Origin of the sequence: Citrobacter sp. UYEF32 (assembly GCF_040546205.1) — a bacterium.
Lineage (GTDB): Bacteria > Pseudomonadota > Gammaproteobacteria > Enterobacterales > Enterobacteriaceae > Phytobacter > Phytobacter diazotrophicus.
In genome coordinates, this window is record NZ_JBEPNI010000012.1 from 1 (window position 1) to 57,289 (window position 57,289).

Consider the following 57,289-nt stretch of genomic DNA (forward strand, 5'->3'; position numbering starts at 1 on the left):
CGCGGGGTGTGCATATTACGCTTTCCCGCTGCAGAGTCAAGTGTTTATTTTCACTTTTCTCTGCGGAGTTCTCACCGGCATTCGCCTGAGAACCCTGCTGACCCGGCGGCTTGTTTGCCGTTGTTCCGTGTCAGTGGAGGCGCATTATAGGGAGTTCTTGTGAAGTGACAAGCATAAAATTCAAAAAAATTATCGTTCGCTCATATTTCATTCATAGCGGCGGTTAAAGCGGCGCTTTGCTGTTTAACTGAGCGATTTTGCGTGCAAATTCGGTCACCTGCTGCCAGTCGGTGTAGACCACTTCTTTACGGGTATCCGTTTCGCCACCCGTCATCTTCATAATGAGTTGAATCATCAGACGATCAAACCAGCGATAACGCGGGTAACGCAGCGCACCTGCAAACACGACGCACTCATCAGGACGCCATGGCGAACGCAGCAAAAACTTACGGGTGTAGTTGTTAGTCTGCGGGGTGCGTTTCTCGGGCTTGCGCGCGACAAGGTTTACAGAGAAGAACGCGCCGGGCAGCGCATTCAGGTTTTTCTGGTGCTGCTTTACGAAATTGTCCAGCGCCGGGTTGAAATGACCATAACGAATTGAAGCGCCGATGACGACGCGCTCATAGGCTGACCAGTCAATCGTCCCGACACGATTGAGATTGAGCACATCGGTACTCACCCCCAGCTCGCTTAATTGCGAGGCCAGATAAGCGGCAATCTCACGCGTTTGTCCATCACGAGTAGAAAACAAAATTAGCGTTTTCACGTATAGCTCCCTTATTCGCGCCAGAAGGTCGGCGTGAACAGTACCAATAAGGTAAAGACCTCAAGACGACCAAACAGCATATTGGCAATCAGGATCCATTTCGCAATCGGGTTCATGCTGGCGAAGTTATCCGCCACTACACCAAGCCCCGGGCCCAGGTTATTGAGTGTCGCCACGACAGAAGCGAATGCGGAGAAGTCATCCACGCCGGTCGCAATGATAGCCAGCATGCTGACGATAAATACCAATGCATAGGCGGAGAAGAACCCCCATACCGCTTCAAGAATACGCTCCGGCAGGGCACGGTTCCCCAGTTTGATGCTATATACCGCATTCGGATGCACCAGACGTTTCAGTTCACGGTTACCCTGTTTAAACAGCAGCAGAATACGAATAACTTTCAGGCCGCCCCCCGTCGAGCCCGCGCAGCCGCCGATAAAGGCTGAGCAGAGCAACAGCACCGGCAGGAATAACGGCCAACGAGAGATACTGTCGGTCGTGAAGCCTGCGGTTGTCGCCATCGACACCACCTGGAAGAAAGCCTGGTTGAGCGTCGTCATCGCCGAACTGTAGACATTATGGAACCACAGCATCACGGTGCAGATCACCACCAGCGTCAACTGTACGCCGATGAACATGCGAAATTCAGGATCGCGCCAGTACACTTTCAGACTGCGACCGCTAAGTAAAGAGAAGTGCAGACCATAGTTACAGCCGGAGATCAGAAGGAAAATGGCGATAATGGTGTTAATCGTAGGGCTGTCGAAGTAACCCACGCTGGCATCATGCGTCGAAAAGCCGCCAATCGCGATGGTTGAGAAGCTGTGCCCGATTGCATCGAAAGCGGGCATACCGGCAAACCACAATGCCAGCGCACAGGCGATAGTCAGCAATACATAGATGAGCCACAGCGTCTTCGCTGTTTCGGCAATACGCGGACGCATTTTATTGTCTTTCAGCGGCCCTGGCATTTCAGCGCGATAGAGCTGCATACCCCCGACGCCCAGAATAGGCAGAATCGCCACCGCCAGCACGATGATCCCCATACCACCAAACCACTGCAACATCTGACGATAAAAGAGAATGGCATGAGGCAACGAGTCCAGCCCCACCAGCGTGGTGGCCCCCGTCGTCGTTAACCCAGAGAACGATTCGAAAAAAGCATCCGTCACCGTCAGGTTTGGACTTTCAGAGAAGATAAAAGGCAACGCCCCCACACTACCCAGTACGGTCCAGAACAGCACAACGATCAGAAAACCCTCGCGCGATTTCAACTCACTCTTTTCACGGCGGTTAGGCCACCACAGCAGAGAGCCAATCGCCAGCGCGACAAAGAATGTCTGTGTGAATGCCCTTCCTGCGCCATCACGATAGATAAGTGCAACCAGCCCTGGCAGAATCATCGTCCCGGAAAAGAGAATGATCAGAAGTCCAACAATTCGGGTTATGGCACGAAAATGCATCTCTGCCGCTTCCTTAGGTACGCAAAAATTAGGTGGGGATTATTCTTCAATCTTGTGTAATTGCAACGCACCACGACTGAAATCAGCAAGTTTTGTTGAAAAAGCAGCCAGTTCAGATTGCGGGAGTGCCACCCGAAGCCGAACAAATGCCTCGTATTCACTCGCAACAATCTTGCCGGAAAACTGCCCCAGCAGGGTTTCAACCCCGGTCAACTGCCCATATTCACATTGCAAAGTATATTCGGTTAATGGCGTCTTGCGCAGCGTCGTCAACTGCGCAAGCGCCTGGCTCACACCGCCGCCGTAAGCTTTAACCAGTCCACCGGTCCCCAACAACACGCCACCGTAGTAGCGCACCACTATGGCGGTCATTTCCCCGACCCCACTTCCCATTAGCTGGGCGAGCATCGGTTTTCCGGCTGTACCCGCAGGTTCACCATCATCAGAAAAGCCCAGTTGCTGCGAATCATTCGGCGGCCCGGCTACCCAGGCCACACAATGGTGTCGCGCATCCGGGTGTTCAGCACGTACTGACTCGACAAACGCCTTAGCCGCTTCCACACCATCAGTATGGGCCAGGTATGTAATAAAACGGCTTTTCTTGATCTCTTCGACAAAGGTGACCGGCGCTGCCGGTATCAACCAGCTATCCATTACGCCAGTTTCAAATCACGCGTCATATTTTCAATACTGTTTTCGTGAATCACCACGTTGTCTTCGATACGAATGCCGCCAAATGGTTTAAGCGCCTCAATTTTCTGCCAGTTGAAGTGCTTGCTGAACGGGCCGTCACGCCATGGCGCCAGCAGTGATTCAATAAAGTAGATACCCGGCTCAATCGTCAGCACCATACGTGGTTGCAATACACGGGTACAACGCAGGTAAGGGTATTTGGACGGCGCCGCCAGGTGCGTACCGGTATCATCCTGCATAAAGCCTGCAACATCGTGCACCTGCAGGCCAAGTGGGTGACCAATGCCGTGTGGCATGAATGGACCGGTCAGGTCATTTTCGACCATTGCCTCTTCGCTCATATCAGAGATTATCTGATGTTTACGCAGCAGCTTCGCAATACGTTGATGGAACTGGAGGTGGTACTCGGTGTAGTTAACACCCGACTTCATCGTAGCGATCAACGCCAGTTGTTCATCATTAACATCTTTGACCAGATGGGCATAATCGTTATCGCTGTTGGCCGACCAGGTGCGGGTCAGGTCTGCGGCATAACCGTTATATTCCGCCCCTGCATCCAGCAAGAAACTACGCAGTTCTGCCGGTGCGCGATGATCCAGTTTGGTGTAATGAAGGACGGCGGCGTGCTCATTGAGCGCCACAATATTGCTGTAAGGCACATCGGTATCGCGATGCCCGGTTGCGGTCAAATAAGCCAGGTTGATATCAAATTCACTCATCCCGGAACGGAACGCCTCTTCCGCCGCACGATGCCCCATTACCGCCGTTTTCTGCGCTTCACGCATACATGCCAGTTCATAATCAGTTTTATAGGCGCGGTAATAGTGCAAGTAATCGATCACCCCTTTCGGGTTGATGTTACTGGCAGCGATATCCAGCGAAAGCGCGCGCTCGGGAACCGGGCCGATATACCCAATATTTCCGCGAGCAGCAGGTAACAGGCTGCCAATGCCGTCGGCTTTCGGCAGGGCAATCACCTCAACTTCGTCGGTCCAGAAGGAGGTCGGTAACGGCTCAACGTTGTGCCAGTAATCGACCGGCAGGTAGAACCACAGTTTCGGTTTGTTAACGCCATCGACCAGCAACCAGCAATTTGGAACCTGTGTGACCGGAACCCAGGCTTTAAACTGCGGATTGACTTTGAAAGGGTACGGATGGTCGTCGAGAAAGACATTGAACAGTTCACCGGAGTGAATCAACAGCGCGTCCAGTTTAAAGCGGGCCAGCACGTCCCGGGTACGTTCCTGGAGCGTAACGATATGATTTTTATACAGCGCAGCCAGTGAGTCCATCATTCTTCCTTCTGTTTTTTGAGCTCAAGTTTTTGCATCTTAGCATACCTGATCCCGGTAGGGTGATTTCGGCTGAGCGTGATCAAACTAGCAATTCTTTAAAGATAAATTTGCAATTTATTAACATAAAAACCACACTCCGCTTCATCTGGTATGACCAGATCCCTTGCTGGATTCAGGAGACTGACATGCTCTACAAAGGCGATACCCTATATATCAACTGGCTGGAAGATGGCATTGCCGAACTGGTGTTCGATGCCCCCGGGTCGGTGAATAAGTTAGACACGGCAACCGTAGCCAGCCTCGGCCAGGCGCTGGACGTGCTGGAAAAACAGGCGGATTTAAAAGGCCTGCTGCTGCGCTCAGAAAAAGCGGCGTTTATTGTCGGTGCCGATATTACCGAATTCCTCTCTCTGTTCCTGGTTCCGGCAGAACAACTGAGTACCTGGCTGCACTTTGCCAATAGCGTGTTCAATCGCCTGGAAGATTTGCCGGTACCGACCATTTCTGCCGTAAACGGCTATGCGCTGGGCGGCGGCTGCGAGTGCGTGCTCGCCACCGACTACCGTCTGGCGACGCCGGATCTGCGCATCGGTCTGCCGGAAACGAAACTGGGCATCATGCCTGGTTTTGGCGGTTCCGTCCGTATGCCACGTCTGCTGGGCGCCGACAGTGCGCTGGAAATCATTGCCGCCGGGAAAGATGTTGGCGCCGAAGAGGCGCTGAAAATTGGCCTGGTCGATGGCGTAGTTCAGCCGGAAAAATTAAAAGCAGGCGCAGTGGCGATTTTACGTCAGGCGATTAACGGCGATCTCGACTGGAGAGCCAAACGCCAGCCGAAGCTGGAGCCGCTGCACTTAAGTAAAATCGAAGCCACCATGAGCTTTACGATTGCCAAAGGTATGGTCGCGCAGACAGCAGGTAAACATTACCCCGCCCCCATAACAGCGGTTAAAACCATTGAAGCAGCCGCTCGCTTTGGCCGTGAAGAAGCCCTGAAACTTGAAAATCAAAGTTTTGTTCCTCTGGCGCACAGTAAAGAAGCCCGCGCACTGGTCGGTATTTTCCTCAACGATCAATACGTGAAAGGCAAAGCGAAAAAACTGACCAAAGATGTCGAGACACCAAAACAGGCCGCCGTGCTGGGTGCGGGTATTATGGGCGGCGGTATTGCTTACCAGTCTGCCTGGAAAGGCGTGCCGGTCATTATGAAAGACATCAATGACAAATCGCTGACGCTGGGTATGAGTGAAGCGGGTAAGCTGCTTAATAAACAGCTTGAACGCGGCAAAATCGATGGACTAAAACTGGCCGGGGTCATTTCCACTATTCACCCGACCCTCGACTATGCCGGCTTTGAGCGCGTGGATGTCGTAGTCGAAGCGGTTGTTGAAAACCCGAAAGTGAAAAAAGCCGTTCTCGCAGAAACCGAAGAAAAGGTAAGCCCGGATACCGTCCTGGCGTCAAACACCTCCACGATCCCGATTTCCGAACTGGCAAGCGTGCTTAAACGCCCGGAAAACTTCTGCGGGATGCACTTCTTTAACCCGGTACACCGTATGCCGCTGGTTGAAGTCATTCGCGGTGAAAAAACGTCTGATAAGACCATCGCTAAAGTCGTGGCATGGGCGAGCAAAATGGGCAAAACACCGATCGTGGTGAATGACTGCCCGGGATTCTTCGTCAATCGCGTGTTGTTCCCTTATTTTGCCGGCTTTAGCCAGTTGCTGCGTGACGGTGCGGATTTCCGCAAAGTCGATAAAGTCATGGAGAAAGTCTTTGGCTGGCCAATGGGCCCGGCATATTTGCTGGATGTGGTCGGTATCGACACGGCGCATCACGCGCAAGCCGTCATGGCGGCGGGCTTCCCGCAGCGGATGCAGAAAGATTATCGCGATGCTATCGACGCGCTGTTCGACGCTAACCGTTTCGGGCAGAAAAATGGCCTTGGCTTCTGGCGCTATAAAGAAGACAGCAAAGGCAAACCGAAGAAAGAAGAAGATGCCGAGGTAAATGCCCTGCTGGCAGAAGTTAGCCAGCCGAAGCGTGACTTTAGCGACGATGAGATTATCGCCCGTATGATGATCCCGATGGTCAACGAAGTGGTGCGCTGCCTGGAAGAAGGCATTATCGCCAGCCCGGCAGAAGCCGATATGGCGCTGGTCTACGGTCTCGGTTTCCCTCCGTTCCACGGCGGGGCATTCCGCTGGCTCGACACGCTTGGCAGCGCAAAATATCTCGATATGGCGCATCAGTTCCAGCACCTTGGCCCGCTCTATGAAGCCCCGGCCGGGCTGCGCGAGAAAGCGCGCCACAACGAAGCGTATTATCCCCCGGTTGAACCTGCCCGTCCGGCAGGCGAACTGAAAACGGCTTAAGGAGTCACAATGGAACAGGTTGTCATTGTCGATGCAATTCGCACCCCGATGGGCCGTTCAAAAGGCGGCGCATTTCGCAACGTGCGCGCGGAAGATCTCTCCGCGCACCTGATGCGCAGCCTGCTGGCGCGTAACCCGGCGCTGGACGCTTCTGCGATTGACGATATCTACTGGGGCTGCGTTCAGCAGACTCTGGAGCAGGGTTTCAACATTGCCCGCAACGCGTCATTGCTGGCGGAGATCCCCCATTCCGTACCTGCAGTAACCGTTAACCGTCTGTGCGGTTCATCAATGCAGGCGCTGCACGATGCCGCCCGGATGATCATGACCGGCGATGCGCAGGTCTGTCTGGTTGGCGGCGTGGAGCATATGGGTCATGTTCCGATGAGCCACGGCGTGGATTTCCATCCGGGTATGAGCCGCAATGTGGCGAAAGCCGCAGGAATGATGGGGCTTACCGCAGAGATGCTTTCCCGGATGCACGGCATCAGCCGCGAAATGCAGGACGCGTTTGGCGCGCGTTCTCATGCCCGCGCCTGGGCCGCCACACAGTCCGGGGCATTTAAAAATGAAATCATCCCCACCGGCGGCCACGATGCCGATGGCGTGTTAAAGCAATTTAATTATGACGAAGTCATTCGCCCGGAAACCACCGTTGAGGCGCTCTCGGCCTTAAGACCGGCGTTCGATCCGGTGAGCGGCACGGTCACTGCGGGGACCTCTTCCGCCTTGTCCGACGGCGCATCGGCAATGCTGGTCATGAGTGAGAGCCGTGCCCGCGAGTTAGGCCTGAAACCACGGGCGCGCGTACGCTCGATGGCTGTCGTCGGGTGCGACCCATCCATTATGGGTTATGGCCCGGTTCCGGCATCAAAGCTGGCGCTGAAAAAAGCGGGCCTGACCACCAGCGACATTGACCTGTTTGAAATGAACGAGGCCTTTGCCGCACAGATCCTACCGTGCATAAAAGATCTCGGGTTGATGGAGCAGATTGACGAGAAGATCAACCTCAACGGCGGTGCGATCGCACTCGGCCATCCGCTGGGTTGTTCAGGCACGCGTATCAGCACTACCCTGCTCAACCTGATGGAGCGCAAAGATGCCCAGTTTGGTCTGGCGACCATGTGTATCGGGCTGGGTCAGGGCATCGCAACGGTGTTCGAGCGGGTATAACACGATGCCGGGGCGCTTCGCGTGCCCGGCTTACAAAAATTGATCTCAAAGACATTGGCGCAAGAACAAGACGGCAAGCGACTACATCCCGATGCGCTTACAGAAGTAAGTGATTCGGGCAAATGAGTGCAGCCAACGCAGTTATGGTGTCAATGGCAAAGAAAGATTTAGTTGCCGTTTTCCCGCCTGTCAGGGGCGGGCTTTTTATTTCTTATTCTTCTCTCCATCCCTTACACTCCTTATGGGAGCGACACCACATCGACAAGGGAATGAAATGAAGAACGCTACTCTGGCTTTATCCTGTCTGTTTATTCTGTTACCCACATTCGCACTGGCAGCACGGACAGCGCTGGCAAATGAAGAGACCCGCCAGGAACAGATCATGGCACAACGCTGCCTGACATTTGGGCTCAATAAGCTCAGAGCCGACAATCCGGGATTACATGCGAAACTGCAAACCGCCAGGCCGAACGCCAGCACCGCGGTTATTGAGCGCTTCGATGAAAATATCGGTAGCCAGCATATTGCGACCCAGGTGACGGCAAACCTCGAAACGAAGCAAGGCGCGACAGGCGAGATGATGTGTCTGTTAGAAAACGATGAGCCGTTGTTTGTTTACTTCTACAACCTGGATGAGTGATTGCTGAAAACCACCACCTTCACGAAGGGGTGGTTTTCGGGAAGGCTTAAATAAACGCGAATGCGTCGCCAAACAGGCGGTCTTCACGTGCACCACGCTCATTGCAGAACAGGTCACGGGCGATTTTCGCCATCTCAAAACGTCCGGCGATATAGATATCATGCTCCGCCAGCGTACCGAAATCCTGCAATACGGCGGTCAAAACGGTTCCGCTGCGACCACGCCAGTTCTCTTCCGGCTGCTCAACCACCGGCACCACGCGCAGGTTCGGATGATCAACGGACAATGCTTCCAGCTCGGACAGATCGTACAGGTGCTTCTCTTCGCGCCCACCCCAGTAAATGGTGATATCACGGTTCGGGTTTTGCTCAAGCGCCGTCAACAAAATGGAACGCGCGTAGGAGAACCCGGTTCCCCCGGCAATCAGCACTAACGGACGCTCTTCATCGTCACGTAGCCAGGCGTCACCGTGCGGAAGATCCACCACAATTTCCCGGTCTTTCAGGATACGGTCCATCACCGCCATGGCGTAGAGATTTAATTCTGATGCGCCAATGTGCAGCTCGATAAAGTCGTGCTGGCTCGGCGTGGAAGCCAGAGAGAAGGGGCGTTTGTCTCGTTCATCCATCACTACCATTAAGTACTGGCCAGCGCGAAAAGAAAAAGCCGCTTCCGGCACTAAACGGACGCGATATACGGTATCGGTGATGGCGTCTACCGAGGTCACTTTACAGCTTAAGGTTGTCATGCGCTCCCTCTGTCGGGTTCATACTCGTTGTCGTAATGTCTGGCGAAAAACGGCGGCGCGTCAGGCACCTTTACCGTCACTAAAAATGGCCAGTTCATCCCAGATGGCGTCGATACGCGCCGTCACGTCAGGATCTTTCCTGATGGGGCGACCCCACTCTCGTTCGGTTTCGCCAGGCCATTTATTGGTGGCATCCAGGCCCATTTTTGAGCCAAGACCGGAAACCGGCGAGGCAAAGTCCAGGTAATCAATTGGCGTATTCTCCACCAGTACCGTGTCCCGCGCTGGGTCCATACGGGTGGTGATCGCCCAAATCACATCGTTCCAGTCACGCGCATTGACATCGTCGTCACACACAATCACGAACTTGGTGTACATAAACTGGCGCAAGAACGACCAGACGCCCATCATGACGCGTTTTGCATGACCTGCGTACTGTTTCTTCATGGTGACGACGGCAAGGCGATAAGAACAGCCCTCCGGCGGCAGATAAAAATCGACGATTTCCGGGAACTGCTTTTGCAAAATCGGGACGAACACTTCATTGAGCGCCACACCGAGCACGGCAGGTTCATCCGGCGGACGGCCGGTGTAGGTCGAATGGTAAATCGCGTCTTCACGCTGCGTAATGTGCGTGACGGTAAAGACCGGGAAGTTATCGACCTCGTTATAGTAGCCGGTATGGTCGCCATACGGCCCTTCGGGTGCCATCTCTCCAGCCTCAATATAGCCTTCCAGCACCATTTCCGCACTGGCCGGGACTTCTAAATCATTGGAGAGGCATTTGACGACTTCGGTTTTGGTGCCGCGCAGTAACCCGGCAAAAGCATATTCCGACAGGGTGTCCGGAACGGGCGTCACCGCCCCCAGAATCGTCGCCGGGTCCGCACCGAGAGCTACAGAGACTGGGAAACGTTCGCCCGGATGCGCCGCACACCACTCCTGAAAATCGAGTGCGCCGCCGCGATGGGACAACCAACGCATGATCAGCTTATTTTTACCAATCAGTTGCTGGCGATAAATGCCTAAATTCTGGCGCTCTTTTTGTGGTCCGCGCGTTACCGTCAACCCCCAGGTAATCAGCGGCGCGACATCATCGGGCCAGCACTGCATGATAGGGATTTTGGTGAGATCGACATCGTCACCCTGCACCACTTTTTGCTGGCAAGGCGCACCGCGCAGCCGTTTGGTCGGCATGTTCAGCACTTGTTTAAACTGGGGGAGCTTATCGAAAAGGTCGCGAAAGCCTTTTGGCGGCTCCGGCTCTTTCAGAAAGGCCAGTAATTTCCCCACTTCTCGCAGGGCGCTCACCTCTTCCTGCCCCATACCTAATGCAACCCGACGTGGCGTACCGAACAAATTGCACAGCACCGGCATCGTGTACCCTTTCGGGTTTTCGAACAGTAACGCTGGTCCTCCCGCGCGCAGGGTGCGGTCAGCAATTTCAGTCATCTCCAGATGGGGATCAACCGGTAATGTAATGCGTTTTAATTCACCCTGCTGTTCAAGCAGCGTCAGAAAATCACGTAGGTCATGGTATTTCATGGGGTTTATAATGGCCTCTTGCTAAGCGCTCTATTATACGGTGTTCATCTTCACGTTGCTGTAATTTTGTTAAATCAAGGTGAAAGAGGACGGTAAGTATTGTCGCCAGTTATAATCAACTTCGCCATCGCCTTAGGCTTTTGGTATGCTTGCTCACCGAACTTTCGGAAAAGAACATTATGCAATCCTGGTATTTACTTTACTGCAAACGAGGCCAGCTCCAGCGCGCCCAGGAACATCTTCAACGCCAGGCGGTCAACTGCCTGACGCCAATGATCTCACTGGAAAAAATGGTCCGTGGTAAACGTACCACGGTGAGCGAACCGCTCTTCCCAAATTATCTGTTTGTCGAGTTCGATCCCGAGGTGATTCACACCACCACGATTAATGCGACTCGCGGCGTTAGCCACTTTGTCCGTTTTGGCGCGAGCCCGGCACAGGTTCCTTCAACGGTTATCCATCAGCTTTCCCTGTATAAACCCGAGGGCGTTACCGACCCTGAAACGCCGTACCCCGGCGATAGTGTGATCATTACCGAAGGGGCGCTGGAAGGGTTACAGGCTATCTTTAAAGAGCCGGACGGCGAAGCCCGTTCCATGCTGCTGCTTAACCTGCTGAACAAACAGGTGCTACAGAGCATCAAAAACACCGACTTCCGTAAAGTCTGATCCTGCGTTAAAGCCTGATGCCAAATAGCGTCTGCACGTTTTGATTCGTCACGTCGCTAAGCCATTGGGCATCTTCACCGCGCAACTGAGCGACACAGGCCAGAATATGCCCCAGATGCGCGGGTTCGTTGCGTCTTGATGCCGGTTTCGGCGACAAATCACGCGGCAGCAAATACGGCGCATCGGTTTCTACAAACAGACGGTCTGCGGGAATATGCGGCAACACGTCGCGCAGTTCCAGTCCACGCCGTTCATCACACACCCAGCCGGTAATACCCAGATAGACACCCCGCGCCAGACACGCCTGCGCTTCGTCTAATGTGCCGGTGAAACAGTGCAGCACCGCACCGGGCAAGCGGGGAAGCCAGGGATCCAGGAGCGCCAGAAAACGGTCATGGGCATCGCGACAGTGTAAAAAAACGGGCATACCACGTTCTGCCGCCAGCGCCAGTTGCGCGGAAAAAGCCCGCTCCTGCTCTTCAGGGGTCGAGAAATTACGGTTGAAATCGAGCCCACACTCGCCAATTGCCACCACTTCTGGCTGGGCGGCAAGCTGGCGGAGGGCATCTGCCGTGTCCTGCGTCCAGCTACTGCTATCGTGCGGGTGTACGCCGGCGGTGGACCAGCAGCGTGGGTAGTGTTTTGCCAGTTGTTGCGCCTGCTGACTTTCATGCAGATTAGTGCCAGTCAGCAGCATGCCGCTGACACCCGCCGCCTGCGCGCGCGCCACCACATCATCACGATCTTTGGCAAACTGGGAACTGGTGAGATTCACACCGATATCAAACATACAGCGCTCCAGACAACAACCGCCCTGACGGGCGGCTGGATTTACTCTTCTGTCGTGGTTTCTTCTTGGTCTTCGTCAACCTGACGGCGTTTGCCGGTGTAGAAGCGCGCGAAAAAGACGCCCACCTCAAACAGACAGTACATAGGTATGGCCAGCAACGTCTGGGAGAAAACATCCGGCGGCGTCAGCAACATGCCCACCACAAATGCCCCTACCAGCACATAGGGTCGCTTCTGGCGCAACGATTGCGGCGTTGTTATACCCATCCAGCACAGCAGCACGATGGCGACAGGCACTTCAAAAGCGACGCCAAAGGCCATAAACAGCCCCATGACGAAATTCAAATAACTGGCAATATCGGTCGAGACAAGCACGCCTTCCGGTGCCGTATGCGTCAGGAAGCCAAACGCCAGCGGGAACACCACAAAGTAGGCGAATGCCATACCGATATAGAACAGCAGCGAACTGGAAACCAGCAGCGGGATGATCAGACGGCGCTCATGTTTGTAGAGCGCCGGTGCCACAAACGCCCACACCTGATAAAGAATGACCGGTGCCGAGAGAATCAGCGACACCATGAAGGTCAATTTGATCGGCGTGAAAAAGGGTGACGCCACATCGGTTGCGATCATCGTCGCACCCAGCGGCATCTGTTTAATCAAGGGCGCTGAAACTATCTGATAGATGTCATTGGCAAAATAAACCAGCGCCAGAAAGATCACGATAACGGCAATAATGCAGTTTAACAGGCGCTTACGTAGCTCAATCAAATGCGTGATGAGCGGTTGAGTATCATCGACAGCCATGTTCAGGATTTATCACTTGAAGAAGGGGTCGCCTCAGAAGCCGTTTTCGCTTCTGCGGCCTGAGTTACGGTTTTTTTCGCCTCCGGCGCATCCTGAATGTCAGGAGCCTGCTCCGGTGCGCTGGCCTGCGCTTCTGCCGTTGCCGGAGTGACGCCTTCGTGCTGCGCTTCGTTACCTTTCACCACCGGGTTATGGATAGTGTGCGCTTCATCGCTGGCCTTTTCCGGATCGTTGACGGTATAGGAACGTTTCATCGACTCGGCTGCCTGGCGCAACTCATCCATTGATGCCTTTAGTTCCGGCGTCAGGTTGTCCAGGCTGGCTTTCTCAACTTTCTTGAGGCTGTCCTGAAACTCTTGCAGCTTAAGCTCCTGAGTCAGCTCATTTTGCACCGTCGTCGCCAGCGAGCGCAGCGCGCGGATCCAGCCCACAATCGTACGCACCGCAACGGGTAAACGCTGCGGCCCCAGTACCACAAGGCCGATGACGAAGACTAATAGCAGTTCGCTAAAACCAATATCAAACACGAATTACACCTGTTCTTTGTCGTGACGCTTTTCGTCTTTCTTCACGTCCTCTTGCTTATCAGCAAGAGATTTAGCAGTGAAATCCGCATCCTCTGCAGATTTGTCTTTGTCTTGCTTGTCATCATCGCTCATGGCCTTTTTAAAGCCTTTGATCGATGCACCCAAATCGGAACCGATAGAACCGAGTTTTTTCGTTCCAAACAGCAGCACGACGATAACCGCAACAATCAACAACTGCCAAATACTGATACCACCCATACATAGTCCTCTGTAGGAGATGATGAAAACAAGCCACAGTATACGTTACCGTGCCTCCCAGGGGCGATGTTAAAATCAGCGAGTTTTGCGCCAACCGACAATCCAGGTTAATAAACCGATAGCCATTAACCATCCGGGGGCGAAACCCCATTCCGGGCGATTAATCAGCAACAGGGTTCCACTCAACATCAGCGTCGCGCCGATGCCAAACAGATAACGGGATTGCCCCTGACGCACATGGTTGGTCTGCAACTCGCTGGCGATCCTATCAACGCTATGCTGCAATTGCTTACCCTGCCGCAAGCTGTTGTACACCAGTTCAGGAAGCTCTGGCATTTTCTCGATCCAGAAGGGCCCTTTCTCTTTCACCGCTTTCAACAGCGCCGGTATACCCACCTGATCTTTAATCCACGACTCCAGGAATGGCTTCGCCGTTTTCCAGAGATCCAGTTGTGGATAAAGCTGACGACCCACACCCTCAATATAAAGCAGGGTTTTCTGCAGCAGCACCAGTTGCGGCTGGACTTCCATATTGAAACGGCGTGCGGTGTTAAACAGGTTCAGCAGCACATGGCCAAACGATATTTCCGCCAGCGGCTTTTCAAAAATCGGTTCGCACACGGTACGAATGGCAAATTCGAAATCTTCAACGTTCGTATCCGGCGGCACCCAGCCGGAATCGACATGCAGCTCAGCCACCTTGCGGTAATCGCGGTTGAAGAAGGCGATAAAGTTTTCCGCAAGATAACGCTTATCTTCTTTGTTCAGCGACCCGACGATACCGCAGTCGATACCGATATACTGGGGGTTTTCCGGGTGTTCAAAGCTGACGAAAATATTGCCAGGATGCATATCGGCATGGAAGAAACTATCGCGGAAAACCTGGGTGAAGAACACCTGAACACCGCGCTCAGCCAACAATTTCATGTTGGTTCCGTTTTTCTCCAGTGTCGCCACATCGGAGACCGGAATGCCGTAGATGCGCTCCATCACCATCATGTTCTGGCTACAGTAGTCCGGATACACTTCGGGAATATAGAGCATCGGGCTGTTTTCAAAGTTACGTCGCAGTTGGATAGCGTTCGCCGACTCACGGAGTAAATCGAGTTCGTCGATCAACGTTTTTTCGTACTCGCGCACCACTTCTTGCGGACGCAGACGACGCCCGTCCGGCAGCAAGCGCGGCACCCAGCCAGCCAGACGGTAAATGAGTTTTAAGTCTGCTTTGATGATCGGCAGAATGTCCGGGCGGATAACTTTAATGACCACCTCTTTGCCGTTCTCTTTCAACCGCGCGGTATGTACCTGGGCAATGGAAGCGGAGGCCAGCGGCTCAATCTCGAAATCATCAAACCACGCCTCAACGGGCAGACCGCCCATCGCTTTTTCAATCTGCTGTTTGGCCAGTACGCCATCGAAAGGGGCCACTCTGTCCTGCAACATAGCCAGTTGATCGGCGATATGCGGCGGGAAGAGATCGCGTCGGGTAGAGAGCATTTGCCCGAATTTAATCCATACCGGACCTAACTCCTGTAACGCCAGGCGTAAGCGTACCCCAAGTGCTTTCTCTTTATGCCGATTGGGCATCCAGAATAGCGTGCGTCGCCAGAGTCGCAGCGGCAACGTAATACGCATGACGGGGATAAGCTCATCAAGGCCGTAACTTAAAAAGGTCTGGATGATGAAATAGAGGCGCCGAATTTCTCCTGGCGTCATTTGCCCTCCAGTTTATCCAGGCGTTTGCTGAATGCGTCCACTGCGCGTTCTACTGCGGCGGTTTCTTCCGCAAACCAGGCCACTTCCAGTGCCCCAGGCGCCAGACGCCACTCTTCGGTAAGCACTTCTGCCACATAGTTCTGCTGGCGCTCAAAGCCGTGGCGTACCAGAAACGCACCGTTACGCAGTGCTTTGCCAATCCCCTCAGCAGCCACATCGCCGGTATAAGGGGCCAGCAGTTCCGCAACATCGAATTCGGCCAGATCCATCAGCGCAACAAGATTTTGCACCACCTGAATATCGCCCTGGACTTCCAGTTCGCCCGAGCGAATCAGCGCAGTCAACTGCTGTCTGTCACGCAGCTTAGGCAAAACGCGAAGCTGGGTAATCACCGTACAATCAGCCTCGCCTTCCCACTCGCCCAGCACATCGACCTGGCGTTCACTAAAGGCCAGCACCAGTGGCGAAGCAAACTCTTTTAGCGCAATGCGCAACACTTTTCCCTGCAACCGCTGCCGGGCAGGTTTAAGCGCCCGCTCGCGATAGAAAAAGGTATTCAGCACACGCTCAACACCCGCAGTCACCAGTGGCTTAAAAGGCATGTGAACTCCTGTCAGAACTTGTAGCCACGATGCAGCGCAACAATGCCTGCGGTCATGTTGTAGTAATCGACGTTTTCAAATCCTGCGCTCTGCATCATCGCTTTCAGGGTTTCCTGATCCGGATGCATACGGATGGATTCCGCCAGATAGCGGTAGCTTTCCGCATCGCTGGCTACCAGTTGCCCAATGCGCGGCAGCACATGGAAAGAGTAGGCGTCATACACCTTGCTCAGCGGTTCAATAATCGGTTTGGAAAATTCCAGCACCAGCAGGCGTCCACCGGGTTTAAGCACGCGGTACATAGAACGCAGGGCACTCTCTTTTTCGGTGACATTACGCAGACCAAAAGAGATGGTGATGCAGTCAAACGTGTTATCCGGGAACGGCAGCGCTTCGGCATTCGCCTGGACATATTCAACGTTGCCGATAATGCCGATATTGCGCAGTTTTTCGCGGCCCATTTTGAGCATGGACTCGTTAATGTCTGCCAACACTACCTGACCTGTTTCGCCGACCAGACGAGAGAATTTAGCCGTCAGGTCGCCGGTTCCCCCGGCCAAATCGAGAACTTTTTGCCCGCGACGCACGCCGCTACAGTCGATCGTAAAACGTTTCCACAAACGGTGGATGCCCATCGACATTAAGTCGTTCATGACATCGTATTTTGCGGCAACCGAGTGGAACACGTGTGCCACCATCTCGGCTTTCTGATCTTTGGCGACGGTCTGAAAACCAAAGTGCGTCGTCTCTTTTGAATCTTCCGCCATCTTAGTGCCTGCTATTGAAGAAAATGTTCGTGAAGTGTAACAGATTGGGCGAGATTGCCCTACGTTTCAACCCTCCGCTGAACAGTTCATTAAGCGTGTGTTCTATAAGCAGCGGATACGAATCGGTTGTTTTTATTGTGAACCGCAAGCGTGGCAGGTGGGCAAAATACGGATTAATCCCGCCCTGGGAAACAGCAGATAAGCAAAAGGCCGGGCATGCCGGCCTTCATACGGAAGGAAATAATTACAGCAGACGGCGCGCGGCTTCTACCACGATTTTCACCGCATGGCTTTCCGTTTGCTTCATGGTCTCAGCGTTTGGAATTTCCTGCTGGGTACGGTTGACGATAACACCCGCCACCATCCCGGCACGCAGCCCCTGGCTTGAGCACATGGTCAGCAAGGTTGCGGATTCCATTTCGTAGTTCATTACGCCCATGGACTGCCACTCTTCCATAGAACCTTTGAAACGGCTCACCACGCGGCCGGAGAAGGTGTCATAACGCTCCTGGCCTGGGTAGAAGGTGTCGGAAGAGGCGGTCACACCGATATGGGTGGTTGCCCCCACTTCTTTCGCCGCAGCCACCAGCGCGGTGGTGCACTCGAAGTCAGCCACAGCCGGATATTCCATCGGCGCAAAATGCAGGCTTGCACCGTCCAGACGGACGGACGCGGTGGTGACCAGTACATCACCAACATTAATATTGGGCTGAATAGCGCCTGTCGTACCGACGCGCAGGAAAGTGCGGATACCCAGTTGGGCCAGCTCTTCTACAGCGATAGAGGTTGACGGGCCGCCGATACCGGTGGAGCAGACGATGACAGCTTTGCCATCCAGTTCAGCGCGCCAGGAGGTGAACTCGCGGTGAGATGCCAGCTTAACCGGCTTATCCATCAGCGCGGCGATCTTTTCCACACGCTCTGGATCGCCAGGGACGATGGCAAGCGTAGCCCCTTGTAAATCGTTCTTGGTGAGGCCGAGATGAAAAACATCAGACTTGGACATAAAAACTCCTCTGTGATCAGGGTTAGTCAGAAGAAGCAAAACGGTACTTTACAGAAGGTATGCACGCAATTTCGTGATTGAGATCTCCATGATGTAATTTGTTTGCATAACATTTCCATAAAATAGTGATATCAATCACATTAACACATTCAGCCGTCTCGCCCTGCTCCAAAGATAGCCTTTTTCGCGCAGGATGATTTGCGCTCTGTCGGACTATAGTTAGTGGAGCGCTAAATAAAGGGTATGGAGAACGCCATGACAACCAAAACATTACCGGGCTTCGCACCGGCGGCATCACCTCACGCTTCAACCACACTGCACACCCCGGAAGACGCCATCATCGCTGGCGAAACCACCATCCCAAGCCAGGGCGATAGCATGCCTGCGTACCATGCGCGGCCTAAAAATGCCTCCGATCCCCTGCCCGTGGTGCTGGTGATTCAGGAAATCTTCGGCGTACATGAGCATATTCGCGACCTGTGCCGCCGCCTTGCGCTCGAAGGGTATCTGGCCGTCGCCCCTGAACTCTATTTTCGTCAGGGTGACCCGAATGATTTCGCGGATATTCAGACCCTTTTTGATGGGCTGGTCATGAAGGTGCCCGATGCGCAGGTGCTGGCCGACCTCGATCATGTTGCCAACTGGGCGGCACGTAATGGCGGTGATGCTCATCGACTGTTGGCGACCGGTTTTTGCTGGGGAGGAAGGATTACCTGGCTGTACGCGGCCCATAACCCGCAATTGAAAGCCGCAGTCGCCTGGTATGGGAAACTGGTGGGACAAAAATCACTGAATTCACCGAAGCATCCGGTGGATATCGCCACCGACCTCAATGCGCCGGTCCTCGGTCTGTATGGCGCGCAGGATACGGGGATCCCGCTGGAGACGGTCGAGACCATGCGTCAGGCGTTACGCGCCGCCAACGCGCACGCCGAGATCGTGGTTTATCCTGACGCCGGGCACGCCTTCAACGCCGATTATCGTCCCAGCTACCATGAAGAATCAGCCAAAGATGGCTGGCGCCGGATGCTGGACTGGTTCGCCCAGTACGGTGGCGTAGCACGCTAATACTGCCTATGCAGAGCGACGCAGAACGGTATGATCTGTGTCGCTCGCGACACGTGCATGGCTCTCGTGCCGCTTAATCACGTTCCGCCAGTGGGACTATCTGCCACTCTTGTGGCGTTTCGCCAGGCGAGATCCACATTGGCACCGCGTTCCCCACGCGATCGCCATAAGGCGTGCCGAAGGCGTGGTAGCGGATCACACGGTAAACGCCAGAATGCGCCACAATTAACGGCGTATCGTATTGTTCCAGCAGGCTGTTAAGCGCATCCGTGACCCGGGTGCAAAACGTCTCCCAACTTTCACCGCCAGGCGGCGTACTTTCATACGGCGTTAACTCCGCCAGCGGACGGTTTTCCAGATCGCCCCAGTCGCGCTCACATAAATCCGGCATAACCACATGGGCCGCACCAGGCAGCGCCAGTTCGAGGGTGCGTTGGGCCCGCTTGAGCGAACTCACCGCCACACCATTCCAGTCATAACGGCCCAGAATGGGGGCAGCGGAACGTGCCTGCTGCTCCCCTTCGTCGGTCAGCGGCACATCCGTACTCCCGCCAATCACTTTATCGCGGTTAAGCGGCGTCTCGCCGTGACGAACAAAAACAAAGGGTTTGCATATCAGTGGCATAGATCCACCCCCAACATATTCTGTGTAACGATGTGGCATTCAGGTGCGAGTTGCCAGTCCTGGATGTCCTCTACATGAGTAAACATCGGCACCAGCTTGCTGCACTTTAGCATCGACACCAACAACATTAAGGTATTGAGAGTTGGATGCACATTCCAGCGGCAAAAATCCACTTCCCCGGCCAGCCACTGTTGATGGTTAAGGCGATTCATATGACCCGTAAACAGGGTACGATGGTGGAAATCTTTGCGTCGACGCAGTTCGCCCGCCACCCCACTTTGCCCATCAGGATCTGCGGCCAGAATCAGCGATGACTGGGCGGAAAACGCCGGAAGAGTGCGCAAAAGCTGCCGTAAATCTGCCTCTACATCCTCGCGCAAACTGCCGTCATTATGCTCGGCCATTTGCCTGAGTACCTCCTGACAGGGCGCATCAAGCGCGATATCGGTATGCCCCTCACGCGCCAGTAGCAGCGCCAGTTCCACCGCCCTGCCCGACGGCGGCACCGGACACAGCACCGGATGCGTCAGACGAGCACGCAATTTATCCCACTGCTGGCGTTGTGAAACGTTATAGAGCCCGTACGACGCATCCACCAGCGCAATCTGCGCAGGCGGCGGTGCATCAAAGCGAAACAGCGCCGATTCCATGCTGATATCGCCGCTGTAAAACAGGCCGCCGGCCACATTAAGATGAAACCACACCCCGCCCCAGGCGTGTCCGCAACTGCCCGTCGTCACCGTAATGTCGTCCAACTGGAATTGTCCGCGTACCGCAATGGGGTGAACGTTGTGCCCTGCGGGTAATGATTGTGCGGTGGTCTGCGTACAATAGACCGGGATGTGCGGCGCAAGACGATACAAACCGCCAATATGATCGACATGATCATGGCTAAGCAGGATCGCATCGATCTTTTCCGGTACTGGCCAGAGTTCCGTATGCGGATCCAGCGCACCGCCTGCATCCAGCAAAATACGTTGCCGGGGCGTGGAAACCAGAATCGCTGCGGGGGCTTTATGTCCCGCCCCACTGATAATCTCAATTTGTACCGTCACGCCGCCTCCAGGCACCATCCTTGTAACAGGCGCACACCGGCGCTCTGCTGTTCACGCAACGGCAAATGGTGGAAGGCGCTTAACCGCTGCCCATCCGGCAGACGCAGTTCCAGCAGGTAGCGTTCTCCCTGGAAAATGCAGCTTTCCACCGTTGCCTGCAACCCGCTATCACTCACCATGACATGCTCCGGGCGAACCAACACCTGCTGGCGCGGTTGTGTATTGTCGGGGGCAAGACCGTCATGCAATTGCACGCTATCCAGTTGTGCTTGCGGATACTGGGTTGCCAGCGACAGAATGCTGCCTTTACCGATAAACCCCGCCACCCAGGCATTTTGTGGATGCTGATAGAGCGTCTGCGGCGCCCCCCACTGCATTAATTCTCCCTGATGCATCACCGCAATGTGGCTGGCCAGCGCCATCGCCTCGGCCTGATCGTGGGTAACATAGACAAAAGTCGCCCCGGTACGGCGGTGAAACTCGCGAAACGTCTGCTCCATGGTGGCGCGCAGATGACGGTCAAGGTTCGCCAGCGGTTCATCGAGCAACACCACTTCCGGTTCCGATACCAGGCAACGGGCCAGCGCCACGCGTTGACGTTGACCGCCGCTAAGCTCCTGCGGCGAGCGCCCGGCATAAGCGCCCAGCTCCACCACATCCAGCGCTTCCATCACCCGCTTCTGGCGCGCAGCGCCATTCACTTTGCGCAATTTCAGCGGATAACCCACGTTTTCCGCCACTGTCATATGCGGCCAGAGTGCATAAGACTGAAATACCATCCCCATATCGCGGGTTTCCGGCGGCATATGCACCCGCGAGTCCGCCAGCAGGCGATCCCCCAGCAGCAAGCGCCCGGAAGAGAGGTGCTCAAGCCCGGCAAGAATACGCAGCGTGGTGGTTTTGCCACAGCCGCTCGGCCCCAGCAGTGCGGTGAAGGCCCCTTCGGGAATGGTCAGACTCAGATCCCGCACCACGGCCTGCTCTCCAAACACCTTGTTCAGCCGTTCCAGTATTAGCTCTGCCACGGGATAACTCCTTTGGGTAAATACTTGCCGAGACTGCTCAGCAATAACATGACGCAGGCCACCAGCCCCACGACTAACACGGAGATCGCCGAGGCCAGCACCTTGTTGCCGCTTTCGTCGAGATTAAAAATCACCACCCCGAGCGTCTCTTTACCGGCACTCCACAACAGCGCGGAAACGGTCAGCTCGTTGACGGCGGTCAGAAAGACCAGCAGCGCCCCGGCAAATGCGGCAGGGGCCAGCAGCGGCAACACAATATGGCGCAGACGCTGCGAAAAATTCGCCCCGGCCAGACTGGCCGCCTCTTCCATCGCCGGGTCAAGCTGCAACATGCTGTTATGCACCGGCTTTAGGCAGACCGTCAGAAAACGGGCAAGATAAGCGAGGAAAATGATGGTCAGCGTCCCACTCAGGCTGATACCCACCAGCGGCAGCGGACGGGCAAACAGCAAAATAAAGGCAATCGCCAGCACCACGCCCGGCAGGGTGTAGGGAATATCGATGACGCTATATAACCACCGCAGCGGACGGCTGGGATAGCGAACCAGTAGCCACGCCAGTGGCAGACACAGCAACATCAGAACCAGCGAGGCGCTCACGGAGAGCGAGATACTGTTAGTGAGTGCTCGCCAGGTAGCGCTCTGGTTATCAAACATCGCTCGCCAGGCGGCAAAGGTCAGGGTATCGGCATTCAGCGGCACGCCCAGCGTGGGTACCAGCGACGTTGCAATCAGCGCCAGCAGCGGTGCCAGCAGGATGGCGCACAACACCATTCCCAGCAGCACCTCAGTTGCCAGTCGCCATTTACCTAACTCAAAACTGAGCGCCCGCCCGGCCATCCCGATAAGCGGCAGCGCGTGACGACGCTGCATATATCCCTGCAAGGTCACGATACCAATGGCGAGCACGCCCATCAGCACAGACAGCGCCGCGACGTCGTTTAACATCGACGGACCAAAGCTGGAGAGCGTCTGGTAAATCTGAATCGGCAGTACAAAATAGGAAATGGGTATCCCGAGCATGGCGGGAATGCCGAAGTTACCCAGCGCGGAGACAAATGCAATCGCCGCACCGGCCCACAGCGCGGTACGGCACAGCGGCAATACGATATCGATAAACACCCGCCACAACGAGGCGCCATTCAGCCGCGCGGCTTCAATTTGCTCTTTTGGCAGACACTGTAGCTGCGTGCGCAGAGCCAGAAAGACCAGCGGCGCATGCTGGATCCCCAGCAATAGCGCGATGCCTTCCGGCGAGTAAAGGGGATTGGTACTGCCAAACCCCGGCGCGAGCCCAATACTGTTGAGCAAAATGCTGCTGGGGCCAAACAATTGTAACCAACTCAGGGCGGTGACCTGCGGGGGGATCATCATTGGCAGCATAAACAGGAAGACCCAAATCTGCTTGCTACGAATATTGGTCAGGGCCAGGCAAAAGGCGAAAAAACTGCCCAACAGCAGCGACAGCACCGTACCTAACCCGCTGGTATACAGGCTATTGTAGAGCGCAACCCAGGTGGATTCATTGCTCAACACGCGCCACAGGCTACTGTTGCTACCTTGCTGCCAGTCAAAGAGGGCGGAAATAAGCAGTCGCAGGCTGGGCAGCAGACTCAGCAAGGCGATTAGCGCGAGTAAAAGCCACAGCAGCCCTTTCGGCGGGCTGCTGGCGGTAGATTGGTGCAGTGTCATGTCCGTCATGACTTAGCGGTTTCCGAACAGATCGGCAAAACGCTTTTTGTTTGCTTCGGTATCAGCCAGCGCTTTTGCCGGGTCGTATGGCATCAGTTTAATGGTGTCACGCGCCGGGAAGCCCTGAGGTACTGGTAAGCTGGCGTCCGCCGTCAGGTAGCCCTGTTTGAGAACCAGCTTCTGCCCGTCTGCGGAGAGGACAAAATCGATGAAAGCTTTCGCGTCCTCAGGGTTTTTCGCCCCTTTCATCATGGCGACCGGTTCGGTCACGATGCTGACGCCCTCTTTCGGGAAAACGAACTCAATCGGCGCGCCTTTGGCTTTTTCACGGATCGCCATGTAATCCACCAGTACGCCGTAGGCTTTACTGCCAGAGGTGATGGCGCTCATCACGCCGCCATTACCACTCTGCGGCATCGCGCCGTTCTCTTTCAGTTTCTCGTAATACTGCCAGCCGAGCTGCGGGTCATTCATTAACGTCGCCATATGAATCTGCGCGGCGCCGGAATAGAGCGGGCTTGGCAAGGTGGTCATATTTTTCAGTTCAGGCTTGAGCAGATCCTGCCAGGATTCCGGCTTTACCGGGGCTTTGCTGTGGTACGCAATGCCGGTAGTGATAAGTTTCGTGCCGTAGTAGTAGCCGTCTTTATCATAGAGCTGGGCATCGTAGCGGTTGGCCTGCGGTGATTTGTAGGCCGCCAGCAGGTTTTGCTGTTTCAGGGACTCCATCGACACACTGTCGGCGATGAGTAAGACATCCGGGCTGGCGCCACCGGCTGAAATTTCAGCCTGCAGGCGGGCAATCAGCTTGGCGGTTCCATCGCGAATCCATTTTACTTCGACATCCGGGTGCGCCTGCTCAAACGCACTCACCGTCATTTGCGCATCTTCGGTTGGCTGGCTGGTGTAGAGCGTCAGAGTGGATTTCGCGAAAGCGGTGCCACTCATGAAAGCCAGCAATGCCGCTGCCAGCGCAATTTTCTTACTCATGTTTTCGTCCCCCTGGTTTTCGTTGTGACGATTAAAACAGGGGAATCTGACAGAAATATGACCCGTTTTTTTCGTAGTAATAATTTCATATTCGCGGGCTAGCATGAGCGCAAATCCCCTCTGCCGGACGCAAATATGACTCCAGAAGCACGTCGCAGCGCGATTGTCGCCATCGTGACAGAGCACGGTGAGAGCAGCATTGAACAACTGGCGCACTATTTCGGCGTCTCGCTGCAAACAGTACGCAGCGATTTGCGCGAACTCACCGCGCAAGGGCTGTTATTGCGCCGTCATGGCATGGTCGCCCCTTTCGCACGCGAAAATATTGGTTATCAACAGCGCGAGATCGTCAACGTCATCGGTAAGCGCTGGATTGGCGAACGGGTCGCGCAGTTGCTCAGCGAGGCGCAAAGCTGCTTTCTCGGCACCGGCACCACCGTGGAAATGGTAGCGCGCGCCCTGCCGGACGATATCCGTCTGGCGGTGTGTACCAATAATCTGCACGCCGCCACGCCGCTAAGTCTGCTTCCTGGCTGCGAACTGACCGTCGCGGGTGGTCGCGTGCGTAAGCGCGATCTGGATGTGATCGGCAGTGACGCCCTGACCTTCTTTCGCCGCTATCGTGTCGATATTGGGGTGGTGTCCGTTGGCGGAATTGGCGAAGAGGGCGAGCTATACGATTTCAACGATGAAGAGGTGGTGGCACGTCAGGCGCTGGTCGCCAGTGCGGAAGTCAATGTTCTGGTGGTCGATAGCACCAAGTTTGGCCGCCGGGCGATGTGCCGCAACGGTGATATCGGCGATTTCCATTATGTGGTGAGCGACAGAGCCCCCACCGGCCCCCAGCGCGATCTGCTGGCACAGCGCCGCACGCAGTGGCTGTGTCGGGAAGAGGGATAGCGCACCGCCCTAACGGACGGTGCGCTTATCATTACGCCTGACGCAAGTTCTGCGCGGCTTTCACCATATTTGCCAGGGCGCTTCGGGTTTCCGGCCAGCCGCGGGTTTTCAGGCCGCAGTCCGGGTTCACCCACAGGCGCTCTGCCGGGATACGCCGGGCGGCTTTAGCCAGCAGCGCTTCAATCCACTCCACGCTCGGTACGTTCGGCGAGTGAATGTCATACACGCCCGGTCCGATTTCGTTCGGGTATTCAAACTCTTCGAACGACTCCAGCAATTCCATATCCGAGCGCGAGGTCTCAATGGTGATCACGTCTGCGTCCAGGGCAGCAATGGAGTCCATGATGTCGTTAAACTCGCAATAACACATGTGGGTGTGAATCTGGGTTTCATCCCTCGCCACGGCCGCACTGATGCGAAAAGCTTCCACGCCCCACTCCAGATACGCATCCCAGTCGCGGCGACGCAGCGGCAGACCTTCACGCAGGGCCGGCTCGTCAATCTGGATGATGCCGATACCGGCGGCTTCCAGATCTGCGACTTCGTCACGCAGCGCCAGCGCAATTTGTTTGGCGATAGTTTCACGGCTCACATCTTCACGCGGGAAGGACCAGCACAGGATAGTCACTGGCCCCGTCAGCATCCCTTTTACCGGCTTACTGGTCAGGGACTGGGCATACTTCGCCCACTCCACGGTAATCGCTTCCGGGCGGCTGACATCGCCAATGACCACCGGTGGCTTCACGCAGCGGGAGCCGTAACTCTGCACCCAGCCGTTCTGGGTAAAGACAAAGCCGTCGAGATGCTCGCCAAAGTATTCCACCATGTCATTACGCTCGGCTTCACCGTGGACCAGCACGTCCAGCCCTAAACGCTCCTGCTCCACAATCGCCTGCCTGATGTGTTCAGCGATACCGGTACGGTAGTTGTTGGCATCCAGATTGCCTTTTTTGAAGTCCAGTCGTAGACCACGGATCTCGGTGGTCTGCGGGAATGAACCGATGGTCGTCGTCGGCCATGCGGGCAGGTTAAAGCGGGCACGCTGTGCTTTGGCGCGGACTTCATAAGTGCTGGTGCGCTGGCTGTCTTCTGCGGTGATGGCCGCCAGACGCTGCGAAACGGCGGTATTGTGCACACGGGTGGAGTGGCGGCGCGCCTGAATCGGGGCGCTCCAGGCCTCAATTGCAGCGGTATCACCGCTGTTCAGCGCATCGCGCAGCAGCGCCAGTTCTTCACATTTTTGCAGGGCGAAGGCAAACCAGCTCTTCACTTCCGCATCCAGACGCGTCTCCACGTTCAAATCGATCGGGCTGTGCAGCAGGGAACATGAAGAGGCCACCCACAGCGGGCGCTTCCCTGCCACTCCTTTAATCTGTGCATATTTTGCGCTCAGATCGGCACGCCAGACGTTACGGCCATTCACCAGCCCTGCCGAGAGCAGCCAGTCAGCGGGCAGGCGCTTGTGCAATTCGGCAACGTCATCTTTACCGTGGACCAGGTCAACGTGCAGCCCCTGTACCGGTAGCGCGGTGAGGGTGTCGAGGTTCGGTGTTACGCCTTCAAAATAGGTGGTCAGCAGCAGTTTCACCTGGCCCGCGAGTGCCTCGTAAGCCGGCTTGAAGGCATCCAGCCAAACCTGGGGCAGATCCAGTACCAACGCAGGTTCGTCGATTTGTACCCACTCGACGCCGCGTTTCGCCAGTTCAGCCAGCACTTGTTTGTAGACCGGCAGAATGTCATTAAGCAGGCTCAGGCGGTCAAACTGCTCACCTTTCACTTTGCCCAGCCACAGGTACGTCACCGGCCCCAGCAGGACAGGTTTCACCTTGTGGCCCAGCGCCAGTGCTTCGTCCACTTCATCCAGCAACTGCGTCCAGGTCAGTTTGAACGGCTGGCCTTTGGTGAACTCCGGCACCATATAGTGATAGTTGGTGTTAAACCATTTGGTCATTTCTGCCGCTGCCGCGGGTTCGCCGGTCGGTGCGCGGCCACGGCCAATACGGAACAGGGTGTCGATATCAACGGAGCCGTCGCTGTTCTGATGACGAGCCGGGACGTTGCCAAGCATCAGGCTGGTGGTCAGAACATGGTCGTACCAGGCGAAATCCCCCACCGGCAGCAGGTCGATGCCCGCCGCTTTTTGCTGCTCCCAGTGACGCGCACGCAGTTCGCGCCCTGTCGCCAGCAATGCGTCACGGGATGAGTTACCCGCCCAGTAACTTTCTTGCGCTTTTTTCAGTTCGCGACGCAGGCCAACGCGAGGAAAACCGAGGGTGTGGTTAATAATTGTCATTTTTTGAGCCTCATAATTTCAATCCGAAAGATTTCGGATTTCGGGAAGGCGGCAAGCTTGCTCATCCCCAAGAGCTTACTGAGGTAAGTGACTGGGTTGAGGAAGTGCGGCCAACGCACCATAAATTCGAAAGATAAAGGATTTAGCCATCCAGATGTTTACACATCCATATTTGGCGGTTACTGTATATTCCTCAAGCGCAAATTTGTCATGCCGAAGTGAAGGACTTTCATGATCGAAATTAAACATCTGAAAACGCTACAAGCGTTACGGAACTGCGGGTCGCTGGCTGCGGCAGCGGCGGCATTGCATCAGACGCAATCCGCACTTTCCCACCAGTTCAGCGATCTGGAACAGCGCCTTGGCTTTCGACTCTTTGTGCGCAAAAGCCAGCCTTTACGCTTTACGCCGCAGGGGGAAATCCTGCTGCAACTGGCCAATCAGGTGCTGCCGCAAATCAGTAGCGCACTGCAGGCCTGCAATGAACCACAGCAGACCCACCTGCGTATCGCGATTGAATGCCATAGCTGTATTCAGTGGCTGACGCCGGCGCTGGAAAGTTTTCGCACCCAATGGCCGCATGTCGAGATGGATTTCAAATCGGGCGTTACCTTCGACCCACAGCCCGCGCTCCAGCAGGGCGAACTGGATCTGGTGATGACCTCGGACATTCTGCCGCGCAGTGGCTTGCACTATTCGCCGATGTTCGATTTTGAAGTGCGGCTGGTGCTTTCACCGGAGAGTCCGCTGGCCTCACGCACACGGATCACCCCGGAAGATATCGCCACCGAGACACTGCTTATTTATCCGGTGCAGCGTAGCCGCCTGGATATCTGGCGCCATTTCCTGCAACCGGCAGGCATCAGCCCGCAGCTTAAAAGCGTGGACAATACGTTGCTGTTGATTCAGATGGTCGCGGCGCGGATGGGCATTGCCGCCCTGCCCCACTGGGTGGTGGAAAGTTTTGAACGCCAGGGTCTGGTGGTGACCAAAACCCTGGGTGAGGGATTATGGAGCCGGTTGTACGCTGCCGTGCGCGATGGCGAGCAGCGCCAGCCGGTCACCGAGGCATTTATTCGCTCAGCGCGGAACCACGCCTGCGACCATCTGCCGTTTGTGCGGAGCGCGGAGCGACCCAGCGCCGATGCACCCATAGTGAGGCCAGTATCACCGTCCCACCAATGATAAAACTCGGCCAGTGCGGCTGCTCCTGCCAGATGGCAAGGTTCACCAGCAGCCCGGCCGGGACATGCACATTGTTCATGATGCCAAGCGTACCGGCGTCCACCTGCGTCGCCCCGTAGTTCCACATAAAGTAACCCAGCCCGGACGCCACGACGCCCAGCCACACCAGGATGCCCCATTGCAGGTTGGTGGTCGGCAGTTTTTGCGGGTTACCCAACAGGAACCAGGCGATAACAGCAACGATAGCGGCGCCAAGATAGAACCAGGCAAACGCGTTGTGCTGTGGCATCGGGCGCGTTTCCATCAGGCGTTTATAACCCACCATACCAATCGCAAAACTGATATTGGCGAGTTGCACAAACATCAGGCCCGTCCAGAAGTGATCGCTGACTTTGTCGTAACGGATAATCGCTGCGCCAACCACCGCCAGTAGCGCGCTCAGGGCGTAGCCCCACCGTAAACGACGCTTGCTGAGAAGATCATAAATCAGCGTGATGTAAAGCGGCGTCAAAACAGTGAATAACAGGAACTCCGATACACTCAAATAGACATACGCACGGAAGCTGAACAGGTACATGATGCCAAGCTGCATCGCACCCACCAGCATGTAGAGCAGGATCGTTTTAAGCGTTTGTCCACGGGTGCGCAGGAACGGTAGGAAGACCAGAGCCGCCAGCCCCACGCGCATCAGCACTGAAAAATAGCTGTCGACGTGCCCGGCAAGGTACTCGCCAATCAGACTAAAGGAAAAAGCCCACAGGATCGTGGTGATGATGAGTAACGCCACAATGAATGTCTCTCAAAATAAGGAACACTCATTGTAGCGGAGTATCAGGTTGACAACTGGTCAATAATTGACCAGTTCATCAGCTCAAATACAATTTACGCAGGTAATTCGGCACGGCGTTGTCGGCGTTGGTGCCAATGACTTCCAGCTCCGGATGCAAATCCTTCAGACGCTGGTGCGCATTGCCCATAATGCACCCTTTACCGGCCATGGAGAGCATTTCCGCATCGTTCATGCCATCGCCAAACGCGATGCACTCTTTGAGGCTGTAACCAAGCGCCTTCGAAACGGCTTCCAGCGCGTGTCCTTTCGACACACCGCCGGCCATGACCTCCAGACAGGTCAGCGTCGAGAAACTGACGTTCACGCGATCGCCCCAACGGGCATTAATCGCCTGCTCAAGCGGCAGCAACTGCTCATGCTTTTCGCAGGTGAAGAAAACTTTGCTGATGCCTTCGGGCTCCAGCAAGCCTGGCTCATACAGGGAATACTGGAAAATCGCCTCTTTGAAGAAACGCATTTCATCCGGGCGGTGGCGGTTCATAAACCATTCATCATCGCGATACACATTGGTGACGATGTCCGGGTTGTTATGCACCACGCCAAACAGATCGCTGGCAATATCCCGATCCAGGTTATGTGTGAACACCAGATTGCCATCGGTATCGTGAACCCGCGCACCGTTCGAGGTGATCATGTACGCCTTGATCCCCAGGTTATCGCGGATTTGCCCGACATCCACGTGGTGGCGGCCCGTCGCAAAAACGAAGTTCACTCCGCGCTCGGTGAGCAGCTTCAACGTTTCTTTCGCGTAAGGGGAGAGTGTATGGTCGGGGGAGAGCAATGTGCCGTCTAAATCAGACGCAACAACCTGATACATAGGAAACGTTAACCTCAATAATTCATTAGTTATACCGATCGAAAAAATCGACGATGGCGTTGAGCGCGACTGAGCGCATAGCGTCCTCTTCAAAGAGGATCTCATGGTACGCGCCCTTGATGACAAGCGGCTTCCCCCCTTCACAGGGGTGGCCCGCCGCGGCGCGCATTTCACAAAAGCGATCGTGCATGCGGTTATCTACAACACGCTCTTCTTCTGCCTGAATAATTAACATGGGCGATGTGTCTGATGCGGCCCCGGCCAGCACCTGCTCACCGGCCAGGATGCCTTCCCGCACCCAGTGCCAGGTTGGGCCTCCCACGCGCAGTTCAGGATCGTCGGCGTAGAAACGCAGATTGCGCCGGTAACGCTCGCGGCTGTGGGTCAGCGTGTTAATGGCAAAGGGCAGCGCATGCCAGCGACCGGTGCCAATGGCGTAATTCTCGCGAATACGCGGGTAGCCTTCCGCCCAGTCCAGCAGCGGGCGCACCATCCAGTCCGGCAGGTGGATAATAATGCCGAACATCGGCGCACACAGCGCAATAGCATCACAGTTGGCTTGTGGGTAACGTTGCACGAAGAGCGTGGCGATCGCGCCCCCCATTGAGTGCGCCAGAATGTAACGCTTGCGCCACGGACCCGGAGCGACTTCTTGCTCCCAGAACGCCGTAAGATCATCGACATAATCACTGAAATTGACCACATGGCCGCGATGAGAATCTTCCAGCAAACGACCGGAACGCCCCTGACCACGGTGGTCGATGATGAGCACATCAAAGCCGAGATGGAAGAGGTCATATGCCAGTTCAGCATACTTCACATAGCTTTCAATTCGACCAGGGCAAACCACGATAACCCTGTCATGCCTGGCGGCATGGAAACGGACAAAACGCACCGGGACATTGTCCACACCGGTAAATTCCGCCTCTTCTCGTTGACGCCAGAAGTCGGTTAACGGGCCTGTGGCAAAGGCGGCAAACGCGCTTTCTCTGGTTTCCCACTCCTTGTTTTGCCGGTACATTGGCTACGCCCTCACTTGCGCGACAAAAACGTTTTTGTGACCTGTAGCTAATTCCGCTAACAATAGCGTATTGTGGCATAAAAACAGACAATCAGGGAGTTTCTCATGACCTTCGAGTGGTGGTTCGCTTATCTGCTGACATCGATCATTCTCAGCCTGTCGCCCGGCTCCGGCGCGATTAATACCATGACCACCTCGATAAGCCACGGTTATCGCGGCGCTGCGGCGTCCATTGCCGGGCTACAAACCGGCTTAGGCATCCATATTGTGCTGGTCGGCGTGGGTCTGGGCACCCTCTTCTCGCGCTCGGTACTGGCGTTTGAAGTGCTGAAATGGGCCGGGGCCGCCTATCTGATTTGGCTTGGTATTCAGCAGTGGCGCGCCGCGGGCGCGATCGACCTCAATACTATGGCGCATACGCAATCGCGTACACGGCTGTTTAAACGCGCGGTTTTCGTCAACCTGACGAACCCCAAAAGCATCGTCTTTCTCGCCGCGCTGTTCCCGCAATTTATTGCGCCCAATGAGCCACAGGTGATGCAGTACGTGGTGCTCGGCGTGACCACTATCGTCGTGGATATTATCGTGATGATTGGCTATGCGACGCTGGCGCAACGTATTGCCGCCTGGATTAAGGGCCCGCGTCAGTTGAAGGCGCTAAACAGGGTGTTTGGTTCGTTGTTTATGTTGGTGGGAGCGCTGCTGGCATCGGCAAGGCATGCCTGAGTTCGGTGTCGTCCCGGATGCGGCGTGAACGCCTTATCCGGGCTAACACGTAGCCCCGGACAGCGGCAGCGCCTCCGGGATAAACATTAACGCGAAATGATCAAATGGATACCGAAACCGGCGAACAGCGCACCGGCAAAACCGTCAATCCACTTCGCCAGACGCTGATAACCACGGCGCATCGCCGGTAAGGCGAACAGGCTTGCCACGACGGTGAACCAGGCGAAAGTTTCCAGCGTGATCAGCATAAAGATCCCCCAGCGCGCCCCTGCACCCACGCTGTCGCCGACAAACAGTGAGAACACCGAACCGAAGTAGATAATCGCTTTCGGATTGGCGAGGTTCGTTAACAGCCCCTTCATAAAGCTTCGACCACTGCTGGTTGCCAGTTCAATCTGCGGCGCACCGGCTTTGTTCTCTTCTTTTTTCAGCGCACCACGCAGCATCTGGTAACCCATCCAGCACAGGTACAGGCCGCCGCCGACCATAATGATACTGTGCAGCCAGGCCATTTTTTCAAGGATCAGGTTAAGACCGAGCAGTGCAACGCCTGCCCACACCATCACGCCTGTGGTAATGCCGAGCACGCCCATCATCGCCTCTTTGCGGGAGCGGCTGACGGCGGTTTGCGACACAAAGAAGAAGTCCGGGCCGGGGCTCATTAACGCCACAATGTGCACCAGGGCAACGGTGAGAAACAGCATTAACATGGTTAACTCGCGGAAAAATAATAAAGTGGGTTACTATCCTGACACTTTTTCTCTGTGCTGGCTACTCGTCATCATCGCCATCCACATGGGCACGAATCAGCGCCATAAACTCCTGACCAAAGCGCTCAAGTTTACGTACGCCTACGCCGTTAACCCCGAGCATTTCACTTGGCGTAATGGGCATCTGTTCGGCCATTTCAATCAGCGTTGCGTCGTTGAAGACCACATACGGCGGCACGTTGTTTTCATCGGCAATCGCTTTACGTAATTTGCGCAGCTTAGCGAAGAGTTTGCGATCATAGTTGCCGACTGCCGCCTTCTGCATCACCCGGGATTTCAGCGCGACCACACGCGGCACGGCGAGTTGCAACGGAACCTCGCCACGCAGCACCGGACGCGCGGCATCCGTCATCTGTAACGATGAATGCTGGGCGATGTTCTGCGTGACCAGCCCCAAATGAATAAGCTGGCGAATCACGCTTACCCAATGCTCATGGCTTTTTTCCCGGCCCATGCCGTAGACCTTAAGCTTATCGTGGCCGAGTTCACGGATACGTTGGTTATTCGCCCCACGGATCACCTCAACCACATAGCCCATCCCGAAACGCTGATTGACGCGACCAATGGTCGAGAGCGCAATTTGCGCATCCTTCAGGCCATCATACTGTTTCGGCGGATCAAGGCAGATATCGCAGTTACTGCAGGCTTCCTGACGCCCTTCGCCAAAGTAATTGAGCAAGACCAGACGGCGGCAGGTTTGCGCTTCCGCAAACGCCCCCATCGCATTGAGCTTATGACGCTCAATATCCTGCAATTGCCCGGCCGGTTTTTCTTCAAGGCAACGGCGCAGCCAGGCCATGTCTTCAGGCGCGTAGAACAGCATCGCCTCGGCGGGCAGGCCATCACGCCCGGCACGGCCGGTTTCCTGATAGTAAGACTCGATATTACGCGGAATGTCGAAGTGAACCACAAATCGCACGTTGGGTTTGTTAATTCCCATACCGAATGCGACGGTCGCGACCACGATTTGCAGATCATCGCGCTGGAATTTCTCCTGCACGCTGGCGCGCACCGCGTTTTCCAGCCCGGCATGATACGCCGCGGCGCTAAAACCCCGGCTTTGCAGGCGAGCGGCGGTGTCTTCCACCTTCGCCCGACTGTTGCAGTAAATAATTCCGGACTTGCCGCGCTGGTCATGTACATAGCGTAAAAGCTGATCGAGCGGTTTGAATTTCTCCATCAGCATGTAGCGGATATTGGGTCGGTCAAAACTGCTGATCTGAATCAGCGGGTCGTTCAGCCCCAGAAGACGTTCAATATCGCGACGGGTGGTGTCATCCGCCGTGGCGGTCAATGCCATAAAAGGCACAGACGGCAGATACTGACGAAGCTGGCCCAGTGCGGCATATTCCGGGCGGAAATCATGACCCCACTGGGAGATACAGTGCGCTTCATCCACCGCCAGAAGTACCGGGTTCCAGTGCGTCAGTTGCTCAAGAAAGTTATCAAGCATCAGCCGCTCAGGAGCGATATACAGCAGACGGATTTGTCCGGTGCGGCAGCCAGCCATCACCTCAAGCTGTTGTTCACGACTTTGTGTTGAGTTCAGACAGGCCGCAGCAACGCCGTTCGCCAGTAACTGATCAACCTGATCTTTCATCAGGGAGATCAGCGGCGATACCACCACCGTCAGGCCAGGCAGAATCAGCGCCGGAATTTGATAACAGAGAGATTTACCGCCACCGGTCGGCATGACAACCAGACAGTCGCGGCCGCCGAGCACGGTATCGATGATATGTTGCTGACCCGGACGGAACTGCTGGTAGCCGAAGGTTTCCCGTAAAACTTCCAGGGCTGTCGATTCCAGATTCAATACTTCCGCCTGCGCCACATTTACTCCACTCGACAAAAGAAAACAGGCGCTATTTTCAGCGCCTGCTCATGAAACTGCAATGCTTAAAACAGATCGTTGAGCATTACGCCGACACCAACACGCGTCTGATTGAAATTGTAGTCAATTAACGACTCGCCATAACCGCTGTACACCTGGGTGTAGAAACGGACATGTTTGGTGATCGGATAGCTGACGCCGACTTCTGCGCCACCGTAGCCCGTGTTCCAGTTGTACTGCCCTTTGACGCTGAAAATAGCCTCGCCATACTGGTAGCCGACCCGCAGTTGATAGTGGCCAAGATATTTGGTGATATCCGGGTTATCGTCGGTGTTACCCACCACATACCAGGGTTTTACTTCCACCAGCCAGTTGCCATTTTGCGCCATTAAACGCGTATAAAGGCGGTTCCAGCTACGCGATGTGGGATCAGAACGGCCATTGGAGTCATGGTTGAAGCCAAACTCCATATCGCGCAACGTCCAGCCCGCAAAGCTGTAATCAGTAGCGAAACCGAGGAACAACTGCGGTTCATAGTTGGTTTCACGGAACGGCGAAGAAGCAGGCTCCTTCGTGTTAGAAAGCTGCCACCACGATTTTTGCGTATAGGAAGCGCCCAGCACGGAATTCGGACCGACAATCCCGCGCCACAGCGGGAACGCCAGGCTGAGCTGGAATTTTACTTCATCCTTACGCGCTTCATCAGACCAGCTATATGAACGAATGGCTTCTTTGTTCATGTCGCTGGTGTAGGTATAAAGCAGGTAGTTCGACTCATACGGATAGAGCGTGAACGGATTATCATGCTCCTGCAGCATATTCGCGATAATACTACCGCGCACAGCAGGCGCATCATGAACTTCTTTTACTGTCGCTTCCTGCGCAAAAGCCGCAAAAGGCAGCGCACACAATGCCACAAACCAACCCAGAAACGTCCGCATCGGTTTTCTTCCCCTGAACAATGTTGATGAACTGAATATTTTTACAACATCTATTCTACATATTTATTGAGACGCTGCGCAGGTATCCTCTCTTAAACTGGAATTCAACAATTTAGAGGCATAAAATCAACATTTCATTAACCTAACGGAAGAGCCACTATGTCTGCCGTCCTCACAGCAGAAGCCGCATTAAAACTCGTGGGTGAGATTTTCGTCTACCACATGCCCTTCAATCGCGCGCTGGGTCTGGAGCTTACTCGCTACGAGAAGGATTTTGCCCAACTCAGCTTCAACAATCAGCCCATGATGGTGGGTAACTGGGCGCAGAGCATTTTACACGGCGGGGTTATTGCCTCCGCGCTGGATGTCGCCGCAGGTCTGGTGTGCGTTGGCAGCACGCTGACGCGCCATGACACCCTCACCGAAGATGAATTACGTGCTCGTCTGTCGCGAATGGGCACCATTGATTTGCGCGTCGATTATTTACGTCCGGGCCGGGGTAATCGCTTCACCGCCACCAGTACGCTACTGCGTGCCGGGAACAAGGTTGCGGTCGCGCGTGTCGAGTTACATAACGAAGAGCAGCTCTATATCGCCAGCGCCACAGCAACCTATATGGTGGGTTAAGCCGCGAAAATCGGGTAAAATGTCGTTACTTTTCAGCAAAGAGTTTTCCTGATGGATGCAAAACAGACGCGGTTGGGAGTGATATTTGCTCTGGCCGCTTATTTTATTTGGGGCGTCGCACCGGCCTATTTCAAAGTTATCTGGTTCGTTCCTGCCGATGAAATCCTGACTCACCGAATTATCTGGTCCTTCTTCTTCATGATCGCCCTGATAAGCGTCAGCCGTCAGTGGTCGCAGGTGAAACAGCTTTTACGTACGCCAAAGAAAATCTTGCTGTTAGCGGTATCTGCCGTTCTCGTTGGAGGTAACTGGCTGCTCTTTATCTGGTCAGTAAATAACCACCATCTGCTGGAAGCAAGCCTGGGGTATTTTATTAACCCACTGGTTAATATCCTGCTTGGGATGGTTTTCCTTGGTGAACGTTTCCGCCGCATGCAGTGGCTGGCGGTAATATTGGCCGCCAGTGGCGTACTGGTACAGTTATGGGCCTTCGGCTCCTTGCCGATTATCTCGCTGGGCCTGGCCTTTAGTTTCGCCTTCTACGGCCTGCTGCGTAAAAAAATCGCCGTCGACGCGCAAACCGGCATGCTGGTGGAAACACTGTGGCTGCTGCCCGTGGCGGCTATCTGGCTGTTTGGGATTGCCGATAGCGCGACCAGCCATATGACACAGAATAGCTGGTCGCTTAATCTGCTGTTGATGGCTGCCGGGGTGGTCACTACCGTTCCCCTGCTGTGCTTTACCGGCGCGGCGACGCGTCTGCGCCTGTCGACACTGGGTTTCTTCCAGTACATTGGCCCAACGCTGATGTTCCTGCTGGCGGTGACGTTTTATGACGAGCATCCGGGGGCGGACAAAATGGTGACATTCGGGTTTATTTGGGTAGCGCTCGCCATATTCGTGATGGATGCACTGTACACCCAACGCAGGGGTCGGTAATTGCCGGCGTCAGGATTCCGTACCGCTGATATCGCCGCGTCTTTAATCAGCCGGAGCAGGTGAAGGAAGCCACGCGCGATAAGATCCATAAAGGAAGGTTCAGCAGAATTGCTGAACCTTTTATTGTCTATAGAAAACCCCCAGCTAGGCTGGGGGTTCCGGAAAGCTTTCAGCTTTAAGCCAGTTATTAAAACCCCTTTTGATTTGTTAAAACAGCTTGCGGTCTGGCAACTGCAAAAGTTCAACAAGAAATCAAAAGGGGGTCCCGATGGGGGACGAAAAGAGCTTAGCGCACACCCGATGGAACTGTAAATATCACATAGTTTTTGCGCCGAAATACCGAAGACAGGCGTTCTACGGAGAGAAACGTCTGGCGATAGGCAGCATTTTAAGAAAGCTGTGTGAGTGGAAAAACGTACGGATCCTGGAAGCTGAATGCTGTGCAGATCATATCCATATGCTTGTGGAAATCCCGCCCAAAATGAGCGTATCCGGCTTTATGGGATATCTGAAAGGGAAAAGCAGTCTGATGCTTTATGAGCAGTTTGGAGATCTGAAATTCAAATACAGGAACAGGGAGTTCTGGTGTCGGGGATACTACGTGGATACGGTAGGGAAGAACACAGCGAAGATACAGGAATACATAAAGCACCAGCTTGAGGAGGATAAAATGGGTGAGCAGTTGTCGATCCCTTATCCGGGCAGCCCGTTTACGGGCCGTAAGTAAGGAAGTTTGATGCAAATGTCAGATCGTATGCGCCTGTTAGGGCGCGGCTGGTAACAGAGCCTTACAGGCGCATCTGAAAAACCTCCGGCTATGCCGGAGGATATTTATTTTAGATTTACAGCCAGTTACGACGTTTGAAGTAGAGATACGGCGCCAGCCCGGCGAGGATCATAAAGACAATCGCGCCAGGGTAGCCAAAGCTCCAGTGCAGCTCAGGCATAAACTCGAAGTTCATCCCGTAACTGGATGCCACCAGCGTCGGCGGCAGGAAGACAACGGAAACGACCGAGAAGATCTTGATGATCCGGTTCTGCTCAATATTGATAAAGCCCATTGCCGCCTGCATCAGAAAGTTCACTTTCTGGAACAGGGATTCGTTGTGCGGCAGCAGAGATTCGATATCTCGCAGGATTTCGCGGGCCTGCTCCAACTGACCGCCCGGCAAACGCGCTTTACGCACCAGGAAGTTCAGCGCGCGCTGAGTATCCATCAGACACAGACGTACCTTCCAGCCGATATCTTCCAGTTCCGCCAGCGTGGAGAGCGCTTCGTCATATTCATCACCCTGATGACCTTCCATGATCACACGGCTGAGTTTTTCCAGATCGCTATAGATGTTTTCGATTTCGTCTGCGAGCTGTTCGATTTTGGTCTCGAAGAGATCGAGCAGTAACTCATAGGCGTTGCCATCGACCATAGCCTGGCTACGGGCGCGCATACGGTAGAGACGAAAAGCGGGTAATTCGCGCTCACGCAGGGTGAAGAGGCGGCCTTCGCGGATAGTAAATGCCACGGTGGAGTTGCCAGCATGGTCTTCCGCATCTTCAAAGAAGAAGAAGGAGTGGATGTGCAAGCCGTCTTCATCTTCAAAAAAACGCGCAGATGCTTCGATGTCTTCCAGTTCCGGGCGTGTCGCCAGGTTCTGACCCAATTCAGACTGCACGCGGGTTCGCTCGTCATCGTCCGGCTCGACCAGGTCAACCCAGACGGAACTGGCGAGGTGCTTTATTTCGTCAGCTTCGAGACGGGTTAAACGATTATTTTCCAGTTGAAATGCGCTCAGCATAGCCGGGACTCCCAATGCAAAAATGACTGGACAGTTCGGTTGGGCACACAAGAAACATTTGGCGTTTCAGACCATTAAACAGCCTGACTCAGCGCGACGGGAATACAGCAGGTCGCTGACAACCACTAAGGCCATCAGCATAAGGAGATAGCCTTAGGAGTTGTTCCTGGATGACAGGGAATTGAGCCAGTATCTACTGGGTGTGTCCAAGGCGAATGTCCTCTTAGCGTGATCGTGCGCGCATGTTACGCCAGCAAAAATGAGGCGTCAACACGCAACGAAACGCTAAAGGGTAATATTTCCCCCTTAGCGTATAAGGCTAGCAGAATATTACAAAATAATGATATTTTTCTGAAAGTTACACTGTTTCAAGACGTGCATAAGCAGCCACCAGCCATTTAATGCCCTGCCCCTGGAATGCCACCTGCAAACGGCTGTGCTCGCCGCTGCCTTCCAGATTAACAATTGTCCCTTCACCGAACTTCGGATGACGCACACGCTGTCCCAGTTTATAGCCCGTGTCGTTCTCTGAAATCGGCGCGCCAAGGCGTTGATGGCTGACCGGACGGCTGACGGTAGCGCGCAAGCGCACCTCTTCGACACAGTTTTCTGGCAACTCGCCGATAAAGCGCGATGGACGGTGATAGGCCTCTTTGCCATACAGACGGCGGGTTTCGGCATAAGTCAGCGTCAGCTTCTGCATCGCACGGGTCACGCCGACATAGGCCAGGCGACGTTCCTCTTCCAGACGGCCGCCTTCATCCAGCGACATCTGGCTCGGGAACATCCCCTCTTCCATCCCGACAATAAACACCTGTGGGAACTCAAGCCCCTTGGCGGAGTGCAGGGTCATCAGTTGTACTGCGTCCTGCCAGGTATCCGCCTGCCCTTCGCCCGCTTCCAGCGCGGCATGGGAGAGGAAAGCCTGTAACGGCATCAGATCTTCATCTTCTTCGTTGTAGCTGAACTGGCGCGTTGCCGTGACCAGTTCCTCTAAGTTCTCGATACGCGTCTGGCCTTTCTCGCCTTTCTCCTGCTCGTACATCATCCACAGGCCGGAATCTTTCACCACGCGGTCCGTTTGTACGTGCAATGGCATGTCAGCCGTCTCCTGAGCCAGCGCGTCAATCAGCTCCATAAAGCGCTGTAATGCACTTGCCGCGCGACCGGCCAGCACTTTTTCCTGCAACAGTTCGCGTGTCGCCTGCCACAGCGTCAGTTGACGATCGCGCGAAGTCTGGCGGACCACGTCCAGCGTTCTGTCACCGATCCCACGCGTCGGCGTATTCACCACACGTTCAAAGGCGGCATCATCATTTCGGTTTGCAATCAGACGCAAATAAGAGAGTGCGTCTTTGATTTCCTGACGTTCAAAGAAGCGCATCCCACCGTAAATACGATACGGCATGCTTGCCTGTAATAACGCCTCTTCCAGCACACGGGACTGGGCGTTACTGCGATAGAGAATGGCGCAATGCTCCAGCGCACCGCCGCTCTCCTGCCAGGTTTTAATACGGTTAACAACAAAACGAGCCTCATCCAGCTCGTTGAAAGCGCAATAGAGTGAAATCGGCTCGCCATCGGCACCGTCGGTCCACAGGTTTTTCCCCAGACGCCCGTTGTTGTTTTCGATAAGGGCGTTCGCCGCGCTGAGAATATTGCTGGTTGAGCGGTAGTTCTGCTCAAGGCGGATCGTCTGCGCGCCGGGGAAGTCGTTGAGGAAGCGCTGGATATTTTCCACCTGCGCCCCACGCCAGCCGTAAATCGACTGATCATCGTCGCCGACAATCATTACTTTGCCGGTGTCGCCTGCCAGTAGGCGGATCCAGGCATACTGAATGTTGTTGGTATCCTGGAACTCATCCACCAGAATATTGGTAAAACGTTCGCGGTAGTGCTGCAGGATATGCGGCTTATTGAGCCACAGTTCATGGGCACGGAGCAGCAGCTCGGCGAAATCCACCAGCCCGGCGCGATCGCAGGCTTCCTGATAGGCCTGATAAACCTTCTGCCAGGTCTGCTCGACCGGGTTACCGTAGCTTTGAATATGGTGCGGGCGAATGCCTTCATCTTTTTGGCCGTTGATGTACCACATGGCCTGGCGCGGCGGCCACTGCTTCTCATCAAGATTCATCGCCTTGATCAGACGCTTAAGCAAACGTAACTGGTCTTCGCTGTCGAGGATCTGGAAATCCTGCGGCAGGTTGGCGTCCATATGGTGCGCACGCAGCAGGCGATGCGCCAGCCCGTGAAAAGTACCCACCCACATACCGCCCTGGCTGGTCCCCATAAGCTGGCCGATACGGTGGCGCATCTCCGCCGCCGCTTTGTTGGTGAAGGTCACCGCCATAATGGAGTACGGCGAGCAGTTTTCCACGGTCATCAGCCAGGCGATGCGATGCACCAGCACGCGCGTCTTGCCACTGCCTGCCCCGGCCAGCACCAGCATATTGCTACGCGATGCGGCGACCGCATCACGCTGTTTGTCATTAAGGCTGTCGAGCAGGTAAGAAACGTCCATTGGCACCGCCGGGTTAGTATGAAGCCGTTGCGCTATATCATTTGGTTTACAGGAAGGCGACAAGCTCATGAATCCCCAGGAGCATAGATTAACTATGTGACTGGGGTGAGTGAGTGCCGTCAACGCACCTGTAGACCGAAGGATAAAGCGCAACAACCCCTGGGAATTTATACAGAACTTGTGGTGATTATATCAGCGTGGTGAGGGATGCCAACCGCGAAATCTCCAGATGTGGCAGCAATCGGCTATCAGAAGCCGTCAGCAGGTCTGCCCCTTCCGGTTTGATCCAGCAGGCCTGCATACCACAGCGAATGGCACCGGCGACATCTGTCGTCAGGTCATCCCCGACGTGCAGAATTTCACCCAACGGAATGTTCAGGCGTTCAGCCGCAAGGTGGTACATATCATTAAACGGCTTCGCACGCCCGTCAGGGCCAGCGCGCAGCACAAATTCAAAGTAATCGGCCAGGCCGAATAACGCTGGCTGCGCATTGCCGTTGGTGATCGCCACCAGCGGCCATTTTTCAGCGAGCTTTGCCAGGGTTTCGTGGGTCTCTTGCGGCACATCAACACGGCTGCGCCATTTCGCGAAATGCTGCATTGCCGCTTGCGCCCCTTCTGCCGCTTCATCAACGGTTAACCCGGCATCCAGCATGGCGCGTTCGACCGCACGACGACGCCATTCGGTCACATCGTGGTAGATCTCCGGTTCCGCGAGCAACAACGACTGGCGAATGCGTTTCAAATCCGTATTTTCCAGCGCATTCAGCGAGGGGTGATATTGTTGCACAAACAGCAGGGATTCCTGTTCAGTGCGCAGAATAACCGGGCGGTTATCGTAAAGGGTATCGTCGAGATCAAAAGTGATAGCCGATATGAGGCCCACAGGCCGGTAAAATCGCATTATTTCCCCCGTTTGGCGCGTGGATGCGCTGCGTCATACACCGAGGCAAGGTGTTGAAAATCAAGATGGGTATAGATTTGTGTGGTGGAAAGGTTAGCATGCCCCAACAGTTCCTGCACGCCGCGCAGATCGCCGCTGGACTCCAGCATATGGGTGGCAAAGGAGTGACGCAGTTTATGCGGGTGCACGTGACTGTTCAGCCCCTGTTTGATTCCCCACTCAGCAAAGCGTTTTTGCACATTGCGCGCGGAAATACGTTTCCCCAATTTCGAAAGAAACAGTGCCTCTTCTTCGCTGCCAAATAACCCGCGTAAATCCAGCCAGTGTTCAATCCAGATGACCGCGTTCCGCCCGACAGGTAAACGGCGCTCTTTGCTGCCTTTCCCCATCACCCAGACTTCACCACTTTCCAAATCAAGGTGTTTGATATCCAGCCCCACCAGTTCGGATAAACGCAGCCCGGCACCGTACATTACCTCCAGCATCGCCCTGTCGCGTACCGCCAGCGGATCGTTAAGATCGATATCCAGCAGACGGTTTACGTCGTCCACGTCGATATTTTTTGGCAAGTGACGCGGCGTTTTCGGAGCGGAAACACCCTTCGCGGGATTGGCCGGAAGCTCGCCCTGACTCACCAGCCAGTCAAAGAAGCTGCGTAAAGCCGAAAGGCGTAGCGCCAGACTGGCGGCTCCCAGCCCCTTGCGGCGACTGCGTACGGCAAACGCCCGTACCGCGGCGGCATCACATTGTTGCCAGCGCTGCAGGCCGATTTCCCCGGCAAGCGCAATGATGGCATCAAGCTGACGCTGATAATTGAGAAGCGTGATGGGGCTTAACTGACGCTCCACGCTCAGATAGCGCAGAAAACGCGTGACGGCCAGATGCAGAGGTGAATCGGTCATACGCGCTCGATCCAGCGCTCCAGCAGGTCCGGTAACATTATGGCGATCTCTTCCAGCAGTTGCGTGCCCTGGCCATGCTGATAGTGATGCGGGTCGCGACTACTGAACAGCACAACGCCCAGATCGGCGTCTGGCCCCATCATTGTTACCGCCACAGAACCGATCGCTTTCGCTTCCGGCAAAAGTAAGAGTAACTCCGGTCCGTTCAGTGAACCGAGATAGTGCTGCTGTTGACCCAGACGCTGAATACGCAGTGGCTCAAAAGCCTGGCGAGAGAGCGCAAGATGGGTAAAACCGGACGGCGCGCCAAGACGCCAGCGGTCCGGGAACAGGCGGACGGTAGCGCCTGCCAGCCCCAAATCTCTGGCCCACCGCTGGAAGCGATTCAACATTTCCTCAAGGCTTTTGGCCGATGCCAGTTTGCCCTGCAGACGCAGCAGGCGGTAGAACAGACCTTCATTGGCGCTGGCCTGCTCCATCAGCAACGTCATGTTCTCTTCCAGCACGTTGATATGGTTACGTGCCCGCACCATGTGCCACTCGACTAACGAAATCGAACCGCGTACGGGATGAGGAACACGAATAGCTTCAACAGCGTGTGCATTACGGATAAAAAACTCAGGATTACGCAACAGATAATCGACGACAGCGTGGTCATCCAGTTCCATAAACGTTTCCTGCAGTTCTTCCCCTGGTTGCTTCATAGATGAATAAATCCGTCGTAGACATGTGCCGCCGGGCCAGTCATAAACAACGGTTGGCCCGGTCCTTTCCATGCGATATCCAGCCGACCGCCTGGGAGTTCCACACGTACTTCTTCTGCCAGCAAACCTTGCTGGATGCCGACCGCGACCGCCGCGCAAGCGCCGCTTCCGCAGGCCTGCGTTTCCCCCGCGCCGCGTTCATACACGCGCAGTCGGATGTGATCGCGTTTGACTACTTGCATGAAACCAATATTGGCGCGCTCAGGGAAGCGTTCGTGGCTCTCCATTACCGGCCCCAGCGTTTCAACCGGAGCGGTATCGACATCATCGACCTGGATAACACAGTGCGGATTGCCCATTGAGACAACGCCGCACAATATTGTTTGTTCCGCCGCACGCATAATATAGGTCTTTTCCGCTTTGTTCGCCCGGAACGGAACCTGCGATGGCTCGAAGTTGGGTTCGCCCATGTTCACGCGCACCAGCTCGTCATCCGTTACGGTTAATACCATGCGGCCGTTCGCGGTGCTGACGCGAATGTCACGTTTATTGGTCAACCCTTTTAAGCGCACAAAACGGGCAAAACAACGTGCGCCGTTTCCGCACTGGGAGACTTCGCTGCCGTCAGCATTAAAGATGCGATAGTGGAAATCGAGTTCGGGATCGTAGGGGGGTTCGACCACCAGCAGTTGATCGAACCCCACCCCGAGATGCCTGTCAGCCATACGACGGATCAGATCAGGGGAAAAAAAGACATTCTGCGTTACCGCGTCGACGACCATAAAATCGTTGCCAAGGCCATGCATTTTAGAGAACTGCATCATCTACTCCATATACGCGGATACAGCACGGGAACGTTAGTAATTCACCTGCGTTGGGCCACCATTATCACCACGATCGTTACGATCCGGGGTCGTTGTCTGAATGGCGCTTTCTGTTTTTTTGGTTGGCGGCGGCGCATTTTTGTCAGCCGGCGGGAAATAGAGCGGCCCTTTCAGACCACAGCCCGTCAGGCTAAATAAGGTTAATAATACAGCCAGGGTTCGACACACGTCTTTCATTGTAGGTTGCCTGTTGGTTCATTCTTTCTGCTTTCTATCATCGCAGGAGAAGACACAAAAGCAAGCGTTTAGCACGTCTTTATAAAATCGGAAAAGCCGCCCGTTTACCTGTTCGCGACACATCCTCAAAGCCAAATATGCTTTGCTAAGCCTTCTCTTCTCAAGGCCAGGATGGCGTGATGAAAATTAACAAGCTCTTTTATCTTCTTTCACTTTCACTGTTGTTACAGCCCGCCCTGGCATGCCGGTTAGATCCGCCTGAGCATAATGCTTATCAGCCGTGGGGCAAAGGCGCGGTTTATATGCAAGCGGGCGAAGAAAATGTCATTGCGTTACCAGAACTTAACTTCAAACGCCTGCGTCGCCTGCCGAACCTGGCGATTGATTATGCGCATCCTAAAGGGTGGAAAGAAGAACCACCGTTAACGGATCTGACTACCGATTATGTCTATCAAGGCGCGCAGTCGACTTATTCCCAGTATGCGTATCACAGTGATGGCCGCTACATCGTGTACGCAGGCAAAGTCATGTATAACCCGCCCGGCACGCCGCCTGTGGACATCCCTTCTTTTCAAGCCTTCGACAGCTTTGCCGCTGATAAAAACAGCCTTTATTACGAAGGCAAACGTACCGGCGATAACAGCACTGAAAGGCCAGTGAATGTGGCAATGCTGCGCAAAATTGACTTCGACAGCAGATGGCGTCCTGACTGGTTGGGGCTAATTTTGCGCGACGATCGGTATCTCTACGTCAATGGGCATCGCCTTGATGAGCCGGATAGTTTTACCGTGTTGGCGCAAAAATCCTGGGATCAGCGCGGCAAATTTTCTGCGGCGTTTAACCCCTGCGTCGCGATGCCTTTCGGTCCCTGGGATACTCTGGCGCGAACACGTACGCGGCTTATCATTAACGGCGAACCGCTTAAAGCCGATCCCGATACCTTTTCGATTGTGCGCTGGATGCCAGGATCGCTGCTGACCTTTCGCGATAAAAACGGCCTGCATCGCTACGTCGTCAACCAGGGCAACCTGGAATGGGACGAAGATACGCACAAACATTGTAATGCCTTCAACCTCCTGGAAAAGCGCGTCCTGTGGCGTAAAGGCCCCGATTGCCAGCAAGCAGAGATCCCAGGTCTTGACCCGGAGCAGTTCCATCCGCTCAGCGAGACCGTGGCGCAGTATCAGGACAAACTGTATGTCATTACCAAAACGGACTCTGATGAAAATAAGCTGGAAATCGTCACTCTCGACAACCCGAATCTGACCATTGATAAACGTTTTAACGCCGGAAGGAATCATGGCTATCTGCTTACCCGACACGGCTATCAACCAGGCGGATTGCAGGTATTCGAATCAACAGGAACGTTGATTCTGATGGATTACCGCGTTCCTGATGAAAAGGAAGCACACCTGAACGATAACCCCTATCTGCGAAATTGGTTCGCCCGTGACGACCGCTACGTTTATGTTTTCGATGGTACGCAACTCTGGCGGTACCCGACGCCTGATAGCAAAGCGGTACGGGTGACATGGTTCGAGCAGCATTCCGGCTATGGCTATGGCGTCCACTACCGTACGGGATATCTGGATGGCAAGCTGATGGATGACGGTGTGTTTGTTCCGACGGGGGTGAAATATTCCACTCGCGCGCAGCCTGCAGGCGCGTCTGCTGATTGGCGTGACGACCCCTCTTTTAAAATAGACGGTACCGGGGTGCACTGGCGCAAAGTGCTCTCTTCTCAAGGACATTGGGGCAAATGGGAAAGACTACCAGGCCTCGATCCACGGCAATTTCACCCCATCACCAGGCGTATCGCGCATTATCAAAATCGCCTGTATATCGCTACGTTATCCCCTTTAGGCGAAGACAGCTTAACAATATTTGAAGTGAGTTCATCCGCGCCCTTTGTCAGTAAGTGGACGCATAACGGAACAGAGGACGAGAAATGAAAGCACAGGCGCGGCTTTGATGCGATTCGCTCCTGCGGCTATACTGCCGCCATCACGTAAAACGGGAAACGACAATGAACGACAGTGAATTTCATCGCCTTGCTGACACCCTGTGGATGACCATTGAAGAGCGTCTGGACGACTGGGACGGCGACAGCGATATCGACTGCGAAATTAACGGCGGCATATTGACCATCACCTTTGAAAACGGCAGCAAAATCATCATCAACCGCCAGGAACCCCTGCATCAGGTGTGGCTGGCGGCCAAACAAGGCGGTTACCATTTCGATCTGAAAGGTGACGAGTGGGTTTGCGACCGTTCAGACGAAACCTTCTGGGATCTGCTGGAACAGGCGGCGACGCAACAGGCGGGCGAAGAGGTAAGTTTTCGCGGCTAACATCTAACCCCGGATAAGGCATTGCGCCGCATCCGGGAGTCCCGGGTACGCTGCGCTTCCCCGGGCTACCCACTAAAACATCAGGAGAAGTACTGCTGCAACAGCGGCGCGTCGTTATCCTGATTGGCAGACGCAACGGGCGTGATAGCCTGATTGCGGAACGGAATCACCTGTGCCCGGCCATCCACATTCACGATTTGGTAGAACTGCGGCAGGTTGAAGTTGATAAAGCTTGAGCCGTAGGTAAAGCGGTCGTGCGACGACGAATAGAAGCGGCTAACGTCGCGCACCAGCTCCTCTTTGCTGCCTTCGCAATGGTGATACACTTCCGCGCGGTTGCTTTCATCCAGAATATAGATATTGAAACCGTCATCGCCGGTCTCTTCGAAGAAGAACTGAATAATCCCTTCGCTGGCAAACCCATCCACCACCTGCGGCAGTTTGACGTGGTTCGTTTCGACCTGAACCGACAGCCCGTGCAGTTTGTTATGAGAAATCGCGCCATAAAACTCAATCGCGTTTTCCAGTTTCTGCACCGATACATTCAGGCGCTCGAAGAAAAGCCCCCAGGTCTGTCCGGCCACGCGTAACGCTTTGAAGCGCCCCGTTTCCTGGCGGGTACTGGACAGACGCAGCTCAATGCATTCAGAAACCAGTTGCTGCACGCGGGTACGGATCAAGCCGCGCAGATGCTGGCTATAACAGAACACTTCAACGCTATCGGGCGGCGCGGCATCCTGATGCATTTTGCCCAGAATGGTTTTCAGCGCTTCAATCATCGCCTGCTCGCCGTTGAAATGCAGTGTACGCACTTCATTCCAGGAGTTGCGATAAAGCAGGTCTACGCTGCCAACCAGGCAGTTTTGCTGCTCACCGAAGCTGAACACATCAAGCTTACGGAAATCGAAATGCACGACCTGGTTACGGAATGCCGCAGTTGGGTCATATTCCAGGTTCACGATAATCGCCAGATGGCGGATTTCGCAGGGGCTGTACAGCGCTTTTGGCGTTGGCGCAGGCAGACGCAGCGGGAAGTGATGGGACACATTCGCCACCATCTCCTGCAGTTTTGCCAAATCGACAATGCCATTACCTTTAATAAACAGGCGAGTACGCGACGTCAGCAAACCATTGAACCACGCCCACGCCACCAGTTTGTTCAGGTAACGGTTATATTCCAGCGGCTGGTGGCTAACGATAGAGTCCATGTTTGGGGCACGGTTGTACAGATACCAACCCGTACGATTCGCACGGCCCGGCGGCACATGGATAAAGGTTAAATTAGGCTCGGAGAGATCCGGAGAAATCTGCGGATTCACCAGAGTGACTTTACCCGGCAACGCTTCGAAAGCGGCATATAACTTACGGGTCAGCACGCCGATGTCCTGCGGACTGGCGGAGACGCTCAGATTGTTGCGGCGCGCAAAGCGAATCAGGTTACGGTAGCTCTGCATCATGGCATCGAGCAGCTCGTTATGCGCTTCACGCACCTGGTCGATTTTCCAGTTTGCCCGATTATCGAGCATGGTGAGACGCGCTTCGTCCCAACCCCACTCTTTCACTAACTGACTGACCACTTCACGCCGCCAGCCTACACAGGCACGCTCACGGCTCAGTTTCTCGCACACTTTTAAATAGAAACATCGACGCACAAGATCGAGACGCGTGAAATCTTCAATCGCGGTCAGATAATGGGTGACGCGCTCCAGCATCATGCAGTAATGATCCAGACCGAACGAAACGATTTCACCGTCGTGCAGACGCTGTTTAATGTCTTTCGCCAACAGGCGGGTGTTCGGATACTCCCAGGAATAGGCTTCCAGTAGCAGAGTTTTCAGCACTGCTTTATAGGGGGAGTCGATACTTTTATAGAGCTGCCACAGGCTGGCGCCGAAGTACTCTTCGGCGGAAAGGGAGCTCAGGCCGCCGAGGTCCAGCCATTCATTTGGCGTCAGTACGCCCTGTGCATAGAGCGTCATGACGTAATCGTCATAGTGCTCTTCTTCATCGCCCGGCACCATATTCCACAGAATACGCTTACCGGCCAGACGCACAGCGGTACGATAGAATTCATCGAGCAACAAAATATGCTGCGTCGAGCCACAGTCTTCACCACCCAGACTGCCGCTTTCATTATGGCGGAAGCGGTTTTCATCAATTAAGAAGAAGCTGACTTCCACACCCAGCGATGCGGCCCAACTCTCAAGCAGGCTGCATTTACGCTGCAACAATTGGCGCTCTTCGTTATCGAGCCACGACTGGTGGCAAACCCAGATATCCAGGTCAGAAGAGCAGCTTTGTCCTACCGATGAAGTACTGCCCATGGAGTAGACGCCGGTTATCGGCAACTCGCCTTTTGGCGATTCCTGCGGGGGCATTCCACGGTAGAGCTCAAGCTCGTTGAGGTAGTGGCGTTGGGTTTCATCAGGCGTGTAGAGGCAAATGCCTTTTGGAACGCTACCTTCGAGGTAGCCCGGCATCAACGGATGATGGTAGTGCAAAAGCGTGGGCAGCAGACTGTAGACCTGCTGGAAAGCAGGGCCCATGGCCGCTAGCGCGCGATCCACACGCAGTTGATTGATGGCATCCAGCCTCTGTTTCAGAGTCTCAATATAGAGGTACAAGACGTATCGCCTGATGTTTACAGAAAGTCCAAAATCGCCGTCACCTTTTTTCGCCCTTGTCTTTGTGGTGGTACAGACGAAAAAATGGTCTAAAACGTGATCAATTTAACACCTTGCTGATTGACCGTAAAGAAAGATGCGCTACATACCAGTTTAGCACCATTTACAATGTGTAAATTCCCAATTACGGCCGAGGGTGTGTCTCGTTTTGACGAGACCGTGCTCGCCTCACCTATGCAATCACCACGAACACTGACACCCTAAGACAAGAATGTTAGGATGGTCGATGGATGATAATGACGGTAACAAGCATGTTAGACAATGTTCTGAGAATTGCCACACGGCAAAGTCCCCTTGCACTTTGGCAGGCACAATATGTTAAGCAGCGTCTTGAGGCACTCCACCCGGGCCTGACGGTCGAACTGGTGCCTATGGTTACGCGTGGCGATGTCATTCTGGACACCCCTCTGGCGAAAGTCGGCGGTAAGGGTCTGTTTGTGAAGGAACTTGAGCTGGCATTGCTTGAAAACCGCGCCGATATCGCCGTGCACTCTATGAAAGATGTCCCCGTCGAGTTCCCGGAAGGGTTGGGTCTGGTGACGATTTGTGAGCGTGAAGATCCGCGTGATGCCTTTGTCTCTAATCACTACAGCGACATCGACGCGCTGCCTGCGGGGAGCGTAGTTGGCACATCAAGTTTACGTCGGCAGTGTCAGTTGGCGGCACGCCGCCCCGATCTGGTGATCCGCTCTTTGCGTGGCAATGTCGGTACCCGTCTGTCGAAACTCGATAACGGCGATTATGACGCCATCATCCTGGCGGTGGCAGGCCTGAAACGTCTGGGGCTCGAATCGCGCATTCGCGTCGCGCTGCCAGCAGAGCTTTCGCTCCCGGCAGTGGGTCAGGGTGCGGTGGGCATTGAGTGCCGTCTTGCAGACGAACGCACTCGTTTGTTGCTCGCCCCGCTTAACCATCACGAAACCGCTGTGCGGGTTTCCGCAGAGCGTGCAATGAATACCCGTCTCGAAGGCGGCTGCCAGGTACCAATTGGCAGCTATGCTGAATTACATGATGGTGAACTGTGGCTGCGTGCGCTGGTTGGCGCGCCGGACGGTTCGAAAATGGTCCAGGGTGAGCGCCGGGGTCATCCGGACGAAGCCGTCCAGTTAGGTATCTCACTTGCCGAGGAACTGCTGGATAACGGCGCACGTGAAATTCTGGCTGACGTCTACAACGGAGATGCGCCCGCATGAATATCCTTGTCACCCGCCCCTCCCCGGCAGGGGAAATGTTAGTGAGCCGACTGCGCGCACTGGGACAGGTGGCATGGAGCTTTCCGTTGATTGAGTTCACCCCAGGCAGGGAACTCAACACGCTGCCCGAGCGTCTGTCGGCGCTGGGCGAAGACGATATGGTTTTTGCCTTATCACAGCATGCCGTGACATTTGCCCACGCGCATTTACAGCAAACCCACGCTTACTGGCCTTTACAGCCACGCTACTTTGCCATTGGTCGCACGACCGCGCTGGCGTTACATACTGCCAGCGGTATTGAGGTTCGCTATCCACTGGACCAGGAAATCAGCGAAGTCCTACTACAATTGCCTGAATTACAAAACATTCAGGGCAAACGTGCGCTAATCTTACGGGGAAACGGCGGACGTGAGTTATTAGGTGAAACGCTGGTGGCTCGTGGCGCTCAGGTTGAGTTTTGCGAATGTTATCAACGCTGTGGAAAGTTGTATGACGGGGCACAAGAGGCCATGCGCTGGCATACACGCGGCGTCGATACGATAGTGGTCACCAGCGGTGAAATGCTGCAACAGCTTTTTACGCTTATTCCGCTCTGGTATCGCGAAAATTGGTTACTACGCTGTCGGCTGTTGGTCGTCAGCGAGCGTCTGGCGAACCTCGCCCGGGAACTGGGCTGGCAAGATATTCAGGTCGCTGAAAACGCAGACAACGATGCGCTGCTTCGCGCATTACAATAACACTCATAATGGGAAGCCATAATGACGGAACAACAACACTCCTCTGCCGTGGTTGAAGAAACCAAGCAGGCTGATGGCTACACGCCGCCGCCGAAAAACGCCGAGAAGAACAACCGCGCGGGCAAGACAAGTCTTGCACTTAGCGTGATTGCAATTGCAATTGCGCTGGCAGCAGGCGTCGGTCTTTATGGCTGGGTAAAGCAGCAAACTACCGTACTGCGCGCAACGAATGATGAGCTGGCCAACCAGGTCATTGCGATGCAGCAAGCGCAGGACAAACAAAAAGCCGGGCTGGAAGGCGTTATTAAACAGCAGGCCACGCAGCTTGAAGAGGCCAAACGTCAGCAAGACGCGCTCGCCAGGCAGTTAAATGAGGTTCAGCAAAAAGTCGCCACCATTTCCGGCACCGATGCGAAAACCTGGCTGCTGGCGCAGGCTGATTTCCTGGTCAAACTGGCCGGGCGTAAGCTGTGGAGCGATCAGGATGTCACCACCGCCGCGGCGCTGCTGAAAAGCGCAGATGCCAGCCTGGCGGACATGAACGATCCCAGCCTTATCACTGCGCGCCGCGCCATTACTGATGATGTCGCCAGCCTCTCTGCGATTTCTCAGGTGGATTATGACGGCATCATCCTGAAAGTGAACCAACTCTCGAACCAGATTGATAATCTGCGTCTGGCGGATAACAACGACGACGATGCCCCGATGGATTCAGACAGCAGTGAGTTGTCGAGTTCCCTTAGCGAATGGCGCGTGAATCTGCAAAAAAGCTGGCAGAACTTTATGGACAGCTTCATCACGATTCGCCGTCGCGATGAAACCGCCGTGCCATTGCTGGCCCCGAACCAGGACATCTATCTGCGCGAAAATATCCGCTCAAGGCTGTTAGTTGCGGCACAGGCAGTACCTCGCCATCAGGAAGAGACCTACAAGCAGGCGCTGGATAATGTCTCTACCTGGATTCGCGCCTACTACGATACGGATGATTCCGCCACCAAAGCGTTTCTTGAGGAAATTGACAAGCTCGAGCAGCAGTCCATCGCCATGGCGGTCCCTGAGTCGCTGAAAAGCCAGCCGATTCTGGAGAAACTGATGCAGACCCGTGTGCGTAATCTTCTGGCGCAGCCTGGCGTTGCCCCGGATCCGAATGCGCCTGCTCAAGCGCCGCAGGGAGAATAATCATGCTGAAAGTATTATTACTCTTTGCGCTGCTGATCGCCGGGATCGTGTTAGGTCCGATGATCGCCGGCCATCAGGGCTATGTGCTGATCCAGACTGACACTTACAACATTGAAACCAGCGTCACTGGCCTGGTCATCATTCTGGTACTGGCGCTGGTGGTGCTTTTTGCCCTCGAATGGCTGTTACGCCGTATTTTCCGCACTGGCGCGCATACGCGTGGCTGGTTCGTTGGCCGTAAACGTCGCCGCGCCCGTAAACAGACGGAACTGGCGCTCATCAAGCTGGCAGAAGGCGATTATCAGCAGGTTGAGAAGTTGATGGCGAAAAACGCCGATCATGCGCAACAACCCGTGGTGAACTACTTACTGGCGGCCGAAGCGGCACAGCAACGTGGCGATGAAGTGCGTGCGAATCAGCACCTTGAGCGTGCCGCAGAGCTGTCGGAAAACGATCCGATTCCGGTCGAAATTACCCGTGTACGTCTGCAACTGGCACGCAATGAAAATCATGCCGCGCGCCATGGCGTTGACCGACTGCTGGAAATTACCCCGCGTCATCCGGAAGTATTGCGCCTGGCAGAACAGGCTTACATCCGCACCGGCGCATGGAGTTCACTGCTGGACATCATTCCGTCGATGGCAAAAGCAAACGTCGGAGATGAGGCGCATCGCGAAGCACTCCAGCAACAAGCCTGGATTGGGCTAATGGATCAGGCGCGTGCCGATCTGGGAAGCGAGGGTCTACGAAGCTGGTGGAAAAACCAGAGTCGCAAAACCCGTCATCAAATCCCCTTGCAGGTGGCAATGGCAGAACACCTTATCGAATGTGACGATCACGATACTGCTCAGGCGATCCTCCTGGATGGTCTGAAACGACAGTATGACGACCGCCTGGTTCTGGTGATCCCGCGCCTGAAAACCAATAATCCTGAGCAGGTAGAAAAAGTCCTGCGCCAGCAAATCAAAACGCAGGGCGACCGCCCGATGCTCTGGAGTACGCTGGGGCAATCACTGATGAAACACGGCGAGTGGAAAGAGGCCTGCCTGGCGTTTCGTGCCGCGCTGAAACAACGCCCGGATGCATTCGATTACGCCTGGCTTGCTGACTGCCTCGACCGGTTGCACCAGCCGGAAGAAGCCGCAGAGATGCGTCGTGATGGTCTGCTGCTCACGTTGCAGAATAACCCCCCTTCCTGATCCTCTGTCGGGGCCGCAAGGCCCCGATTTTTTGCCTGCCTGACATTTCTGAATATCCTGTGCTACAGTTTTCCCGTCTCAGTTAACGGAACGTCTCTGCCAATGTAACGATCTTCCCGAGTTAACCCCTTTCAATCGATGCAGCGCTTGCTGCAGGAAATAACTCGTTTTGGGAAATCGTTACCATGAACACCCTATTGTTCGCGCTCGTGCGCGCGCTACGCACGCACCGCTGGCTGCGGCTGCTGCTCTGCGCATTTGTCTTATCTTCACTGGGTAATGGCCTGACCCAGGTACTGGTCTTCGGTCAGCTCTTACGCTGGCATGCCTCACCTTCAACGCTCACCCTCGCCTACCTGTTGGCAACGCTACCGGGCTTTGTGGGCAGCCTGGCGGGAGAAAAGCTCTGTCGACGCTTGTCGCCCCTGTCTCTTTTAATTATCACAGAGCTGTTGGGTATGGTCGCCCTCGCCCTTCCTCTGTTCGGGCTCGTGTATCACAGTATCCCCGCTTTGCTGATGGTTCAGTCGGCAGAGGCGTTGCTGGGCGGGATGTCCTGGCCTGCGTTGGCGTTGGTATTCAAGCGCGGCCTTACGCATGATGAATTGCCTGCGGCCACAGGGATGGAGAGCGTTATTTTTGCCTCTCAGGTATTGCTGGGAACGGGGGTGGGCGTGCTGTTGTTCGACCATGTTGCCCCGCTAATATTGCTGAGCATTGATGCACTGAGTTTTCTGGCGTCGGTGGCTCTGCTCATGCTGACACGGGCACATTATCGTGCCCATGACATGAGCAATCGCAATAACGGCAAACCGTTATCGACTATTGCATGGCCTTCACTTACCGCCGCACAAAAGCGCAGCCTGCTGATCCTGCCCGCCCTTGCCGCGGTTGGTTCACCAGCCATGGCGCTCTTGCCCGCACTGGCGCAACAGATACACCCGGACGACGCTAGCGGGCTGGCATTACCGCTACTGTTCGCCCGTAGCCTGGGGCAGCTTTGTGGTCCGCTGCTGCTGAATGGTGAAAAGTTGCCGCACTATGCCCGCCGCAATCGCCTGTTAGTGCTGTGTCTGGCCATTTTCCTTGGGGCATACGGCCTGCTGCCGCTGCTCTCAGAAGAGAAGAGCGCGGCACTGGGGCTTATTTTTATCGCCCATCTGGCCTCGAATGTGGTGTTTGCTGTCGGTACGTTTAGTCTGCTTGCCGGGTTTAGCGGAGATGAGATCCCGGCAGCCAGCGCAAAAGCGTGGCGCTGGCAAACATTAACCGCCACGCTGATGACCACCATTGCGGCCTGGCTTGCCAGCGAATGGGGCGCCGCGCAGGCGCTCTACAGCGTATCACTGAGCGCATTGCTTTTGATGAGTGTTGTGATGGCACGCTACCGGGAATAAGGCATAAAAAAACGCCTGCTCGAAAGCAGGCGTTAAAACAGGTCTGTTTGACAACATAAATGGGTGCTTCACTCAACGTAGTGTCCATGGTGTTTGATGAGGCCGAAGCGACATCTGTCAGTGGACGATAAGCACCGTAAACGGCTCTGCATCATTCCGGAGTTTATGAGGCCAGAAGGCGAACATAAGAGGTGGAATGAGCATCTACACGTATATTATTGCACATAGTGTGCCAGGTTCGCATTAGCAAAACAGCACGCTTAAGTTCTTTTCAGATAACAGGAAAATCGCGCTCTGCGGCGGCAATCGCCCCAATTTAGCTACGGTGCCAGACGCTTTATTGTCGCCTACAGGAGACAGCCACAATGCCAGACAGCCTACTCCTTATAAATCAATAAATTAGATGTCACCAAATGACGACAAAGGTAGGTTGGGTTGTCGCTGATACGCAACACCGTAAAATGAGAGGTTTTTAGAATGCAAAAAACAAAAAACCCCGCTTTATTCAAGCGGGGTTCAAAAGTGGTCGGCGAGAGAGGATTCGAACCTCCGACCCACTGGTCCCAAACCAGTTGCGCTACCAAGCTGCGCTACTCGCCGATGTACTGCTTTTTGAATTTTTGTTCAATCTAAGTTGTGGTGCGAGGGGGGGGACTCGAACCCCCACATCCTAAGGACACTAACACCTGAAGCTAGCGCGTCTACCAATTCCGCCACCTTCGCATTCCACGAAACTTTTACTACTAAATAATGGGGTGGCTAATGGGACTCGAACCCACGACAACTGGAATCACAATCCAGGGCTCTACCAACTGAGCTATAGCCACCACTACAAATCTTTTCACGCGGCCCTGTGATTTCACAGTCCACCGCAGCTCATCAAGCACCGGGTTAAATGGTGCGCCCGACAGGATTCGAACCTGAGACCTCTGCCTCCGGAGGGCAGCGCTCTATCCAGCTGAGCTACGGGCGCTTAGCGCCGTTGCGGGGGTGGATAATACGGACTTCCCCCCCCTCTGTCTAGTGCCTTTTTAAATAAAATGCGCGTTTGGTTATGCTTTGCGCATTTTGCTGATTATTCCCCCACTCGCTGCGTCACAGCGTGGCGGTTTAAACCCAGCACCTTATAAATAACGCTCACTGCTGCCATGAAGATGATACCCACAAACAGTGACATACGGGTGTCGTCATTGAAGGCCATACCAATCAGCACGCACACCAGGAAAGCCATGGTCGCGTAGTTCGCCCACGGGAACAGCACGGAGCGGAATGGATGGCTGGCAATCGCCTGACGATGCGCATGGCGGAAGCGCAGTTGGCTAATCAAAATCACAAACCACGGCACCATACCCGGTAATACGCTGGCGCTGTAAACATAGACAAACACGCGCTGCGGGTTAGGAATGATGTAGTTCAGGCAGGAGCCAATCAGCAGAATGATGATAGAAATGGTCACGCCGGCAACGGGAACGC

Annotated in this window: 54 protein-coding genes and 4 tRNA genes (1 of these 58 cut by a window edge); 18 read left to right on the forward strand and 40 right to left on the reverse strand. The window is 54.8% G+C overall.

From position 1 onward, the window contains the following. Positions 1 to 223: 223 nt before the first annotated feature. From hemG to pepQ, 4 genes are read right to left on the reverse strand one after another with little or no spacing between them, the layout of a single operon-like run. On the reverse strand, positions 224 to 766 hold the full coding sequence (gene hemG, locus ABIB59_RS24690; protein WP_039077072.1) for a menaquinone-dependent protoporphyrinogen IX dehydrogenase: 543 nt from the start codon (positions 764 to 766) through the stop codon (positions 224 to 226). An 11-nt stretch (positions 767 to 777) separates the two neighbouring features. Next, positions 778 to 2,229, reverse strand: coding sequence for a Trk system potassium transporter TrkH (gene trkH / locus ABIB59_RS24695; RefSeq protein ID WP_039077071.1), 1,452 nt, complete (start codon positions 2,227 to 2,229; stop codon positions 778 to 780). Positions 2,230 to 2,268: 39 nt separating this feature from the next. Then, positions 2,269 to 2,883, reverse strand: coding sequence for an IMPACT family protein (locus tag ABIB59_RS24700; RefSeq protein ID WP_169038570.1), 615 nt, complete (start codon positions 2,881 to 2,883; stop codon positions 2,269 to 2,271). After that, entirely contained in the window at positions 2,883 to 4,214 is a 1,332-nt protein-coding gene (gene pepQ, locus ABIB59_RS24705; protein WP_079498544.1) for a Xaa-Pro dipeptidase, read from the reverse strand. The genes ABIB59_RS24700 and pepQ overlap by 1 nt, the downstream gene beginning before the upstream one ends. Before the next feature lie 188 nt (positions 4,215 to 4,402). Between pepQ and fadB the strand changes: the two genes are divergently transcribed. The 3 genes from fadB (at position 4,403) to ABIB59_RS24720 (ending at position 8,405) form a co-directional block, all read left to right on the forward strand. After that, a complete protein-coding gene (fadB, locus tag ABIB59_RS24710; protein WP_039077068.1) occupies positions 4,403 to 6,592 on the forward strand; it encodes a fatty acid oxidation complex subunit alpha FadB in 2,190 nt (729 codons plus the stop codon). A 9-nt stretch (positions 6,593 to 6,601) separates the two neighbouring features. Further along, entirely contained in the window at positions 6,602 to 7,765 is a 1,164-nt protein-coding gene (gene fadA, locus ABIB59_RS24715; protein ID WP_039077067.1) for an acetyl-CoA C-acyltransferase FadA, read from the forward strand. A gap of 274 nt (positions 7,766 to 8,039) precedes the next feature. Next, entirely contained in the window at positions 8,040 to 8,405 is a 366-nt protein-coding gene (locus tag ABIB59_RS24720) for a hypothetical protein (RefSeq protein WP_082027053.1), read from the forward strand. A gap of 46 nt (positions 8,406 to 8,451) precedes the next feature. On the opposite strand, the gene fre is transcribed toward ABIB59_RS24720, so the two are convergent. Together fre and ubiD are read right to left on the reverse strand one after the other, a co-directional pair. Further along, positions 8,452 to 9,153, reverse strand: a complete 702-nt coding sequence (fre, locus tag ABIB59_RS24725; RefSeq protein ID WP_039077066.1) for an NAD(P)H-flavin reductase — start codon at positions 9,151 to 9,153, stop codon at positions 8,452 to 8,454. 60 nt (positions 9,154 to 9,213) lie between these two features. Beyond that, positions 9,214 to 10,698, reverse strand: a complete 1,485-nt coding sequence (ubiD, locus tag ABIB59_RS24730; protein ID WP_064572394.1) for a 4-hydroxy-3-polyprenylbenzoate decarboxylase — start codon at positions 10,696 to 10,698, stop codon at positions 9,214 to 9,216. A gap of 179 nt (positions 10,699 to 10,877) precedes the next feature. On the opposite strand from ubiD, the gene rfaH reads away from it, so the two are divergent. Next, positions 10,878 to 11,366, forward strand: coding sequence for a transcription/translation regulatory transformer protein RfaH (gene rfaH, locus ABIB59_RS24735; protein WP_039077064.1), 489 nt, complete (start codon positions 10,878 to 10,880; stop codon positions 11,364 to 11,366). A 7-nt stretch (positions 11,367 to 11,373) separates the two neighbouring features. Here the strand turns inward: rfaH and tatD are convergent, their stop codons facing one another. From tatD to udp, 8 genes are all read right to left on the reverse strand, one after another. After that, positions 11,374 to 12,156, reverse strand: coding sequence for a 3'-5' ssDNA/RNA exonuclease TatD (gene tatD / locus ABIB59_RS24740; RefSeq protein WP_354037418.1), 783 nt, complete (start codon positions 12,154 to 12,156; stop codon positions 11,374 to 11,376). Positions 12,157 to 12,197: 41 nt separating this feature from the next. After that, on the reverse strand, positions 12,198 to 12,962 hold the full coding sequence (gene tatC / locus ABIB59_RS24745; protein WP_079498550.1) for a Sec-independent protein translocase subunit TatC: 765 nt from the start codon (positions 12,960 to 12,962) through the stop codon (positions 12,198 to 12,200). A 2-nt stretch (positions 12,963 to 12,964) separates the two neighbouring features. Beyond that, entirely contained in the window at positions 12,965 to 13,489 is a 525-nt protein-coding gene (tatB, locus tag ABIB59_RS24750; protein WP_039077061.1) for a Sec-independent protein translocase protein TatB, read from the reverse strand. Positions 13,490 to 13,492: 3 nt separating this feature from the next. After that, on the reverse strand, positions 13,493 to 13,747 hold the full coding sequence (gene tatA, locus ABIB59_RS24755) for a Sec-independent protein translocase subunit TatA (RefSeq protein ID WP_039077060.1): 255 nt from the start codon (positions 13,745 to 13,747) through the stop codon (positions 13,493 to 13,495). A gap of 75 nt (positions 13,748 to 13,822) precedes the next feature. Continuing rightward, positions 13,823 to 15,463 carry a ubiquinone biosynthesis regulatory protein kinase UbiB gene (ubiB, locus tag ABIB59_RS24760; protein ID WP_071195571.1) on the reverse strand — a complete coding sequence of 547 codons (1,641 nt, stop codon included), beginning with the start codon at positions 15,461 to 15,463 and terminating at the stop codon, positions 13,823 to 13,825. Then, positions 15,460 to 16,065: a ubiquinone biosynthesis protein UbiJ gene (ubiJ, locus tag ABIB59_RS24765; protein WP_039077058.1), complete on the reverse strand. Its 606-nt coding sequence runs from the start codon at positions 16,063 to 16,065 to the stop codon at positions 15,460 to 15,462. The genes ubiB and ubiJ overlap by 4 nt, the downstream gene beginning before the upstream one ends. An 11-nt stretch (positions 16,066 to 16,076) precedes the next feature. Further along, positions 16,077 to 16,832, reverse strand: coding sequence for a bifunctional demethylmenaquinone methyltransferase/2-methoxy-6-polyprenyl-1,4-benzoquinol methylase UbiE (ubiE, locus tag ABIB59_RS24770; protein ID WP_039077057.1), 756 nt, complete (start codon positions 16,830 to 16,832; stop codon positions 16,077 to 16,079). Between the two features lie 244 nt (positions 16,833 to 17,076). Beyond that, the gene (gene udp / locus ABIB59_RS24775) at positions 17,077 to 17,838 is read right to left on the reverse strand and encodes a uridine phosphorylase (protein ID WP_039077056.1); all 762 of its coding nucleotides are present in this window, start codon (positions 17,836 to 17,838) and stop codon (positions 17,077 to 17,079) included. A 255-nt stretch (positions 17,839 to 18,093) separates the two neighbouring features. Between udp and ABIB59_RS24780 the strand changes: the two genes are divergently transcribed. Next, on the forward strand, positions 18,094 to 18,906 hold the full coding sequence (locus ABIB59_RS24780) for a dienelactone hydrolase family protein (protein ID WP_039077055.1): 813 nt from the start codon (positions 18,094 to 18,096) through the stop codon (positions 18,904 to 18,906). Between the two features lie 73 nt (positions 18,907 to 18,979). Here ABIB59_RS24780 and ABIB59_RS24785 read toward each other — a convergent pair whose 3' ends face one another. The 5 genes from ABIB59_RS24785 to ABIB59_RS24805 are packed head-to-tail and all read right to left on the reverse strand — an operon-like array spanning position 18,980 to position 24,292. Continuing rightward, entirely contained in the window at positions 18,980 to 19,531 is a 552-nt protein-coding gene (locus tag ABIB59_RS24785; protein WP_071195569.1) for a histidine phosphatase family protein, read from the reverse strand. Further along, positions 19,522 to 20,586, reverse strand: a complete 1,065-nt coding sequence (locus tag ABIB59_RS24790; RefSeq protein WP_354037422.1) for an MBL fold metallo-hydrolase — start codon at positions 20,584 to 20,586, stop codon at positions 19,522 to 19,524. Before ABIB59_RS24790 ends, ABIB59_RS24785 begins: the two co-directional genes overlap by 10 nt. Beyond that, positions 20,583 to 21,611 (reverse strand): ABC transporter ATP-binding protein, encoded by a 1,029-nt coding sequence (locus tag ABIB59_RS24795; protein WP_071195567.1) that lies wholly within the window; start codon positions 21,609 to 21,611, stop codon positions 20,583 to 20,585. The genes ABIB59_RS24790 and ABIB59_RS24795 overlap by 4 nt, the downstream gene beginning before the upstream one ends. Further along, complete coding sequence (locus ABIB59_RS24800) at positions 21,599 to 23,302, reverse strand: ABC transporter permease (protein ID WP_169038574.1); 1,704 nt, start codon at positions 23,300 to 23,302, stop codon at positions 21,599 to 21,601. The genes ABIB59_RS24795 and ABIB59_RS24800 overlap by 13 nt, the downstream gene beginning before the upstream one ends. A 12-nt stretch (positions 23,303 to 23,314) precedes the next feature. Further along, positions 23,315 to 24,292 carry an ABC transporter substrate-binding protein gene (locus tag ABIB59_RS24805; RefSeq protein WP_169038575.1) on the reverse strand — a complete coding sequence of 326 codons (978 nt, stop codon included), beginning with the start codon at positions 24,290 to 24,292 and terminating at the stop codon, positions 23,315 to 23,317. 135 nt (positions 24,293 to 24,427) lie between these two features. On the opposite strand from ABIB59_RS24805, the gene ABIB59_RS24810 reads away from it, so the two are divergent. Then, positions 24,428 to 25,192, forward strand: a complete 765-nt coding sequence (locus tag ABIB59_RS24810) for a DeoR/GlpR family DNA-binding transcription regulator (RefSeq protein ID WP_271850804.1) — start codon at positions 24,428 to 24,430, stop codon at positions 25,190 to 25,192. Between the two features lie 31 nt (positions 25,193 to 25,223). Here the strand turns inward: ABIB59_RS24810 and metE are convergent, their stop codons facing one another. Further along, entirely contained in the window at positions 25,224 to 27,485 is a 2,262-nt protein-coding gene (gene metE, locus ABIB59_RS24815) for a 5-methyltetrahydropteroyltriglutamate--homocysteine S-methyltransferase (protein ID WP_125125567.1), read from the reverse strand. 231 nt (positions 27,486 to 27,716) lie between these two features. Between metE and metR the strand changes: the two genes are divergently transcribed. Then, a complete protein-coding gene (gene metR / locus ABIB59_RS24820) occupies positions 27,717 to 28,670 on the forward strand; it encodes an HTH-type transcriptional regulator MetR (protein ID WP_039077046.1) in 954 nt (317 codons plus the stop codon). On the opposite strand, the gene ABIB59_RS24825 is transcribed toward metR, so the two are convergent. The 3 genes from ABIB59_RS24825 to pldB form a co-directional block, all read right to left on the reverse strand. Beyond that, entirely contained in the window at positions 28,558 to 29,457 is a 900-nt protein-coding gene (locus ABIB59_RS24825; RefSeq protein WP_039077045.1) for a carboxylate/amino acid/amine transporter, read from the reverse strand. The two genes, metR and ABIB59_RS24825, sit on opposite strands and share 113 nt — an antisense overlap. Before the next feature lie 79 nt (positions 29,458 to 29,536). Then, entirely contained in the window at positions 29,537 to 30,337 is an 801-nt protein-coding gene (gene yigL / locus ABIB59_RS24830; RefSeq protein WP_039077044.1) for a sugar/pyridoxal phosphate phosphatase YigL, read from the reverse strand. Positions 30,338 to 30,362: 25 nt separating this feature from the next. Beyond that, a complete protein-coding gene (pldB, locus tag ABIB59_RS24835) occupies positions 30,363 to 31,358 on the reverse strand; it encodes a lysophospholipase L2 (RefSeq protein ID WP_039077043.1) in 996 nt (331 codons plus the stop codon). Between the two features lie 105 nt (positions 31,359 to 31,463). On the opposite strand from pldB, the gene rhtB reads away from it, so the two are divergent. Next, positions 31,464 to 32,084: a homoserine/homoserine lactone efflux protein gene (gene rhtB, locus ABIB59_RS24840; protein WP_335258197.1), complete on the forward strand. Its 621-nt coding sequence runs from the start codon at positions 31,464 to 31,466 to the stop codon at positions 32,082 to 32,084. An 86-nt stretch (positions 32,085 to 32,170) separates the two neighbouring features. Here the strand turns inward: rhtB and rhtC are convergent, their stop codons facing one another. The 3 genes from rhtC to pldA all read right to left on the reverse strand — a co-directional run bounded on the left by rhtC (position 32,171) and on the right by pldA (position 35,626). Beyond that, a complete protein-coding gene (rhtC, locus tag ABIB59_RS24845) occupies positions 32,171 to 32,794 on the reverse strand; it encodes a threonine export protein RhtC (protein ID WP_039077041.1) in 624 nt (207 codons plus the stop codon). Positions 32,795 to 32,855: 61 nt separating this feature from the next. Then, positions 32,856 to 34,685: an ATP-dependent DNA helicase RecQ gene (recQ, locus tag ABIB59_RS24850; RefSeq protein ID WP_354037426.1), complete on the reverse strand. Its 1,830-nt coding sequence runs from the start codon at positions 34,683 to 34,685 to the stop codon at positions 32,856 to 32,858. A 65-nt stretch (positions 34,686 to 34,750) separates the two neighbouring features. Further along, the gene (gene pldA / locus ABIB59_RS24855; RefSeq protein WP_039077039.1) at positions 34,751 to 35,626 is read right to left on the reverse strand and encodes a phospholipase A; all 876 of its coding nucleotides are present in this window, start codon (positions 35,624 to 35,626) and stop codon (positions 34,751 to 34,753) included. A 159-nt stretch (positions 35,627 to 35,785) separates the two neighbouring features. Here pldA and yigI point away from each other — a divergent pair, with 159 nt between their 5' ends. From yigI to tnpA, 3 genes are all read left to right on the forward strand, one after another. Further along, a complete protein-coding gene (gene yigI, locus ABIB59_RS24860; RefSeq protein ID WP_039077038.1) occupies positions 35,786 to 36,253 on the forward strand; it encodes an acyl-CoA thioesterase YigI in 468 nt (155 codons plus the stop codon). Positions 36,254 to 36,304: 51 nt separating this feature from the next. After that, complete coding sequence (rarD, locus tag ABIB59_RS24865; protein WP_039077037.1) at positions 36,305 to 37,192, forward strand: EamA family transporter RarD; 888 nt, start codon at positions 36,305 to 36,307, stop codon at positions 37,190 to 37,192. Between the two features lie 268 nt (positions 37,193 to 37,460). Then, positions 37,461 to 37,919, forward strand: coding sequence for an IS200/IS605 family transposase (gene tnpA, locus ABIB59_RS24870; RefSeq protein ID WP_038918153.1), 459 nt, complete (start codon positions 37,461 to 37,463; stop codon positions 37,917 to 37,919). Between the two features lie 115 nt (positions 37,920 to 38,034). Here tnpA and corA read toward each other — a convergent pair whose 3' ends face one another. From corA to lptM, 8 genes are all read right to left on the reverse strand, one after another. After that, on the reverse strand, positions 38,035 to 38,985 hold the full coding sequence (gene corA / locus ABIB59_RS24875; protein ID WP_039077036.1) for a magnesium/cobalt transporter CorA: 951 nt from the start codon (positions 38,983 to 38,985) through the stop codon (positions 38,035 to 38,037). A gap of 153 nt (positions 38,986 to 39,138) precedes the next feature. Next, on the reverse strand, positions 39,139 to 39,195 hold the full coding sequence (gene ysgD, locus ABIB59_RS24880) for a YsgD/CorL family protein (RefSeq protein ID WP_212743980.1): 57 nt from the start codon (positions 39,193 to 39,195) through the stop codon (positions 39,139 to 39,141). A 148-nt stretch (positions 39,196 to 39,343) separates the two neighbouring features. Continuing rightward, complete coding sequence (uvrD, locus tag ABIB59_RS24885; protein WP_039077035.1) at positions 39,344 to 41,506, reverse strand: DNA helicase II; 2,163 nt, start codon at positions 41,504 to 41,506, stop codon at positions 39,344 to 39,346. A 187-nt stretch (positions 41,507 to 41,693) separates the two neighbouring features. After that, complete coding sequence (gene yigB / locus ABIB59_RS24890; RefSeq protein WP_039077034.1) at positions 41,694 to 42,410, reverse strand: 5-amino-6-(5-phospho-D-ribitylamino)uracil phosphatase YigB; 717 nt, start codon at positions 42,408 to 42,410, stop codon at positions 41,694 to 41,696. Next, positions 42,410 to 43,312, reverse strand: coding sequence for a tyrosine recombinase XerC (gene xerC, locus ABIB59_RS24895; protein WP_354037430.1), 903 nt, complete (start codon positions 43,310 to 43,312; stop codon positions 42,410 to 42,412). Before xerC ends, yigB begins: the two co-directional genes overlap by 1 nt. After that, positions 43,309 to 44,016, reverse strand: a complete 708-nt coding sequence (locus tag ABIB59_RS24900) for a DUF484 domain-containing protein (RefSeq protein WP_039077032.1) — start codon at positions 44,014 to 44,016, stop codon at positions 43,309 to 43,311. Before ABIB59_RS24900 ends, xerC begins: the two co-directional genes overlap by 4 nt. Beyond that, positions 44,013 to 44,837, reverse strand: a complete 825-nt coding sequence (gene dapF, locus ABIB59_RS24905) for a diaminopimelate epimerase (RefSeq protein WP_039077031.1) — start codon at positions 44,835 to 44,837, stop codon at positions 44,013 to 44,015. Before dapF ends, ABIB59_RS24900 begins: the two co-directional genes overlap by 4 nt. A 36-nt stretch (positions 44,838 to 44,873) precedes the next feature. After that, positions 44,874 to 45,077: an LPS translocon maturation chaperone LptM gene (lptM, locus tag ABIB59_RS24910; RefSeq protein WP_039077030.1), complete on the reverse strand. Its 204-nt coding sequence runs from the start codon at positions 45,075 to 45,077 to the stop codon at positions 44,874 to 44,876. A gap of 179 nt (positions 45,078 to 45,256) precedes the next feature. Between lptM and ABIB59_RS24915 the strand changes: the two genes are divergently transcribed. After that, positions 45,257 to 47,029, forward strand: a complete 1,773-nt coding sequence (locus tag ABIB59_RS24915; protein ID WP_354037432.1) for a hypothetical protein — start codon at positions 45,257 to 45,259, stop codon at positions 47,027 to 47,029. A 74-nt stretch (positions 47,030 to 47,103) separates the two neighbouring features. Further along, entirely contained in the window at positions 47,104 to 47,427 is a 324-nt protein-coding gene (gene cyaY, locus ABIB59_RS24920; RefSeq protein WP_354037434.1) for an iron donor protein CyaY, read from the forward strand. 80 nt (positions 47,428 to 47,507) lie between these two features. Here the strand turns inward: cyaY and cyaA are convergent, their stop codons facing one another. Beyond that, entirely contained in the window at positions 47,508 to 50,051 is a 2,544-nt protein-coding gene (cyaA, locus tag ABIB59_RS24925; RefSeq protein ID WP_039077028.1) for a class I adenylate cyclase, read from the reverse strand. Between the two features lie 311 nt (positions 50,052 to 50,362). Between cyaA and hemC the strand changes: the two genes are divergently transcribed. The 5 genes from hemC to ABIB59_RS24950 all read left to right on the forward strand — a co-directional run bounded on the left by hemC (position 50,363) and on the right by ABIB59_RS24950 (position 55,816). After that, a complete protein-coding gene (hemC, locus tag ABIB59_RS24930) occupies positions 50,363 to 51,304 on the forward strand; it encodes a hydroxymethylbilane synthase (protein WP_103245108.1) in 942 nt (313 codons plus the stop codon). Next, entirely contained in the window at positions 51,301 to 52,041 is a 741-nt protein-coding gene (gene hemD, locus ABIB59_RS24935; protein ID WP_039077026.1) for a uroporphyrinogen-III synthase, read from the forward strand. Before hemC ends, hemD begins: the two co-directional genes overlap by 4 nt. A 21-nt stretch (positions 52,042 to 52,062) precedes the next feature. Then, positions 52,063 to 53,220 carry a uroporphyrinogen-III C-methyltransferase gene (gene hemX, locus ABIB59_RS24940; RefSeq protein WP_039077025.1) on the forward strand — a complete coding sequence of 386 codons (1,158 nt, stop codon included), beginning with the start codon at positions 52,063 to 52,065 and terminating at the stop codon, positions 53,218 to 53,220. Positions 53,221 to 53,222: 2 nt separating this feature from the next. Next, complete coding sequence (gene hemY / locus ABIB59_RS24945; RefSeq protein WP_039077024.1) at positions 53,223 to 54,419, forward strand: protoheme IX biogenesis protein HemY; 1,197 nt, start codon at positions 53,223 to 53,225, stop codon at positions 54,417 to 54,419. A 185-nt stretch (positions 54,420 to 54,604) separates the two neighbouring features. Continuing rightward, positions 54,605 to 55,816, forward strand: a complete 1,212-nt coding sequence (locus ABIB59_RS24950) for an MFS transporter (RefSeq protein WP_125125572.1) — start codon at positions 54,605 to 54,607, stop codon at positions 55,814 to 55,816. Between the two features lie 523 nt (positions 55,817 to 56,339). Here the strand turns inward: ABIB59_RS24950 and ABIB59_RS24955 are convergent. The 5 genes from ABIB59_RS24955 to thrP all read right to left on the reverse strand — a co-directional run. Continuing rightward, positions 56,340 to 56,416: transfer RNA gene (locus ABIB59_RS24955), tRNA-Pro, on the reverse strand. A gap of 37 nt (positions 56,417 to 56,453) precedes the next feature. After that, positions 56,454 to 56,539, reverse strand: a tRNA-Leu gene (locus ABIB59_RS24960). Positions 56,540 to 56,567: 28 nt separating this feature from the next. Continuing rightward, positions 56,568 to 56,643, reverse strand: a tRNA-His gene (locus tag ABIB59_RS24965). Between the two features lie 69 nt (positions 56,644 to 56,712). Continuing rightward, a tRNA-Arg gene (locus ABIB59_RS24970) sits at positions 56,713 to 56,789 on the reverse strand. A gap of 102 nt (positions 56,790 to 56,891) precedes the next feature. Beyond that, positions 56,892 to 57,289: the end of a bifunctional threonine/serine APC transporter ThrP gene (thrP, locus tag ABIB59_RS24975; protein WP_039077022.1), read on the reverse strand. It continues 988 nt past the right edge of the window; 398 of the gene's 1,386 nt are visible here — the last part of the coding sequence; the start codon falls outside the window, past its right edge; its stop codon occupies positions 56,892 to 56,894.

What these genes read in the sequence shown, in the direction of transcription:
- hemY (WP_039077024.1), top strand. Translation starts at nt 53,223, where the DNA reads ATGCTGAAAGTATTATTACTCTTTGCGCTGCTGATCGCCGGGATCGTG.
- pldB (WP_039077043.1), bottom strand. Translation starts at nt 31,358, where the DNA reads ATGTACCGGCAAAACAAGGAGTGGGAAACCAGAGAAAGCGCGTTTGCC.
- rarD (WP_039077037.1), top strand. Translation starts at nt 36,305, where the DNA reads ATGGATGCAAAACAGACGCGGTTGGGAGTGATATTTGCTCTGGCCGCT.
- fre (WP_039077066.1), bottom strand. Translation starts at nt 9,153, where the DNA reads ATGACAACCTTAAGCTGTAAAGTGACCTCGGTAGACGCCATCACCGAT.
- corA (WP_039077036.1), bottom strand. Translation starts at nt 38,985, where the DNA reads ATGCTGAGCGCATTTCAACTGGAAAATAATCGTTTAACCCGTCTCGAA.
- pepQ (WP_079498544.1), bottom strand. Translation starts at nt 4,214, where the DNA reads ATGGACTCACTGGCTGCGCTGTATAAAAATCATATCGTTACGCTCCAG.
- lptM (WP_039077030.1), bottom strand. Translation starts at nt 45,077, where the DNA reads ATGAAAGACGTGTGTCGAACCCTGGCTGTATTATTAACCTTATTTAGC.
- ABIB59_RS24780 (WP_039077055.1), top strand. Translation starts at nt 18,094, where the DNA reads ATGACAACCAAAACATTACCGGGCTTCGCACCGGCGGCATCACCTCAC.
- ABIB59_RS24800 (WP_169038574.1), bottom strand. Translation starts at nt 23,302, where the DNA reads ATGACACTGCACCAATCTACCGCCAGCAGCCCGCCGAAAGGGCTGCTG.
- metR (WP_039077046.1), top strand. Translation starts at nt 27,717, where the DNA reads ATGATCGAAATTAAACATCTGAAAACGCTACAAGCGTTACGGAACTGC.
- ubiD (WP_064572394.1), bottom strand. Translation starts at nt 10,698, where the DNA reads ATGAAATACCATGACCTACGTGATTTTCTGACGCTGCTTGAACAGCAG.
- fadB (WP_039077068.1), top strand. Translation starts at nt 4,403, where the DNA reads ATGCTCTACAAAGGCGATACCCTATATATCAACTGGCTGGAAGATGGC.
- dapF (WP_039077031.1), bottom strand. Translation starts at nt 44,837, where the DNA reads ATGCAGTTCTCTAAAATGCATGGCCTTGGCAACGATTTTATGGTCGTC.
- tatD (WP_354037418.1), bottom strand. Translation starts at nt 12,156, where the DNA reads ATGTTTGATATCGGTGTGAATCTCACCAGTTCCCAGTTTGCCAAAGAT.
- ubiB (WP_071195571.1), bottom strand. Translation starts at nt 15,463, where the DNA reads ATGACGCCAGGAGAAATTCGGCGCCTCTATTTCATCATCCAGACCTTT.
- yigB (WP_039077034.1), bottom strand. Translation starts at nt 42,410, where the DNA reads ATGCGATTTTACCGGCCTGTGGGCCTCATATCGGCTATCACTTTTGAT.
- hemC (WP_103245108.1), top strand. Translation starts at nt 50,363, where the DNA reads ATGTTAGACAATGTTCTGAGAATTGCCACACGGCAAAGTCCCCTTGCA.
- tatA (WP_039077060.1), bottom strand. Translation starts at nt 13,747, where the DNA reads ATGGGTGGTATCAGTATTTGGCAGTTGTTGATTGTTGCGGTTATCGTC.
- trkH (WP_039077071.1), bottom strand. Translation starts at nt 2,229, where the DNA reads ATGCATTTTCGTGCCATAACCCGAATTGTTGGACTTCTGATCATTCTC.
- ABIB59_RS24810 (WP_271850804.1), top strand. Translation starts at nt 24,428, where the DNA reads ATGACTCCAGAAGCACGTCGCAGCGCGATTGTCGCCATCGTGACAGAG.
- ABIB59_RS24900 (WP_039077032.1), bottom strand. Translation starts at nt 44,016, where the DNA reads ATGAAGCAACCAGGGGAAGAACTGCAGGAAACGTTTATGGAACTGGAT.
- ubiJ (WP_039077058.1), bottom strand. Translation starts at nt 16,065, where the DNA reads ATGCCTTTTAAGCCACTGGTGACTGCGGGTGTTGAGCGTGTGCTGAAT.
- tnpA (WP_038918153.1), top strand. Translation starts at nt 37,461, where the DNA reads ATGGGGGACGAAAAGAGCTTAGCGCACACCCGATGGAACTGTAAATAT.
- metE (WP_125125567.1), bottom strand. Translation starts at nt 27,485, where the DNA reads ATGACAATTATTAACCACACCCTCGGTTTTCCTCGCGTTGGCCTGCGT.
- xerC (WP_354037430.1), bottom strand. Translation starts at nt 43,312, where the DNA reads ATGACCGATTCACCTCTGCATCTGGCCGTCACGCGTTTTCTGCGCTAT.
- ABIB59_RS24700 (WP_169038570.1), bottom strand. Translation starts at nt 2,883, where the DNA reads ATGGATAGCTGGTTGATACCGGCAGCGCCGGTCACCTTTGTCGAAGAG.
- ABIB59_RS24915 (WP_354037432.1), top strand. Translation starts at nt 45,257, where the DNA reads ATGAAAATTAACAAGCTCTTTTATCTTCTTTCACTTTCACTGTTGTTA.
- fadA (WP_039077067.1), top strand. Translation starts at nt 6,602, where the DNA reads ATGGAACAGGTTGTCATTGTCGATGCAATTCGCACCCCGATGGGCCGT.
- hemD (WP_039077026.1), top strand. Translation starts at nt 51,301, where the DNA reads ATGAATATCCTTGTCACCCGCCCCTCCCCGGCAGGGGAAATGTTAGTG.
- ubiE (WP_039077057.1), bottom strand. Translation starts at nt 16,832, where the DNA reads ATGGCGGAAGATTCAAAAGAGACGACGCACTTTGGTTTTCAGACCGTC.
- rhtB (WP_335258197.1), top strand. Translation starts at nt 31,464, where the DNA reads ATGACCTTCGAGTGGTGGTTCGCTTATCTGCTGACATCGATCATTCTC.
- ABIB59_RS24950 (WP_125125572.1), top strand. Translation starts at nt 54,605, where the DNA reads ATGAACACCCTATTGTTCGCGCTCGTGCGCGCGCTACGCACGCACCGC.
- yigL (WP_039077044.1), bottom strand. Translation starts at nt 30,337, where the DNA reads ATGTATCAGGTTGTTGCGTCTGATTTAGACGGCACATTGCTCTCCCCC.
- pldA (WP_039077039.1), bottom strand. Translation starts at nt 35,626, where the DNA reads ATGCGGACGTTTCTGGGTTGGTTTGTGGCATTGTGTGCGCTGCCTTTT.
- cyaY (WP_354037434.1), top strand. Translation starts at nt 47,104, where the DNA reads ATGAACGACAGTGAATTTCATCGCCTTGCTGACACCCTGTGGATGACC.
- yigI (WP_039077038.1), top strand. Translation starts at nt 35,786, where the DNA reads ATGTCTGCCGTCCTCACAGCAGAAGCCGCATTAAAACTCGTGGGTGAG.
- ABIB59_RS24805 (WP_169038575.1), bottom strand. Translation starts at nt 24,292, where the DNA reads ATGAGTAAGAAAATTGCGCTGGCAGCGGCATTGCTGGCTTTCATGAGT.
- hemX (WP_039077025.1), top strand. Translation starts at nt 52,063, where the DNA reads ATGACGGAACAACAACACTCCTCTGCCGTGGTTGAAGAAACCAAGCAG.
- ABIB59_RS24720 (WP_082027053.1), top strand. Translation starts at nt 8,040, where the DNA reads ATGAAGAACGCTACTCTGGCTTTATCCTGTCTGTTTATTCTGTTACCC.
- rhtC (WP_039077041.1), bottom strand. Translation starts at nt 32,794, where the DNA reads ATGTTAATGCTGTTTCTCACCGTTGCCCTGGTGCACATTGTGGCGTTA.
- ABIB59_RS24785 (WP_071195569.1), bottom strand. Translation starts at nt 19,531, where the DNA reads ATGCCACTGATATGCAAACCCTTTGTTTTTGTTCGTCACGGCGAGACG.
- uvrD (WP_039077035.1), bottom strand. Translation starts at nt 41,506, where the DNA reads ATGGACGTTTCTTACCTGCTCGACAGCCTTAATGACAAACAGCGTGAT.
- udp (WP_039077056.1), bottom strand. Translation starts at nt 17,838, where the DNA reads ATGTCCAAGTCTGATGTTTTTCATCTCGGCCTCACCAAGAACGATTTA.
- tatC (WP_079498550.1), bottom strand. Translation starts at nt 12,962, where the DNA reads ATGGCTGTCGATGATACTCAACCGCTCATCACGCATTTGATTGAGCTA.
- rfaH (WP_039077064.1), top strand. Translation starts at nt 10,878, where the DNA reads ATGCAATCCTGGTATTTACTTTACTGCAAACGAGGCCAGCTCCAGCGC.